Raw genomic sequence first — 42,123 nt, forward strand, 5'->3', positions numbered from 1 at the left:
GCCTACCGGACGGTGCGTGCCGCACCGCCGCCGGCGGAAACGCGGGAAATGATCAAGACCGGTGGCTTTGACGCGGTGTGCTTCACCTCGAGCTCCACGGTGCGAAACCTGGTCGGCATCGCCGGCAAGCCGCACGCGCGGACGATCATCGCCTGCATAGGTCCCAAGACCGCCGAGACGGCTGCGGAATTCGGTCTGCGGGTTGATGTTCAGCCCGAGACCGCCGCCGTCGGCCCGCTGGTCGATGCGTTGGCCGAGCACGCCGCGCGGTTGCGCGCCGAGGGCGCGCTGCCCCCGCCGCGCAAGAAGAGCCGCAGGCGCTAGTCACTCATGGCTTACCCGCGGCAGCGCCCGCGCCGGCTCCGCTCAAGCCCGGCGTTGCGCCGCCTAGTGGCGCAAACGTCCTTGGAGCCAAGGCATTTGGTGCTGCCGATGTTCGTCGCCGACGGCATCGACGAGCCACGGCCGATCGACTCCATGCCCGGCGTCGTGCAGCACACCCGCGACTCGCTGCGCCGGGCGGCGGCCGACGCCGTCGCCGCCGGCGTGGGCGGGCTGATGCTGTTCGGTGTGCCGCGTGACGAGGACAAAGACCCGACGGGCTCGGCAGGCACCGACCCCGACGGCATCCTCAACGTCGCCCTGCGCGACCTGGCCAAGGATCTCGGCGAGGCCACCGTGTTGATGGCCGACACCTGCCTGGACGAGTTCACCGACCACGGGCATTGCGGCGTGCTCGACGCCCGGGGCCGGGTCGACAACGACGCGACGCTGATTCGGTACGTGAAACTGGCTGTGGCGCAAGCGGAGTCGGGCGCTCACGTGGTCGGCCCGAGCGGCATGATGGACGGCCAGGTGGGTGCGATCCGCGACGGCCTGGACGCGGCTGGTCACACGGACGTGGCGATTCTGGCGTATGCCGCGAAGTTCGCCTCGGTGTTCTACGGGCCGTTCCGCGAGGCCGTCAGTTCCACCCTTTCCGGAGACCGGCGCACCTACCAACAGGAGTCGGGCAATTTCCGGGAGGCGCTTCGCGAGGTCGAGCTCGACCTCGACGAGGGCGCGGACATCGTGATGGTCAAGCCCGCGATGAGTTATCTCGACGTGGTGGCGGCCGCGGCGGACATCTCGTCGGTGCCGGTGGCCGCGTATCAGGTCTCGGGCGAGTACGCGATGATTTGCGCTGCTGCCGCGAACAATTGGATCGACGAGCGGGCCGCGGCGCTGGAGACGCTGACCAGCATCCGGCGCGCCGGGGCGGACATCGTGCTGACCTACTGGGCCGCGCAGGCGGCGGGTTGGCTGTCGTGACGGGCCCGCCAACGGGTAACAATCACCAGATGGGGCTGCAGATGGCGTCACCGAATGATTCCAGGCCGTTGTTCTCCGAACCCGGTGCCAGCTGGCTCTGGCTGCTGGCCGGCCCGGCGGCGGCGGCCTCCATGATTCTCATCGAATGGTGGAGCGGCGCCACGATCGGGCTGTGGGTTCCGGCGATCTTTCTGGTGATGGTGTCGCTGTTTTTGGGGATACAGGTCAAGGCCGCACGGATCCACACCTCGGTCGAGCTGACCGAGGACGCCCTGCGGCAGGGCACCGAAACCGTGCTGATCCGCGAGATCGTCCGGGTCTATCCGGAACCCGAACACCACGAGGCATCCGGAAAGGACCTGGCGAAGTGGCAGTCGGCGCGCGCGCTCGGCGAGCTGGCCGGCGTGCCGCGCAATCGTGTCGGCATCGGTCTGCAGCTCACCGGGGAGCGCACCGCGCAGGCGTGGGCCCGCCGTCATCGTCAGCTCCGGGCCGCGCTCACCCCGCTGGTTCAGGAACGGGTGGAGCCCGCCCGTGCCGACGCCGAGCGTGACGACGATGCGGAGCCGACGCAATGATCGCCCGTTCCCGGGCTGTGATCGAGCTCGTGCTGGCCTGCGCCGCTTTCGCGGGGGCACTGCTGAGCTGGACCGGCGCACACCACACCGTGACCGTCGCGCCGATCGCGGACGGGCAGCCGTCGACGACGTCGCTAATCTATGACCCACAGCTGCTGCTGCTGGCGTTGATCCTGCTGACAAGCGCGGGGGTCCTGGCGGTCGCCGGGGTAGCCCGGCTGCGCCGCAGGAGGGTCGTTGGGGCTAGACCGTCTTCCTGACGAGCGGCAACGCCATCCGGCGGCGGCGGATGATGGCCTCGGACAGGTCGTTGAGCACCTCGCGCACCGAAGGCGTCATCGCGAACTCGTCGTCACGATGATCGTTGTCGAGGACCGTCATCACCGCGGTGCCCGGTACCAGCGTCCAATCCACGCCTTCGGCGCGGCAGCACTCGTCGAATGCGTAGAGCAGCCAGATTCCGGCCACAGCAAATTTGCTTACACCGCTCAGATCGAGCACGACGCTGTTTTCTCCGAGGGTGAAACGCCGAATGTATTCGCCGACCGTATCGACATTCTCGGCGTCGATTTCACCCCGAATTGTCACGACCGTTGCCAGGTGCCGGTACTGCGCCCGAACCTGAACGCCGTGGCATTCGAACACGCCGTTTGCCTGGCGGGTTTCCACATCCGTGATCGTCATGGGGACCCCTCACTCTCCGTGGCGCTCGCTGTGCAGCCGTGAAGCCGAGCCTGCCCCTGACGGTAATGGGCAAGCCTAAGGGGACTAAGAGCCCGAACTAACTCTTTACTAAGAAGCATCCAGAGAAATCCGAGCAAATGCCGCCGACGCCGTTCTGGGCCATCGGGCGACCCTAAACCCGCCTGCCACGCCACAACCGTCCGCGCATCTGCGTGGTCACGCTGTTAGGCTCTCAAGGCTGCCGGTGGCGAGGCGGGGTGCGGCTATGTCGCCCGGTCAGCCGAGCCAATAGGCGAACGAGACAACTTCAGTCCGGGACGGAAAGAGCATCGTGCGCGGCGCAGAGATCAGGGGCGAAATCAAAGCCCTGACCGGGCTCCGCATCGTCGCCGCGCTGTGGGTCGTCCTGTTCCACTTCCGCCCGATGCTGAACGACGCGTCACCGGACTTCCTGGACAACCTCTCGCCGGTGCTCAATTGCGGCGCCCAGGGCGTCGACCTCTTCTTTATGCTCAGCGGGTTCGTGTTGACCTGGAACTACCTCGAACGAATGGGCCGATCCTGGTCGATGCGCGCGACGCTGCATTTCCTGTGGCTGCGGCTGGCCAGGGTATGGCCGGTGTACCTGGTCACGCTGCACCTGGCCGCCCTGTGGGTGATCTTCACCCTGCACGTGGGCCACGTCCCGTCGCCCGACGCGGCGTCGCTCACCGCGATCAGCTACGTACGCCAGGTTCTGCTGGTGCAGTTGTGGTTCGTGCCGTTCTTCGACGACTCCAGCTGGGACGGCCCGGCCTGGTCGATCAGCGCCGAATGGCTGGCCTACGCCCTTTTCTCCGTGCTTGTTCTGGTGATTCTGCGGATGAAGCAGGCGACGCGGGCGCGCAGCCTGATGCTGCTGGCCTTCGCGGCGTCGCTGCCGCCGATCCTGATGTTGCTGACCAGCGGCCACTTCTACACACCGTGGAGCTGGCTGCCGCGCATCGTGACCCAGTTCACCGCCGGCGCTCTGGCCTGCGCCGCGGTGCGCAGGCTGCGCCTGACTGACCGCGGTCGCCGCGTCGCCGGCTACCTCTCGCTGCTGCTGCTGGCCGCGATGGTGGGCGTCCTGTATTGGTTCAACGCGCACCCGATCTCCGGCGTCGTGGAGAACGACAGCGGCGGGGTGGTCGACATCTTGTTCGTTCCGTTGGTGATCACACTGTCGATCGGTGTGGGAAGCCTGCCCCGGGTGCTGTCGACTCGCGTCCTGGTGTACGGCGGGCAGATCTCGTTCTGCCTCTACATGCTTCACGAGCTGGTGCACACGGCCTGGGGCTGGGCCGTCGAGCAGTTCGAGCTTGTGCCGCAAGACAATCCGTGGAAATGGAATGTCATCGGCCTGTTGGCGATCTCGCTGGGTCTGTCGGCTCTGATGTATCACGTCGTCGAAGAGCCCGCCCGCCGTTGGATGCGCAGAATGGTTGACGTCAGGGCCACCGAGACGAAACGCTCGCGAAGCGAGCCCGAAGAATCGGTTAGCAGCAAGGTTCATCCGATCGACAGCCCCCTGGAAGCGGCTTCGGCACGCGCGGTGTGACGGTTGCCTTGGGGCGGCCGACCGCGACCCATCCGGAGTCCTCAATGGTGAGGCAGCAGCGGCAGACGACGATGCCATCGAGACTGGAGGTGATAGTGAGTCGCCTGGCCACCTTTGTCATTGGTCTGGCTCTTCTTCTGGGCTTGGACGTCCTACACCCGGCACGGGTGCGGACGTACGAAACATTGACCCTGGACCTACGGCTCAATCACCTTGCCGTGATTGGGGACTCGTACACCACCGGCACCGATGAAGGCGGGCTGGGGCCGCGGTCGTGGCCCAACCGCGCCTGGCAGTTGCTCTCCGCGCGCGGGGAGCGGGTGTCGGCCGATGTGGCGGCCGAGGGCAGGGCCGGCTACGGCACGCCCGGTGACCACGGCAGCATCTTCGAGGACCTGACCGCCAGGGGAGTCCAGTCCGACGACGCCCTGGTGGTGTTCTTCGGTTCCCGCAACGACCAAGGCGTCGATCTCGGGGTGTTGGCCCAAAAGGTGCGCAACACCTTCGATTTGGCCCGCATGCTGGCGCCGGCCGCGAAGTTCCTGGTGATCGCACCCCCGTGGCCGACGGACGATGTGCCCATCAACGTGCTGCAGATCCGCGACGTGCTTGGCACCGTGGCCGGGACCGTCGGTGCGACGTTCGTCGACCCGATCGCCGAGCACTGGTTTGTCGGCCGGCCCGATCTGATAGGTCCGGACGGCGTGCATCCGAACGATGCGGGCCATCAATACATGGCGGACAGGATCGCGCCGCTCATCCGCACCCAGCTGTCAGCCTGAATCGGCCGGTGGTGCAGGGGTTTTAGTCCTCTGCGTGCCGCTCGTAGTCCCATTGCTCCAGGCGGGCTTGCATGTGGAGCAATCCGAAACCGGCAACTGGCGCGGTGATCGCAATGCAGGCCAGTAGCAGCGCGGTCATGTCCTAAAACCTCCAAAACCCTTCGCTGGTATGACGTTGGTCACCCATCAGAAGTTCATTTCCTGCTCAGCCGTCGGTCAGGGCGCGGTCTGCCAGCGCACCCATTACCGGCGCCAGCAACTGCGCGTATTCGGTTGTGACGTGGTTGTCGTCGCGGAACACCAGCGTGTTGCCGACGATCATCGGGCAGCGGTCGGAGGTGCAGAACAGGTCGGTCAGATCGGCGTAGTGGCCGCCGTTGCCGTTGGTCGCCGCCTGCTCGGCGGCGATACCGTCGTCGTTGACCGCGTCGGATCGCTTTGGCGCACAAGCGCTCGCGTCGTCAAGATGTGCGGAAAGGCATGCGGGAGCAAGTGACCGGGGGTCTGGGGCGGGTCCCAGCACCAGGACGGTCGCACCGGTTCTGCGCAGCTGGGCCACGGTGCGGCCCAGGGTCTGGATCCACGCCGGGTTATACGACGTGAAGCCGAAATCGGCGCCGTATCGCCTGCTCATGTCCAGCACCACCATGCGAGGGTGTTCCGCTGCCATGCGGCCCATGATCTGGCCGCGCCACTGCTCGCACTCGGTGTACTCGCGCCCCAGATACGGGCTGTCGATCGGCAGATCCTGCATGGGGCAGGTCACCTTGGCCAGCGTCTCGAGTCGCCAGTGCCGCACCTCGGCGACCCGCTGCAGCGCCGGGTTCCACATGGCCGCATGCGAATCGCCGATCAGGGCCACCGTCGTCGGTGACGCGGCGTCGGCCGATGCGCACTCGCCCTGCCCCATATCGCGCCAGGACCGGACGCACCCGTTGACGAATACCGCGGCCTTATCAGCGGGCGCGTTGGCGAGCGACGGGTCCAGGTTGGACGGGACGGCGCGCAGGCCGGCGGCTGCCGAGACCGCGTCGCGGACCTGACTGAAGGCCTGACGGACGGCCGACTCCTGGGGACCGAGATTCGGGGCGAAGGCGGGCGGCTCCGCGATGATCTTGGCTCGCGCAGCGGCCGCCCCGTGTCCCACCGGCACCGGCACCACGTCGAGCAGCAGCATGCAGGCGCACGCGACGGCGGCGCTGGCGCCCCCGGCCACCGCGAGGCTGGCTTTGGCCGACTGGCGCAGGGCGGCGGCGAACCGGCCGGGGTTTTCGACGAGGTGCAGGGTGATCACCGCCAGGCCGGCGGAGACGAACGTGGCGGCCAGCCTGGCCGGCAGGCCGGCGGGCTCACCGAGCAGCGCCGGCAGCAGCAGCAGCACCGGCCAGTGCCACAGGTACCACGAGTACGACACCCGGCCGATGGCGCGCATCGCCGGCCGGCACAGCAGGCGGCCGGCGCCCAGGCCGCCGGTGACGCTGCCGCCGCCGATGATCAGCGCGGTCCCCAACACGGGCAGCAGCGCCGCGGTGCCGGGGTACGGGGTGCCGGCCTTCAACTGGGTGCTGGTCACCAGGATCAGGACCAGGCCACCCCACCCGACGATCGATGCGGGCAGCAGTGGCAGCCTGCGCCATTCCTTGATCGACAGCGCCACCAGCCCACCCACGGCCAGTTCCCATGCGCGCGTGGGCAGCGAGAAGAAGGCCCACGGCGGCGAGGCGCGCGTCCACAGCACGGCCGCCGTCAGTGACGCCGCGGCGATCAACGCGAGGACCACCGCGTACGGTGTCGCCCGCGACGAGGCGTCCTTGAAGCGCGCGAAGCGCCGCACCAGCCATGCTGTCGCGATGATCAGTATCGGCCACACCAGGTAGAACTGCTCCTCCACGCCCAGCGACCAGTAGTGCTGGAACGGCGACGGCAGGACGGAGCCCAGGTAGTCGGTGCCCTGCGTGGCGAACCGGTAGTTGCCGACGTACAGTGCGCAGGCGATGCCGTCGGCGAACACGTTGCGCGCCTGCAGCGGCGGCAACACGATGGCCGCACCGATCGCGGTGATGACGCCCACGGCGGCCGCGGCCGGCAGCAGGCGCCGAGCACGTGCGGCGTAAAAGCGGTCCAGCCGAACGGTATTGGTGGTGGTCGCCTCGCGCCACAGCAGCCTGGTGATCAGAAAGCCGGAGATGACGAAGAAGACGTCAACCCCGATGAAGCCGCCGGTCACCCCCGGGATACCCGCGTGATAGAGCACGACCGCGATCACCGCGACGGCCCGCAGTCCCTCGATGTCCGGCCGGAATCCCTTTCGGGAAGCTCGCCGCTCCACTCGTCGTGGGCCGCTGGCGACTGCTTCCTGCCGAACTGTCATCGTCGTTGCTCAGGTCGCCATCCAGGCCAGTTCGCCGGGCAGTTGGCTGCGCCAGTAGGCCATGTCGTGTCCGCCGAGGGAGATGCTGCCCGCCGGTTGCGTCTTCAGCGAGTACAGGAACTCTTTTGTGGCGAAATAGAAGCGGTCGAAGTTGCCGCAGTCCACCCGCAGCGGGATCGAATTCAGCGCGGGCAGGCCCACCACGCTGTTCTGCACGAAGTCTTCGTTGCTGTCGAACGCCCCGGGTGCGCTCGTCGCGTACGAGGTGTACAGCGCCGGGCTGACCGCGCAGATGCCGGCGGTCCGAGACGGTCCCAGCTTGGCGCCCAGGCGAAGCGCACCGTATCCGCCCATCGACCACCCGATGAAGCCCACCCGGGAGGTGTCGAAGTTCATCGTGGACAGCATCGGCAGCAACTCGTCGAGCACCATCGCACCGGAATCCTCGCCGGAGGTTCTTTTGTGCCAATAGGTGTTGCCACCGTCGACACCCACCACCGCGAACGCCGGCTTGCCCTGCTGGGCCAGCTGGGTGAGCGCGTCCGGTACACCCATGTCGAGCATCTGGTTGGCATCGCCGTCCATGCCGTGCAGTGCGATGACGGGACGCAGCATCCCGGTCTGGCCGGGTGGCATCGCGATCACGTAATTGGTCTTGATGCCCCCGCGGGCCGCCGACACGAACGACCCGGTGAGCCTCGTCGGAAGCGTCTTGCCCGCGGTCGGGGGCTCGAACGGCGCGGGTCCGAGCGGCGCCGGCGCGGCTTGCGACCTGACCGGATCCAGCAGGGCGCTCAACGCGAACACACCAGCTCCCAGGCTGGCACCGGCGCCCATCCGGAGCACCGCACGGCGCGTCAGGTCAGGCATGATGGCAATGATGCCGCGCTAGGCGGGCTTTACCTGCCGAGCCACGCCGTATTGGAAGCATTCAGTGATCTCGCGTGATCTTCCGGTCATGAACCGGTTACCTTCGGTGCATCGGAGCGCGGGTCCGGCTCGCCGACCGCTCCGAGTTGCAACATCCCGCCATCCCGCCTAGGCCCCGCGATCGCATCGTCGACGTGGTCGTATTACGCGTCGCCGCAAGGGAATCCTCGTCGTCGCGGTGCTGCGCGTGGTCTGGCAACCGACGGCCCGCATCGGCCACGGCGGTATTTGACACCGGATGCAATCTCGACGTTTTCAACCCTCCCGCGCCTGGGCGATGTCGCGAAGAATGCGGGAGTCCGAAAGGGAGTGTGTGAATTGAGTCTGTCGTTTCATTGGTTTTTGCCGACCTACGGTGATTCGCGGAATCTGGTCGCGGGCGGGCACGGCACGCCGATGTCCGGCGACCGGCCCGCGACGCTGAAATACCTGCACCAGATCTGTGCGGCCGCCGAAGACAACGGTTTCGAGGCTGTGCTCACGCCGACGGGACTGTGGTGCGAGGACGCGTGGTTGACGACGGCGATGCTGGTCGAGAACACCGAGACGCTGAAGTTTCTGGTCGCGTTCCGTCCCGGGATGCTCAGCCCGACGCTGGCCGCCCAGATGGCCGGGACCTTCCAGCGGCACTCGGAGGGGCGGCTGCTGCTCAACGTCGTCACCGGCGGTGAACCGCACGAGCAGCGGGCCTACGGGGACTTCCTCGACAAAGAGGCGCGGTATGCCCGCACCGCCGAGTTCTTGGATGTGGTGCGGCAATTGTGGACGTCGAAAGAGCCGGTGACCTTCAAGGGTGACCACATCCAGGTCGAAGGCGCGCAACTGAACAACCCGCCGGACCCGACGCCGGCGGTGTTCTTCGGGGGATCGTCGGCGGCCGCCGGCCCGGTCGCGGCCAAGCACACCGACGTGTATCTCACCTGGGGCGAGCCGCCCAAGGCGGTCTCGCAGAAGCTCGACTGGATCCGCGGCCTGGCGGTCGATGCCGGCCGAATCTTGCAGTACGGCTTGCGGATTCACGTGATCAGCCGGGACACCGCCGCCGAAGCGTGGGCCGAGGCAGACCGGTTGTTGGCGGCCATCGACCCGGCCGACATCGAGCGAGTGCAGGCCAGCCTGTCGCGCAGTGAATCGGAGGGTCAGCGCCGCATGCTGGATCTGCACGGCGGCAACAGCGGCCGGTTGTTGGTCGCTCCCAACCTGTGGGCCGGGGTGGGCCTCGTCCGCGGGGGAGCGGGCACCGCCCTGGTCGGCTCGCACGAGGAGGTGGCCGAGCGGCTGGCCGAATACGCCAAGCTGGGCATCAGCCACTTCATCCTGTCGGGATATCCGCACCTGGAGGAGGCCTACTGGTTCGGGGAGGGCGTCCTGCCGCTGCTGGAGCGGAAGGGCTTGTGGCAACACCCCAACCGTAAGTCGCACCCGGCAGCCGCGACGCCGTTCGCGGTCGCTTCGGCGCACTAGTCGTGGCGAGGACCGTGCCCGACGCCCTCGAAGCTGACCTCGGGTCAGCGGAAGGACTTGACGAGTCCGATGCGCAGCGTCGCCGGCGGCTGCGCATCGTCGTCGCGGCGAGCCTGCTGGGCACGACGGTCGAGTGGTACGACTTCTTCCTCTACGCGACGGCCGCCGGGCTGGTCTTCAACAAGGTGTTCTTCCCCAACGAAAGTTCCTTCGTGGGAACGCTCTTGGCGTTCGCGACGTTCGCGGTCGGGTTCGTCATGCGGCCCATCGGCGGTCTGGTGTTCGGACACATCGGCGACCGGATCGGCCGCAAGCGCAGCCTGGCGCTGACCATGCTCATCATGGGCGGGGCGACGGCATTGATCGGGCTGTTGCCGACCGCCGCGCGGATCGGGTTGTGGGCGCCGGTCCTGCTGCTGGTGCTGCGCATGCTGCAGGGCTTTGCGCTCGGCGGCGAGTGGGGTGGCGCGGTGCTGCTGGCCGTCGAGCACAGCCCCGACGACCGGCGGGGACGGTACGGCGCAATCCCGCAGGTCGGCCTGGCGCTCGGATTGGCTTTGGGCACCGGCATATTCGCCTATCTGCAAATCGCCTTGGGACCGCAGCGATTCCTCGCCTACGGCTGGCGCATCGGATTTCTGCTGAGCGTGGTGTTGGTCGTGATCGGCATCGTGGTCCGGTTGCGGGTCGACGAGACGCCGGCATTCCAGGAGCTGCAAGACCTACAGGCCGCATCGACGGTGCCGATCCGCGACATCGTGCGCGAGCCCGGTTCGCGGCGAAACACGCTCCTCGGCTTGCTGTCTCGCTGGGGTGAGGGATCGGCGTTCAACACTTGGGGTGTCTTCGCGATCTCGTATGCCACCGGTGCGCTCGGCTTGCACCGCGTGTCAGTCCTGGTCGTGGTCACCATCGCGGCGCTGTTGATGGCTGTGCTGCTGCCGGTTTCGGGACAGCTGGCCGACCGTTTCGGTCCGCGACGGGTGTATCTGGCAGGCATCGCCTGTTACGGCCTGGCGGCTTTTCCCGCCTTCGCCCTCTTCGGTACCAAGAATCTGATCTGGTTCGGGCTGGCCATGATCATCGTGTTCGGCGTCGTGCACGCGCTTTTCTACGGCGTCCAGGGCACGCTCTACTCCGCGCTCTATCCCACCAACACTCGGTACACGGGCCTGTCGTTCGTCTACCAGTTCTCGGGCATCTACGCGTCCGGGCTCACCCCGATGATCTTGACGGCGCTGATCGCGGCCCTCGGCGGCGCGCCCTGGCTCGCCTGCGGTTATCTGGTCGCAACGGCTTTCATCAGCGTCGTCGCCACGGCTTTGATCCGCGACCGCGACCTTCACCTCTGAGCCGGCAACGGTCGCAGCAAGCCTGGTCCACGCGCCGGTGAGGTCCCGTTTGGAACGGCGCAGGCGATCGGCTTCGAGATAGTTGACCAGGCCGACTTGGTCGGCAACCTACGTCGCCACTACCAGTTCGTGCTCGACGGACTCGAGGCCCGGCGTGGCGAACTGGAACAAATCTCGTCCGCGGACTACCTCGACAACATGCAAGTCGGTTTGCAGAACTGGATCCGCGCGGCCGACCATGGTCAGCTCGCCTGGGGCATCCAGCATTTCCGCAAGCCCGGTTGATTTCGAGGTGAAAGCTGCGCGGCGGCGGGCGTTGCATCAGACTGCCGTATAGGTCGCATCACGTTTCCCAAGACCGACAAAGAGATAGGCAGGCCCGATCAACACCAAGCCAGGGCTGCGCTCCGGGTTGTCGCAGCGGCAGCTGAACATGATCGCCATCGGCGGCGTCGTCGGTGCCGGACTGTTCGTCGGATCGGGTGTGGCCATTGCGGCCACCGGTCCGGCGGCCTTCTTGAGTTACATGTTGTCGGGCCTGCTGGTCGTGCTCGTGATGCGGATGCTGGGCGAAATGGCCGCCGCGAACCCGTCGACCGGATCGTTCGCCGATTACGCGGGCCGGGCTCTGGGCGGCTGGGCGGGCTTCTCGGTCGGCTGGCTGTATTGGTACTTCTGGGTGATCGTGGTGGGATTCGAGGCGGTCGCCGGTGGCAAGGTTCTCGGCTACTGGGTCCACGCACCGCTCTGGCTGCTGTCGCTGTGTCTGATGACGATGATGACGGCGACCAACCTGGTCTCGGTGTCGTCTTTCGGGGAGTTCGAATTCTGGTTCGCCGGAATCAAAGTCGCGACCATTGTGGTCTTTCTCGTTGCAGGCCTCGCCTTCGCTTTCGGGTTCTGGCCCGGCCGTCACTTCGATTTCAGCAACCTGACCGCGCATGGGGGATTCTTTCCGAAGGGAGTGGGGGCGGTCTTCGCGGCGATCGTGGTCGTGATCTTTTCGATGACGGGCAGTGAGGTCGTGACCATCGCCGCCGCCGAGAGCCGGGATCCGGAACGGGCGGTCCAGCGGGCGATGAACTCGGTCGTGACGCGAATCGCGATCTTCTTCGTCGGTTCGGTTTTCGTGATCGTGGTGCTGCTGCCGTGGAACGACGTGCAAGTCGGAACTTCGCCCTACGTAGCCGCTTTCAAGCACATGGGCATTCCCGGTGCCGATCAGGTGATGAACGCGGTGGTGCTGACCGCGGTGCTGTCCTGCCTGAATTCGGGTCTCTACACTGCGTCGCGCATGCTGTTCGTGCTCGCCGGCCGGGGCGAGGCACCGGCCCGGCTGGTCAGGGTGAGTGGACGCGGGGTTCCCGCCCTCGCCATATTGGCTTCTTCCGCAGTGGGTTTCGGCTGCGTCATCCTCGCGCGGATCGCCCCCAACACCGTGTTTCTCTTCCTGGTCAACTCGTCGGGCGCCGTCATTCTGTTCGTCTACTGGATGATCGCGCTGTCGCAGATCATCCTGCGCGGCCGGACACCCGAGGAGAAACTACGGGTGCGGATGTGGTTCTTTCCGGTCCTGTCGATCATCACTCTGGTCGGCATCACCACGGTGCTGGTACAGATGGCGTTCGACCACTCGGCGCGCAGCCAGTTCTGGCTCGGACTGTTGTCCTGGGTGGTGGTGATCGGGCTGTACCTTGTCCGCCGAGTTTGGCTCCGGGGTCACGATTGCGCCGACCACGCCCCGGTGTCAGGCGAGGTCGCCTTGGAGGACTAGTCGGTCCGCGTGAGCAGCACCGCCTGCTCGAAGGGCAGGCGCCCGAAAACCGTTCGGGTTCTTGGGCTCACATGCGCCGCCGCCTCGTCCCGGGTGACCACTCGTGGATCGGCGATACCAAAGGTCTTGCCGTGGCGGCGCATTCGGCCGCCGCCCGCCGCGGTCAGGTTTTTCAGCCAGTCCCGGTCGGGGCCGTAGGTGAGCAGGATCGCCACGCCGGGCTTGCCGTCGACGTCTGCTTTGAACACGGTCACCGGGGTGCGGTATGGCTTACCCGAGCGTCGGCCGACGTGTTCCACGATGCCGAACGACGGGGCCCAGCCGGCCCACATCCGCTGAATCGGGTTGGTGACGTGTCGGTTGAATCGGGCAAGTCCTTGGGGGAGTTGCATAGGACCATCCAACTCTCCTGCGACCACCGACTTCAACCCTGCTTTTCCCAGCTAACAGGTCTACTGTCTTGACATGCGAGAGTCGCCGGGCAGAGAAGCCGCCCAGCGCGCAGACGAGCTGCTGCGCAGGGAACAGGAGCTGGCCGCCCGAAAGGCCATCACCGAAGCCGACGTGCGGCGCGCGGGCGAGCACGCCGCGGCCGCCCACGAGCGCGACCGGCAGGCGCACCGCCGCGAACTGCTCCGGCATTATGAGGCCGGCGTCACGCACGAACGCGCGTCCGAAGTCCACCAGCGAGCCGCCCTGGAGGGCCTTGGCGACGTCACCGCCCACCGACTCGCGGCAAACAGAGAGCGCGAGGCCGCCCGTCACCACTTCCAGATCTCGCAGGAATCCGGCCGGCACGCCGCCGCCGACTGACCCGCCGTCCCGCGCCTCCTGCTACACCCTGTAGTGGAATGCGCCGCGGAGGCTGGGACACTAGTCGTCATGGGAAGCAGTGACCAGGCGACCGCGCATGCGCCGGCGGCCAGCACAGCGGCGTCGGCCCGGCTGTTCTCCGACGCCTGCGCCGTCATTCCCGGCGGGGTGAACTCCCCGGTCCGCGCGTTCACGGCGGTGGGCGGAACCCCGCGCTTCATCACCGAAGCAAAGGGCTGCTGGCTCACCGACGCCGACGGCAATCGCTACGTGGACCTGGTGTGCTCCTGGGGTCCGATGATCCTGGGTCACGCACACCCGGCCGTCGTCGAAGCCGTCACCAAGGCCGCCGCCTCGGGCCTGTCCTTCGGGGCGCCGACGCCGGGGGAGAGCCGGCTGGCCGCCGAGATCATCGAGCGGGTGGCACCCGTGGAGCGGCTGCGGTTGGTCAACTCCGGCACCGAGGCCACGATGAGCGCGGTCCGGCTGGCCCGCGGTTTCACCGGCAGGGCCAAGATCATCAAGTTCTCCGGCTGCTACCACGGCCACGTGGACGCCCTGCTCGCCGACGCGGGTTCCGGCGTCGCGACACTGGGCCTGCCGTCCTCGCCCGGGGTAACCGGCGCCGCCGCGGCCGACACGATTGTCTTGCCCTACAACGACATTGACGCCGTACGCCAGACGTTCGCGCAGTTTGGCGAACAGATCGCGGCGGTGATCACCGAAGCCAGCCCGGGCAACATGGGGGTCGTCCCGCCGGCGGCCGGCTACAACACGGCACTGCGCGCGATCACCGCCCAGCACGGCGCGCTGCTGATCGTCGACGAGGTGATGACCGGATTCCGGGTCAGCCGAAGTGGTTGGTACGGAATCGATCCCGTCGCCGCCGACCTGTTCACATTCGGAAAGGTGATGAGCGGCGGACTGCCCGCGGCCGCGTTCGGCGGCCGTGCCGAGGTGATGGAGCGGCTGGCGCCGCTGGGGCCGGTGTATCAGGCCGGCACGTTGTCGGGCAATCCGGTGGCCGTCGCCGCCGGGCTGGCGACACTGCGCACCGCCGACGATGCCGTCTACGCCGCGCTGGACTCCAACGCCGACCGGCTGTCCGGGCTGCTCTCCGAGGCGCTCACGAATGCCGGTGTGGCGCACCAAATTCCGCGGGCCGGCAACATGCTCAGCGTGTTCTTCAGTGAAAAGCCGGTGACCGATTTCGCGACGGCGCGAGCAAGCCAGACCTGGCGGTTCCCGCCCTTCTTCCACGCCCTGCTGAACGCGGGCGTCTACCCGCCGTGCAGCGCGTTCGAGGCGTGGTTCGTCTCGGCCGCCCTGGACGACGCCGCGTTCGACCGGATCGCGCAAGCCCTGCCCGCCGCGGCCCAGGCCGCCGCCGGCGCCGCCAAGGAGGGGAAGTCCTGATGGCCGAGCGAACCCGGGTTCACGTGGTACGCCACGGCGAGGTGTTCAACCCCACCGGCGTCCTCTATGGCCGGCTGCCCGGATTCCACCTCTCGGAACGTGGCCAGGCGCAGGCGGCCGCGGTGGCCGACGCACTGGCCGACCGCGACATCGTGGCGGTGATCGCCTCCCCGCTGCAGCGAGCCCAGGAAACCGCCGCTCCGATCGCCGCCAAGCACGGCGTCGGCGTGGACACCGACCCCGACCTGATCGAATCGGCCAACTTCTTCGAGGGTCGCCGCGTCAGCCCGGGCGACGGTGCCTGGCGGGACCCGCGGTTCTGGTGGCAGCTGCGCAACCCGTTCCGGCCGTCCTGGGGTGAGCCCTACGCCGAGATCGCGGCCCGGATGACGACGGCCGTGGAGAAGGCCCGCGCCCGTGGCGCCGGCCACGAGGTGGTGTGCGTCAGCCACCAGCTGCCGGTGTGGACGCTGCGGCTGCACCTGACCGGTCACCGACTCTGGCACGACCCGCGGCGCCGCGAGTGCGGGCTCGCCTCGGTGACGACCCTCGTCTACGAGGGCGAGCGCTTGGCCGACGTCGAGTATTGCGAGCCGGCGGGCGCTTGATGAGCGGGTGGCGACTGGCGATGGCCGGGGTTGTGCTGGCGACCCTGCTGGCCGGCTGCACCGGTCGCGACGCCGTGGCCCAGGGTGGCACCTTCGAATTCGTCTCGCCCGGGGGGAAAACCGACATCTTTTACGACCCGCCGTCCAGTCGCGGGCGACCGGGCCCGCTGTCCGGGCCGGACCTGAACGACGCCGCGCACACCTTGTCGCTGGACGATCCGATCTTCGCCGGGCGGGTCGTCGTCATCAACATCTGGGGCCAGTGGTGCGGGCCGTGCCGCGCCGAGGTCACTCAATTGCAGCAGGTGTACGACGCCACCCGCGACGCCGCGGTGTCCTTTCTCGGCATCGACGTCCGGGACAGCAACCGGCAGGCGGCGCTGGACTTCGTGAACGACCGCCACGTCACGTACCCGTCGATCTATGACCCCGCGATGCGTACCCTGATCGCGTTCGGCGGCAAGTACCCGACCACCGTCATCCCGTCCACCCTGGTCCTGGACCGCCAGCACCGGGTCGCCGCGGTTTTCCTGCGAGAATTGCTGGCCTCCGACTTACAGCCCGTGGTGCAAAGACTGGCTTCAGAAAGATGACCGGATTCACCCAGATCGCCGCCGCCGGACCGCTTCTGGTGGCACTCGGCGCGTGCCTGCTGGCGGGCCTGGTGTCGTTCGCGTCGCCATGCGTGGTGCCGCTGGTGCCCGGCTATCTGTCGTATCTCGCCGCCTTAGTAGGCGAAGTCGGTGTCGACGAACAGCCGCCCGCGGGTGCGGTCAAGGCCCCGCCCGGCGCCCGGTGGCGGGTCGGGGGCTCCGCGGCGTTGTTCGTCGCCGGGTTCACCGCAGTCTTCGTGCTCGGTACCGTCGCGGTTCTCGGCATGACCACCTCACTGATCACCAACCAACTGTTGCTGCAGCGGGTCGGCGGTGTCCTGACCATCGTGATGGGGCTGGTGTTCGTGGGTTTCATCCCGGCCCTGCAGCGCCAGGCCCGGTTCAGTCCGCGGCAGTTCACGACCGTCGCGGGAGCGCCGCTGCTGGGGGCGGTGTTCGCGTTGGGCTGGACGCCGTGCCTGGGGCCGACGCTGGCCGGGGTGATCACCGTCGCCTCGGCCACCGACGGCGCGAGCGTGGCGCGCGGAATCGCGCTGGTGATCGCGTACTGCCTGGGGTTGGGCATCCCGTTCGTGTTGCTGGCATTCGGTTCGGCGGGAGCGGTGGCGGGCCTTGGCTGGCTGCGACGGCACACCAGGGCGATCCAGATCTTCGGCGGCGCGCTGCTGATCGCGGTCGGGGTGCTGCTGGTCACCGGGGTGTGGAACGAGTTCGTCTCCTGGCTGCGCGACGCGTTCGTGTCCGACGTGAGGCTTCCGATTTGAGGACGGCGATCGCCTTCGCGCGCAACACCTGGCGCGCGCTGACCTCGATGGGCACCGCGCTGGTGCTGTTGTTCCTGCTCGCGCTCGGCGCGATACCCGGGGCGCTGCTGCCGCAGCGCAGCCTCAACGCCGGCAAGGTGAACGACTATCTTGCGGCCCACAAGCTGATCGGGCCCTGGCTGGATCGGTTGCAGGCCTTCGACGTGTTCTCCAGTTTCTGGTTCACCGCCATCTACGTGCTGCTGTTCGTGTCCCTGGTCGGCTGCCTCACCCCGCGGATGATCGAGCACGCCCGCAGCCTGCGCGCCACCCCGGTCGCCGCCCCGCGCAACCTGGCCCGACTGCCCAAGCACGCCCGCGCACAGGTCGTCGCCGGGCCCGAAGAGGTGAACCGGCTCGCGAACACGCTCGCCGGGCGGCTGCGCGGCTGGCGGACGGCCATCCGGCACGAAGACCCCGCCGGCTCTGAAGGCGCCTCGGACGTCGTGGAAGTCTCCGCCGAGAAGGGCTATTTGCGCGAGTTCGGCAACATCGTCTTCCACTTCTCGTTGCTGGGCCTGCTGGTCGCGGTGGCCGTCGGCAAGCTGTTCGGCTACGAGGGCAACGTGATCGTCATCGCCGACGGCGGGGCCGGCTTCTGCTCGGCGTCGCCGGCCGCGTTCGACTCGTTCCGCGCGGGCAACACCGTCGACGGCACGTCGCTGCATCCGCTGTGCATCCGCGTCAACGACTTCGCGGCGAATTACCTGCCGTCGGGACAGGCCACCTCCTTCGCCGCCGACATCGACTACCAGTCCGGCAACGATCTGGCCACCAACAGCTGGCGGCACTACCCGCTCGAGGTCAACCACCCGCTGCGGGTCGGCGGTGACCGGATGTACCTGCAGGGCCACGGCTACGCACCCACATTCACCGTCACCTTCCCGGACGGACAGACCCGCACGTCGACCGTGCAGTGGCGTCCCGATAATCCGCAGACCCTGCTCTCCTCCGGTGTGGTGCGGATCGACCCGCCCGCCGGGAGCTATCCCAACGCCATGGACCGCCGCCAGCACGAGATCGCGATCCAGGGCCTGCTGGCCCCGACCGAGCAGCTCGACGGTGCCCTGCTGTCGTCTCGGTTCCCGGCGTTGAACGCCCCCGCGGTCGCCGTCGACATCTATCGCGGCGACACCGGGCTGGACAGCGGGCGTCCCCAGTCCCTGTTCACCCTGGACCCGCGGCTGATCGAACAGCACCGGTTGACGAAGGAGAAGCGGGTCAACCTGCGCGCGGGACAGGCAATCCGGATCGACCAGGGGCCCGCGGCAGGCACCGTCGTCCGCTTCGATGGCGCCGTTCCGTTCGTCAACCTGCAGGTCTCGCACGACCCGGGCCAGACCTGGGTGCTCGTCTTCGCCATCACGATGATGACCGGGTTGCTGGTGTCGCTGCTGGTGCGGCGCCGCAGGGTGTGGATCCGTCTGACGCCGGCCGGCGACGAGCAGCCGGGTACCGTGAACGTCGAACTGGGCGGGCTGGCGCGCACCGACAACTCCGGTTGGGGTGACGAATTCGAGCGGTTGACCGGCCGGCTATTGACTGGGCTCGGCGAATCCGAGGCAATTGACGATCGCAGGAGTGCAGAGGTGGACGTCAAATGAACACGGTGCACGTCAACATCGCCTTGGCGCGCTACTCCGATTGGGCATTCACGTCGGCCGTGGTGGCCCTGGTGGTCGGGCTGCTGCTGCTGGCCTTCGAACTGGCATACGTGGGCAGCCGGCGCGCGGACATGCGCGCCGCGGTGCTGGCGGGGTCGGTGGCCTCGGACAGCAGCACTCCCGGCGTCGTGGACGAGATGGGCCAGCGCCCGTTTGACGAACGCGTCGGCCGGGCCGGGCTGGCCGTCGTCTACCTCGGCATCGGGTTGCTGTTCACCTGCATCGTGCTGCGCGGCCTGGCCACCGTGCGGGTGCCGTGGGGCAACATGTACGAGTTCATCAACCTGACCTGCATGTGCGGGCTGATCGCGGGGGCGTTCGTGCTGCGCCGCCCGCAATACCGCCCGCTCTGGGTCTTCCTGCTGCTGCCGGTGCTGATCCTGCTCACGGTCTCCGGGCGCTGGCTCTACACCAATGCCGCGCCGGTGATGCCCGCGCTGCAGTCCTACTGGCTGCCCATTCACGTGTCGGTGGTCAGCCTGGGATCCGGGGTGTTCATGGTCGCCGGCATCGCCAGCATCCTGTTCTTGCTGCGGACGTCGCACCTGGGTGACCCCGATGCGCAGGGCGCGCTGGCGCGGGTCGTCCAGCGGTTCCCCGACGCGCAGACCCTGGACCGCATCGCCTACCGGACCACCATCTTCGCGTTTCCCGTCTTCGGTTTCGGCGTCATTTTCGGCGCCATCTGGGCCGAGGAAGCGTGGGGCAGATATTGGGGCTGGGACCCCAAAGAGACTGTGTCCTTCATCGCGTGGGTGATCTACGCCGCCTACCTGCATGCCAGGTCGACGGCAGGATGGCGGGACAAAAAGGCGGCGTGGATCAACGTCGCGGGGTTCGTGGCCATGGTCTTCAATTTGTTCTTCGTTAATCTGGTCACTGTCGGCCTGCATTCCTATGCGGGCGTGGGGTGATTGCCAGCATCGAACCCAATAACGCAGAACAAGGGGGAACGTACGTGTCTGAGCATTCGACGTCGGGCGTCGGGGCGCCCGAGCAACCGACCACGCAACTGACGCCGCAGGGACCATCGTCGGAGCAGAAGGCCGCCGAATCAGATTCCGGCGACGCGCCCACCCGCGCCTTTGCGGGCTTTCGCACCGAGCGACGGATGCCGAGCCCGGAGCGCGCACCCGAGCGGCCGGAGAGCGCACCGACCGCGTCCCGGCCGGCCGGGGCCATGCCGCCCTGGGACTCGACGCCGGTGACCGGCATCCCGCGGGTGGACCCGACCGCGTACGGCGCCTACTACAACGGCGGGGCCGACGCCCCGCCCGCGCAGGCCCCGCAGCGGCCCGAGTACCTGCCGCACACGCCCTATCCCGAACTGTCCACCGGCATGCTGTTGCGGCCGGTGCAGCCACCGCCGTCCGAGGGCTGGCGACTGCTGCTCTACAAGGCCTCCGGCGGCCTGATCAACCTGGGTGAAAGTCCGCGCGCCGCCCGGCACAACAACCTGGTGGCACAGGTCAACCGGCCTCTGCGTGGCTCCTACCGGGTGGCGCTGCTGTCGCTGAAGGGCGGCGTCGGCAAGACCACGATCACCGCGACGGTGGGCGCGACGTTCGCGTCCATCCGCGGCGACCGGGTGGTGGCCGTCGATGCCAACCCCGACCGCGGCACGCTGAGCCAGAAGATCCCGCTGGAGACGACGGCGACGGTGCGCCAGCTGCTGCACGACGCCGGAACCATCGAGCGCTACAGCGACGTGCGCCGCTACACCTCCAAGGGCCCGAGCGGCCTGGAGGTGCTCGCGTCGGAAACCGATCCCGCGATTTCGGACGCGTTCAGCGCCGAGGACTACTCGCGGGTTGTCGACATCCTGGAACGCTTCTACGGCCTGGTGCTGACCGACTGCGGCCCCGGGTTGCTGCACTCGGTGATGTCGTCGGTGCTGGAGAAGGCCGACGTCCTCATCGTGGTCAGCTCGGGGTCCATCGACGGCGCGCGCAGCGCGTCGGCGACGCTGGACTGGCTGGACGCCCACGGCCATCAGGAGCTGGTGCGCAACTCAGTCGCCGTGATCAACGGGGTGCGGCCGCGGCCCGGCAAAGTCGACATGAACAAGGTGATCGAACACTTCTCGCGCCGTTGCCGCGCGGTCCAGCTGGTGCCTTACGACCCGCACCTCGAGGAAGGCGCGGAGATCGACCTGCACCGGTTGCGTCGGGGCACTCGCGAATCGCTCACCGAGCTGGCGGCCACCATCGCCGACGGCTTCCCGGGCGAGCAGCGCAACCCCGTCCTGGGCGGCTAGCGCGCCCGAGGGCTTGCAAAGAGGTGGGTCCTAGCGGGGGTTGTTGTCCCCGTGACCTAATCGCCGCAAGAAGTCTGGATCGTCGTCGGGGCCGATGACGCGCGTCTTGGGTCGCATGACCTGTGACCGCGCAGCGCGCCAACCGACGTACACCAGCGTTCCCAAAATCACGACGAGCAGCAGGTAGAGCACTCAACACCTCCTTCGAGCGAATATACCCGCGCCGTAGGCTGCACTCTGTGTCAGAAGGACCTAGCGACAACAGCACTGGGAACAGCACGGGCGACGGCGACGCGGAGGGCCGCAGGGGCCATGTGATCGTCGACGTCGCGCTCTACGCCGCGGCGCGGTTGCTGCTGGCGGTCGTCCTCACCGCCGTGATCTACGGGGTCGCGCGGCTACTGGGGATCGGCCAGTTTCCCGTCGTCGTCGCTGCGCTGTTCGCGTTGATCATCGCGATGCCGCTGGGCATCTACGTGTTCAGCCCGTTGCGCCGGCGCGCCACCGCCTCGCTTGCGATCGCCGGCGAACGCCGGCGCCGGGAGCGCGAACAACTGCAGGCCCGGCTGCACGGCGACGCGGAGCCCGACGAGGGCACCGACGACGCGTGAGGCCGCGCTCATCCCTTCGGCAGCAGCACCACCTGGGCGGCGTAGCTCAGGCCCGCGCCGTAACCGATCAGCAGCGCCAGGTCGCCCGGCTTGGCCGCCCCGGTCTCCAACACCTCGGCCATCGCCAGCGGGATGGAAGCGGCCGAGGTGTTCCCGGTGTGCTCGATGTCGTTGGCGACGATCGCGTCGGGACGTAATTCGAGTCCCTTGGCGAGCACCTCGTTGATCCGGCTGTTGGCCTGGTGCGGGATGAAGACGTCGATTTCGTCGGACCTCACGCCCGCGGCATCCATGGCCTGCCGACCGACCTTTCCCATCTCGAACGCCGCCCACCGGAAGACGGCGCTGCCCTCGAGCCGCAGGAATGGGCGCGGGCCCGTCGGGGAGTCCATGTAGTCGATCCAGTCGATGTCCTGGCGGATGGCGGTGGCCTGGTCGCCGTCGCTGCCCCAGACGGTCGGGCCGATGCCCTGCTCGGGTGTCTCGCCGACCACCACCGCCGCGGCGCCGTCGGCGAAGATGAAGCAGTTGCTCCGGTCCTGCATGTCCACGGTGGGCGACAGTTTCTCCGAACCGACCACCAGCACCTTGGCGGCGGTCCCACCGCGGATCATGTCGGCGGCGACGCCGAGCCCGTAGCCGAAGCCGGCGCACCCCGCCGAGACGTCGAAGGCGGGCACGCCGGTGGCCCCCAGTGCGGCCGCGACCGAGGGGGCACAAGCAGGCGTCTGCAGGAAGTGGGTGCTGGTGGCCACGATCACGCAGTCGATGTCGCCCGCGGTCAACGACGCTTTGGCGATGGCCTCGCGCCCGGACTCGGTGGCCATCGATGCGGCGGATTCATCGCGGGCGGCGAACCGGCGGGTCTTGATGCCGGTCCGGGAAAAAATCCACTCGTCCGATGACTCGATGTTCTGGCAGATCTCGTCGTTGGTCACCACTCGTTCGGGGCGGTATGCGCCGACACTGAGCAATCCGATGTGCTTCGGACCATTGGTCGTAGTGATCTGCGGCATTGGGCCAACCTCTCATAGTTATCGAACCGTCTGAGGTCTTTCACCGACAACGCAGACGGAACCGCTAGCCGGTCAGCGCCAGGGCCGTCGCGACCGCGACCGCCCAGAGAACCATTGTCAGCCCGGTGTCGCGCAGCACCGGGATCAGCTCCGGTCCGCCCCGGCCGGATCGCACCGGCGCCACGGCTCGCATCGCCAGCGGCGTTGCCACGAACCCCGCCGCGCACCACGGCGTGGCGACCATCAACACCAGGGTCGCCACCGCGGCGGTCACCAGCAGCGCCTGGTAGAGGATGCGCGTGCGGGGATCGCCCAACCGCACCGCCAGGGTGATCTTGTCGGACTGTGCGTCGGTGGGGATGTCGCGCAGGTTGTTGGCCACCAGCACCGACGACGACAGCGCTCCCGTCGCCACCGCCAGCACCAGGCCCACCCAGTCGACCCGCAGCGCCTGCGTGTACTCGGTGCCGAGCACAGCGACCAGGCCGAAGAACACGAACACCGCGACCTCGCCGAAACCCAAGTAGCCGTAGGGCTTCGACCCGCCCGTGTACAGCCACGCCCCGGCAATGCAGGCCGCGCCCACCGCGATCAGCCAGGGCGCGCTGAACAGTGCCAGCGCGAGCCCGGCGAGCGCGCCGACCGTCAGGCTGGCCACCGCCGCGGTCAACACCGCGCGGGGGGTCGCCAGCCGGGAGCCGACCAGCCGCACCGGGCCGGCCCGGTCGTCGTCGGTGCCGCGAATGCCGTCGGAATAGTCGTTCGCGTAGTTCACGCCGATGGTCAGCGCGAGCGCCACGGCGAGCGCCAGCAGCGCCTTCCACCACACCGCGGATCCCAGCCACGCCGCCGCGCCGGTGCCCGCGACCACCGGAGCGACCGCGTTGGGCAGCGTCCGCGGCCGCGCACCCGAGATCCACTGCCCGAAACTCGCCACGGAAACATCCTGCCAGGGCTGGGTCGCCGGGACCGCACCCGCAATCGACTTCTCGGGCCATGCACCACAATGGGCGAATGCTCGGAGTCATCGGTGGCAGCGGTTTCTACACCTTCTTCGGATCCGACGCCCGCGACGCCACCGTCGACACCCCCTATGGTCAGCCCAGCGCCCCGGTGACCGTGGGCACCGTCGGGGAACACGAGGTGGCCTTCCTGCCCCGGCACGGCGCCAAGCACGAGTACTCGGCGCACACGGTGCCCTACCGGGCCAACATGTGGGCGTTGCGCAAGCTCGGCGTGCGGCGGGTGCTCGCGCCGTGCGCGGTCGGCAGCCTGAAGCCCGAACTCGGTCCGGGTGCGATCGTGGTGCCCGATCAGCTGGTCGACCGCACCAGGAGCCGCGCCGACACCTACTTCGATTCCGGCGGCATCCACGTCGACTTCGCCGATCCGTACTGCCCCACGTTGCGGGATGCGGTGACCGCGCTGCCCGGCGTGACCGACGGCGGCACCATGGTCGTGATCCAGGGGCCGCGTTTTTCCACCCGCGCCGAAAGCCGGTGGTTCGCCGCGGCCGGGTTCTCTTTGGTCAACATGACCGGGTATCCGGAGGCGGTGCTGGCCCGTGAACTCGAGATATGTTATGCGGCAATAGCTTTGGTAACCGACCTGGACGCCGGCATCAGCGCCGGCGAGGGGGTCAAGGCCATCGACGTGTTCGCCGAGTTCGAACGAAACATCGAGCCGTTCAAGAAGTTGGTGCGCGAAGCGATCGGCCGGGTCGCCGCCGATCGCGCCTGCACGCATTGCCTGCCGCACGCCGGGGTCACCCTGCCGATCGAGCTGCCGTGAGGGTATTGCTCACGGGCGCAGCCGGTTTCATCGGCTCGCGGGTGAACGCCGCGCTGTGCGCGGCGGGCCACGAGGTGGTCGCCGTCGACGTGCTGCTGCCCGCCGCGCACGGTCCGAATGCGGTGCTGCCGCAGGGATGTCACCGCGTTGACGTCCGCGACGGCGACGCCCTGGCCCCGCTGCTGGATGGCGTGGACCTGGTATGTCATCAGGCCGCCATGGTCGGCGCGGGCGTGGACGCCGCCGATGCGCCCGAGTACGGCGGGCACAACGATTTCGCCACCACGGTGTTGCTGGCGCAGATGTTCGCCGCCGGGGTGCGTCGTCTGGTGCTGGCGTCGTCGATGGTGGTGTACGGGCAGGGCCGTTATCACTGCGGGCAGCACGGCGACGTCGACCCGCTGCCGCGCGGGCGCGCGGACCTCGACGCGGGCGTCTTCGAGCACCGCTGCCCGATCGGCGGGGAGGAGCTGCAGTGGCGCCTCGTCGACGAGGGCGCCGCCGTGGCGCCGCGCAGCCTCTACGCCGCCAGCAAGACCGCGCAGGAACACTACGCGCTGGCGTGGTCGGAAGCCACGGGCGGCTCGGTGGCGGCGTTGCGCTACCACAACGTCTACGGCCCCGGCATGCCGCGCGACACCCCCTATTCGGGTGTCGCCGCGATCTTCCGGTCGGCGTTGGAAAAAGGCCATCCGCCAAAGGTTTTCGAGGACGGCGGCCAGATGCGCGACTTCGTCCACGTCGACGACGTGGCCGCCGCCAACGTCGCGGCGGCGTCCGCCACCGCTTCCAGCGAGGGCTTCTCGGCCTTCAATGTGTGCTCCGGGCGGCCCATTTCGATTCTTGAGGTCGCCACCGCGCTGTGCGAGGCACGCGATTCGTCACTCTCCCCGGTGATCACCGGCCAGTACCGCAACGGCGACGTCCGGCACATCGTCGCCGATCCGTCCCGGGCCGCCGAGGTGCTGGGTTTCACCGCTGGCATCGACCCCGCAGAGGGATTGCGCGAGTTCGCGTTCGCGCCGCTTCGCTGAACCGCTACTGCTGTGGCGGCCGGAAGATCTTCGGCCGCTGCACGGGAATCTGGCGCGTCGCGGAGTCGTCGCCCCGGAAGATGCGGGGAGAGCTGGACGGGTCGGTCGGGATGCGGGTGGTCTCCGCGGCGGACGGCGGGGCGGGTTGCCCCACCGGGACACGGGCCCGCGGCGGGGCCGCGGCGGACGGCGGGGCGGCGCGACGCGCCTGACGACGCAATCGTCGGCCGCTAAGGTGTCCCGTGACGATGGCCGCCGCGAATATGCACAGCGCCAGGCCGCACAGCGTCACGTCGAAGGTGCTGGTGATCTGCTGGGCCAGGTTGTTTCCGTAAACCGGCTGCAGCGCAGGCGAATTGGGCGAGTCCGCGAACCGCGGCGCCAGCACGACGCCGACGATGACGCGCGCAACGGTCAGGGCGGCGACCAGGCCGCACAGCGACGAGATCAGCCGCGCGGAGCGGGTGCCGTCGGCCAGGCTCATGCGCAGCCAGATCGCGAGCAGCGCGGTGATCAGATCGAAGGCGGCCAGCACGATGCTGTCGTATCGCGAGAACGGGTAGTTCAGGCTCACGGAGACCGCGAGGTCGGTCATCCGCATCACGATCGATCCCACACACCAGACGGCTATGAGCAGCAAGCCATTTCGCGCAGCCGCCCGCCAGGCAGTCTCCTCGGTGGTCGACGTGTTGCGATGCCCGAACAATGCCCTCGGCGCGAAAATCGCCGCGGCCGCGGCCCACGCCAGGTAGCCCTCGAACCCGACCCCCGCGGTGGACGTGTTCTGCGCGATGCCGTGGAAGGCGTCGATGTCACGACCGGCTGGAAGGAACCACACGAGAATCCCGGCGACCAGCGTCGAGGCACCCATCGCGACGGTCGCGAGCCGAGCTGCCCTGGTGTTCCGCGACAGCCATCGAGAGGCGACCAGGACGGCGACCAACGCCACCACGCCGTACACCACCGCCGTCGCGATGACAGCGATGTTCTGTTTGCCGAACGCGGCCGCGCCCGCGGAGTTCTGCAGCGCGTACCGCAGCCGCCAGTAGAGGTTGAATCCGAAGCTCAGCACCGCGGCGAGCATCGACACGTAGCCGATGATCCGCGCGGACCGATACTTCCCGGACAGGTCGTCGCCTTCAGGCACCGGGCCCGTGCGGGCGCCGGTGACCGCCGTGTGCGCGCTCAGTAGCGCGCCGGCGACCCCCACCCAGGCGCCCGGGCCGACACCGCCTGGCACCGTGACCGAACCACCGAAGCGGACGGTTTCAAACGCGTCGAACCCGACGAACGCCAGCACCAGCAACAGATACGGGACGTTGAGCAGCAGCCGAATCCGGCCGGCCGTCGCGGGATTGAACCGGGCGCCACCCGATCGCCAGGAACCCGCAACGGCAACGGCGATGACCGACAGCAGCGTCACCACCAGCAGCACAGCGAACAGGGCCCTGTTGCTGCCGGGTATCCCGAGGCCGAAATACAGATTCCACGGCAGGAACAGCGCGACGATCACCAGCACCACCGCGGTGATGTCGCTGACGGTGTTCCAGTGTCGCGCCGGATCCCCGTCTGCGGTGGTCTGCGGGCGGATGATGCGGGCATGAGGCGTTTGCTGCACTTGCCCGGTCGGCCGGCTGATGGGACCGGTCGGGGTGTCGTCGCTGCTCTGGCTCACCATGCCCCCCGCGAATCAAGGATCTGCTCGGTTGCGAACATATTCTCCGTTCGGACGCCGTGGCAGTGGCCTTAGGAGGGTTTTCCGCGGAGATCATTCCGCGGCGACCGTCCGGTCGTTGGAAGAAGCTGGTTACGCTTCGCTAGTGGGCGAACTGTTCGCCCGAATGACTGATACTGCCAACGGTGTCGCAAGTGTAATGATGCCGGACATTGCTGGTTGTGGGGTGGCCGGGGTGAAGGAGAAGCGGGATGGACGTCGTATTGGGGGTTGCCGTCACCGGCCCCGTCGCCCGCTTGGCGCTTCTCGATCCGGGCGGGCGGGGCGCCGGCGTGATCGACCAATCCGTCGTCGACCTCGAAGACAATCCGGTGGGCAAACTCACCGAGACCGTGGTCGGGACGAACCGGCTGTTGGCCGACGAGAACCATCGACTGGTCGGCACCCGGGTGTGCTGGCCCGACGATTCCCGGGCGGCACAGCTGCAGCAGTCGCTGCAACAGTCCGGTGTCTCGAACGTCGCGGTGCTCTCCGAGTCGCAGGCGGTCGCCGCCCTGATGCGTGCCGCCGGGCGGCCCGGCGCCGCGCTGGTGATGGATGACGCGACGTCGACGCTGTCGTTGATCGGTCCGGCTGCCGGTGATCCGGAAGCGCCGCCCACGATGCTGGCCCAGGCGCCGCTCGCGGGCAGCTCGGGCGCTGATGCGACCGCCGCGCTCGACACGATGCTGGCGAACCTCACCGCCCGGCCGGACGCGCCGGGCGATGTCTATCTGGTGGGCGCGTCGCCCGCCCTCAATCAGGTCGCCGACCGTTTTCGGGATGCGTCCACCATGCGGGTGGAGGTCGCCGACGATCCGACCTTCGCGGTCGCTCGTGGCGCGGCGATCGCCGCGGCGCCGGGTGCGCTCGGGGACGCGACGGCGATGGCGCCCGCGATCGGGCTCACCGGCGACGCGACGGCGATGGCGCCGGCGGTCGGGCTGACCGGCGATGAGACGACGGTGGTGCCGACGTCGGAGTTCGCGGGCCCGGACGCCGAGGAAAACCAGCTGGCGTACTCGATGGCGGACGAGCCCGAGCTCGATGAGTACGGCCCGGAATTCGATGAATACGACGACTACGACGAGGAATTCGACGAGGCCGAGCCGACGAAGCTGTCCCGCCGGTCGCTGCTGATCGGCAACGCCGTCATCGCCTTTGCGGTCATCGGATTGGCGTCGCTGGCCACCGCGATCGCCGTCGCCGTCCGCCCGACCGCGAGCCAGCAGCCGGTGGTGGGAGTCCAGAACGGCACCCCGGGAAAGTTCATGCCGATCCTGCCCACGCAGCAGCAGGCGCCGCTGCCGCCGCCCCCGGTCGATCAGCCCAACGCCGGGTTCCAGGGCGGCACGGTGCCGGCTCCGAGCGACGGGGGCGCGGTGCCACAACCGGTGCAGCCCCCCGCCGGCGGCGGAGCTCCCGTCGGTCCCGTTCCCGCCCCGCTGCCGGGCGGTCCGGGCGGTCCGGGCTACGTGCCCGGCGGACCGGGTCCGATTGTGCCCATGCCGATTCCGGTTCCCATTCCGTTCCCCGGGTGGCACCCGAACTATCCGCCGTACAACCCGCCTTATAACCCGCCTTACACCCCGCCGACGACGACGTACTCGCCGCCGACGACGACGCACGAACCGCCGACGACGACGCACGAACCGCCGACGACGACGTACTCGCCGCCGACCACGCAGGAGGCGCCGACGACGCCGCACGAACCACCGACGACGCACGAGGCGCCGACCAACACCTACACGCCGCCGACGCACACCCAGCAGACCGTGCCGCCAACGCATTCACAGCAGCCGGTGTTCCCCCAGGAACCCCATGGCGGCGGGGGTCATCACGGATTCTGAGGCGCGGGCCGACCCGGTCACGGTCGTGCTGCCGTGCCTGAACGAAGAGGAGTCGCTGCCGGCGGTGCTGGCGGCCGTTCCCGTCGGCTACCGGGCGCTGGTGGTCGACAACAACAGCACCGATGACACCGCCGGGGTCGCGCGCCGGCTCGGCGCCCAGGTCGTCGTCGAACGGCGGGCTGGCTACGGCGCCGCGGTGCACGCGGGAGTGGTGGCCGCGACGACGCCGATAGTGGCGGTCATCGATGCCGACGGCTCGATGGACGCGGGCGACCTGCCGCGCCTGGTCGCCGTTTTGAACGAGGGCGCCGATCTGGTGACCGGCCGGCGCCGGCCGGTTCACGGGCTGCGCTGGCCGTGGGTCGCCCGGGTGGGCACCGTGGTCATGAGCTGGCGGCTGCGGACCCGACACCGGCTGCCGGTGCACGACATCGCCCCGATGCGGGTGGCCCGGCGCGAGGCGCTGTTGGGTCTGGGTGTCGAGGACCGACGGTCGGGGTATCCGCTGGAATTGCTGGTGAAAGCCGCGGCCGCCGGCTGGCGCGTCGTCGAGCTCGACGTCAGCTACGGACCCCGGACGGGCGGCGTGTCCAAGGTCAGCGGTTCTCTGCGGGGCAGCATCACCGCGATCCTGGATTTCTGGAAGGTGATCTCATGAGCGTCCTGCCGGTGACGGTGCTGGTGGTCGCCAAAGCGCCCGAGCCGGGCCGGGCCAAGACGCGGCTCGCGGCGACGGTCGGCGACCGGGTGGCCGCCGAAATCGCCGCCGCCGCACTGCTTGACACGCTGGATGCGGTGGCCGCGGCGCCGGTCGCGGCGCGCGTCGTGGCGCTCACCGGGGACCTGGACAACGCGGCGAACGCCGCCGAGATTCGCCAACGGCTCGAGGCGTTCACGGTGATCGCGCAGCGCGGCGACGACTTCGCCGACCGACTTGCCAACGCGCACTTCGATTCTGCCGACGGGTATCCCGTGCTGCAGATAGGGATGGACACCCCTCAGGTGACCGCGGACCTGCTGGCCGATTGTGCGCGGCGGTTGCTCGAGGCGCCGGCGGTGCTCGGCTTGGCGCATGACGGCGGCTGGTGGGTGCTCGGCGTGACGGCGCCCGCGATGGCCGAATGCCTGCGTGCTGTGCCGATGTCGTCCCCCGAGACGGGAGAGCTCACGCTGAAGGCGTTGCGCGACAAGGGTATCGAGGTGTCCCCGGTGCAGGTGCTGGCCGACGTCGACACGGTCGACGACGTCGCCGCGCTGCGCGACGCGTGCGCACCCGGCACTCGTTTCGCGCGCGTCACCCGGGCGGCCGGGCTCTGAGCGCTACCAGTTTGTGAAGATGATGCTGTTCAGCAGCAGCGCCCCGGCGACGTTGAGCGCCAGCCACAACCGGTGTGACCGCACCGGCGTCAGGGCGGGCGCCGCGGCGAGCCACACGGTGAACGGCAGCCAGATCCGTTCCACCTCCGCCTTGCTCAGCATGCTCAGGTCCGCGAAGGCGATGGCGGCCAGCATCGCCAGCAGCAGCAGGTGGAAACCGGATCGGCGGCGGACGGCGGCCCTGTCGAACACCCGGCTGATTCCGGCGACGCCACCCAAACCGATGGCGCACACCGCGCACGCCAGGTTGGCCCACGACCAGTACTGGAACGGCCGGTCCTTCGCAACGCCCTGCCAATAACGTTGCTGCACAAGGGCATAGCCGTCAAACCAGTAAAATCCCGCCACGGCGAAGGTCACCGCCACGGCCACCGCGGCCAGGGTGGCCGCGCCGAGTGTGCGCCAGACCGCGCGCCAGTCTCGCGCTGACACCAGCACCGCGGCCGCCGGAAATCCCATCAACATCAGGCCGTAGCTGAGGAACACGCCCCAGCCGAGCAGCAGGCCCGCCCCGGCGGCCGTCAGCGCGGGAAACCGGACGTCACGGTGTACGGCCACGGCCAACAATGCGATGCCCCACGCCGCGACACCGGCGAAGTACCCGTCGGCGGAGACCGCGACCCAGATCGCCGTCGGTGCCACGGCCACGAACGGGGCGGCCCGCCGCGCGGTCTGCTCATCGGCAAGCGCGCGCACTGCGATCACCACCGCGGCCGCCGCGCTCGAGCCCGCCAGCAGACACAGCAACCCGGCCCAGGCGCCGCCGTGCAGCCCGATCCGGTCCAGCCACACGAACGTCAGTAGCGCGCCGGGCGGATGCCCGGAGACGTGTGTGGTCCACGAGTTCGGTTGGTAGTCGAGAATGCGACTGGAAAACGTGCGCAGCGTGGCCGGGATGTCGGTGACGCTTCCCACTTGCGATAGGTATTCGTCTTTGGTGGTGAGCCGGCCGGCGAAGCCGCGCTGCCAGCCGTCGATCATCGCCAGCGCAAAGGCCCATCCGCAGGCGGTCAACCAGGTGCCCACCGTCAACGCGCGCCACGAAAGGCGTTGTGCCACTTTCGGTCCCCAAGCCACGGCGGCCACCGCGATGACGATCGCCGCCGCGGTTCCCCAGCCGGCGTGCCAGTCCCAGTAGCCGAAGATGGGGGCGGCGCCGGCCCGCATCGCGAACCGTTCCAGCCCGATGTCCCGCCGGGGGTTGACGCCCCAGTTCAGCCGCGGCAGCACGAACGCGGCGGCCACCAGGACAACGCCGGCGGCAACAGCCAGGCTCTCCCGGCGAGCAATCCTCACGAGGGAACAGCCTATTGATCGCCCGCGAACCGGCGCACCAACGCCATCCGGTCGACCTTGCCGATGCCGCGGCGCGGCAACGCGTCGACGATGTGCAGTTCCCGCGGTGCGGCCAGCACGTCCAGGGTGCGCGCGACGTGGCCGCGCAGCTCGGCCAGCGTCGGCGGTGGGGAACCAACGCTCACCACGACCGCGGCCACCACGCGCTGGCCCAACCGGTCGTCGGCAAGTCCGAAGACCGCACACTCGCCGACGGCGGGATGAGCGCACAGCGCGGATTCCACCGGCTGCGGCAGTACGGTCAACCCGCCGGTGCTGATCGCGTCGTCGGCGCGGCCCAGCACGGTCAGCACGCCCGAATCGTCCACGGTGCCCAGATCGTTGGTGCGAAACCAGCCCGGTTCGGCGAACGGATCGGGGTCGACCGGGTTGCGATATCCCTTGGCCAGCGTCGGGCCACCGATCTCGATGCGACCGCCGTCGGCTATCCGCAGCTGCACGCCGGCCAGCGGAACGCCGTCGTAGACGCAGCCTCCCGCGGTCTCGCTCATCCCGTAGGTGCGTACCACCGTGACACCCGCCGCGGCTGCGGCGCCGAGGACGGGCCCCGGCGCCGGCCCGCCGCCGAGCAGGACGGCATCCAATTCGGTCAGTGCGGCCGCGGCGGCCGGGTCGAGGAGGGCCTTCGCCAGCTGCGTTGCCACCAGCGATGCGTATCGCCGCCCCGGCCCCAATTGCCTTATCGCGCCGGGCAATTCGGCAACCTCGAAGCCGCCGGAGACGTCCAGTTCGACGGGTGTCGAGCCGGCGATCACGCTGCGCACCAGTACCTGCACGCCGGCAATGTGGTGCGGTGGCAATGCCAGCAGCCAACTGCCCGGCCCGCCGAGGCGGTCATGGGTGGCCGTAGCGCTGGCGGTCAGGGCGGCGGCGCTCAGCAGAGCGCCCTTGGGTGTGCCGGTCGTTCCCGACGTCACCGCCACCAGCGCCACGTCGTCGTCGATCGCTTCTCCGACGCGCAAACCGTCCGATGCGTGATCCTCGTCCGGACCGAGCGCGATCAGGGCGGTGTCACGGCCGTCCAGCACCCGCTCGAGGGCAGGCAACAGCACCGATAGGGCGCCGCCGGACGGAACGCGGAGAGCACGCAGAACTGCTATGCGTGCTCTCCGGCGTCAGGGGCGTCATCGAGCGGCCAACCGTGTGCGGCCAATCGCGTCCGCACCCGGTCGATGTCGTCCGGCGACGGTAGCTCATCGGTGAGCCGGGTGATCAGCACACCGATGTCGACGTCGTCGAACTCGCCGCGCTGGGCCAACTCGTGGGCTACCGTCTTGACTTCGTCGTTGGACAACCGACGGGTCAACAGGGCAAGCACCGCGAATGTGTCCGTCGGTGGGATGCCCTCCGGGTATCCCGCGCGCAGCCACGAAACGATCGAACCGAGAAATCCGTTCACTTTGCTATCACTCCGCGAGGGGGTTAGGCGTGGGTGGACGATTCAATGCTAGTGCGCTGGACTACCCGGCTTCGCTCCCAAGAACGGAGAGCCGAGATGCGCCGCGATGAAGTCGCGGGCGATGTACAGCAACGCGAACGCGATCACGATGACGACCAGGGCGTAGATCGCGTAGGCCACCCCCAAGAGTGCCGGGTTCTTGGGGGAGTCGGTCCCACCGGCGCCGGCGTGCCCGGCGCCCACGGCCTGCATGCGGATCCCGACTGCGAACAGCCCGGGCAGTGCAGCGCCGGCCAGCATCGAGAACAGCAGGATCTTCAGTGAGGCTTGGTAGTTGAACCATTCGCTGAAGTGATTCATGACTGGCTCCCCGCAGCTACAGCGTCGCCATCCGAACCTGAGCGGGTGCCCGCCGGGGGACCGGATGTGGTGTGGTGGTCGTCGCCTTCGAGCCCGGCGGTAAGACCGCCTTCCCAATCGGCGTTGACGTTGTTGTGGTCGACCTTGACCTTGCGCGACCGGATGTAGATGGTCGCGGCAACGGCAACCAGCATCGAGAAGCCGATGATGGCACCCGGGTATCCACCGATCAGGTGCACGATCCAGTAGGTGACGGCGCCCACCAAGCCGGCCAGCGGAAGCGTGACCAGCCAGGCGACGACCATCCGGCCGGCCACACCCCAGCGGACCTCGCCGCCGGGCTTGCCCAGGCCACTGCCCATCACCGAACCGGTGCAGACCTGCGTCGTGGAAAGCGCATAGCCGAAGTGGGCAGACAGCAAGATGATTGCGGCCGAAGACGACTCGGCGGCCATGCCCTGCGGCGACTTGATCTCGACCAGGCCCTTACCCAGGGTGCGGATGATCCGCCAGCCGCCGAGGTAGGTACCCGTCGCCATCGCCAGGGCGCAGGCCACGATCACCCACAGCGGCGGCGCCGACGATGACTTGGGGATCGCGCCGTAGGACATGAGCGCCAGGAAGATGATGCCCATGGTCTTCTGCGCGTCGTTCGTGCCGTGTGCCAGCGAGACCAGCGAGGCCGAGCCGATCTGGCCGCGCCGGAAGCCCGCTTCGGTGCGGGATTCCTGAAGGCCGCGGGTGATCCGGTAGACCAGCCAGGTGGCTACCGCGCCGACCAGGATGGCCAGGAATGCGGACACGACGGCCGGGATGATCGCCTTGGAGGTGATGCCCTTCCAGATCACCCCGTGGGCGCCTACGGCCGCGATCGTGGCACCGACGATGCCACCGATCAGAGCGTGCGACGAACTCGAGGGGATACCGAGGAGCCAGGTCAGCAAGTTCCAGACGACACCTCCGACCAAGCCGGCGAATACCAGCTCGAGCGTCACCACGTGCCCGTCGATCAGACCCTTCGCGATGGTTGCTGCGACGGCAGTGGAAAGGAACGCGCCGATCAGGTTGAGGACGGCGGAGAGTGCGACGGCCACTTTCGGCGCCAGAGCACCGCTGGCGATTGAGGTCGCCATCGCGTTACCGGTGTCATGGAAGCCGTTGGTGAAATCGAATGCCAATGCCGTGATTACGACAATGATTAAGAGGAACAACTGGATGTTCACAGCGCCCGATTCTGGTGGTAGGGGGATTACATTGTCGAATGCTGGGGAAGGGGAAATGCAGGTGTATTTTGAACCGTCGCCAGATGTTACCTTTCAGTTAACCGGAATTTCCCTGGCGTTCACTTCTGGTGTCTTTGCGGAGAGGGTGTTCCGGCGGAATTTCGAGGAATATCAACGTAATTCCGTCCGGGTCGGTCACGTGCATTTCGTACAGACCCCACGGTTCGCGACGGGCTTCGCGGGCGATCGGAACCCCGCGGCCGCGTAGCTCGGCCTGGGTTGCCTCGATGTCGCGGACCTGCAGCCACAACGCGCCGGGAAAGGGACCCCGGGAGTGGTCCGGGGACCCGAACCCGGCCAACTCCAGCAAAGACTGACCGGCGAAGAAAACGGTGCCTGCGCCGTAGTCGCGGGCTATCGCCAATCCGATCTCGTCCCGGTAAAAGGTCAACGATCTCTGATAGTCCGCCGGCCGCAGAAGCATTCGGCTGGACAGGATTTCCATGGCGTCGTGTCTACCACGCCCGCGCGGCTCAGTTATCGCCTTTGCGGTTCGGCTGGATGTTCTGCCGCTGCATGACGGCGTTGACGAAGCGCGGGCCCACGATGTCCAGCGCGCGGCCGGCGATCGCGATGCGCGGTGCGATGCGCACCGGCCGGGTGCGCGCCGCGGTGAGCATCCACTCGGCGGCCTCTTCGGAGGTCAGCGCCGCCACCCCTTGGTACGCCTTCGTCGGCGCGATCATCGGGGTCGACACCAGCGGGTAGTACAACGTCGTCGAATGCACACCCTTGCTGCCCCATTCGGTTTCGATGACCCGGCTCACCGTCGACAGCGCGGCCTTCGAGGCGTTGTACACCGAGAACAGCGGCGAAGCCTCCGACATCACGCCCCACGTGGAGACGTTGATGACGTGACCGTCGCCGCGCTCGAGCATCCCGGGCGCCAGCCCGCGGACCAGCCGCAGCGGCGCGTAGTAGTTCAGCACCATGGTCCGCTCGACGTCGTGCCAGCGCTCCAGCGATTCGGCCAGCGGGCGGCGGATGGACCGGCCGGCGTTGTTGATCAGGATGTCGACCCCGCCGATGCGGTTCTCGACATCGGCGACCAGCGCGTCACACGCGTCCATGTCCGAGACGTCGCAGGGGATCGATATCGCCGAGCCGCCCGTGGCAGTGATCCGGTCGACCAGTGCGTCCAGCAAATCTTTTCGGCGGGCGACGGCCACCACCGTGGCGCCGTTGCGGGCCAGCAGCTCCGCCCCGGCCTCGCCGATACCCGATGATGCTCCGGTGAGCAGGACCCGCTTCCCGGCCAGGTCCACCGGCTTCATCGCGGGTCGGTTCACCAGGACTTGTGGCGACATGGGGGGTCGCATGATCGCCAGGGAGATCTGGTCGGCGAACCGGCGCAGCGGGCTCTTGCTCACGGGCCAGAAGTCTAGGCGGGCGCCTTTTTCGCCCCGAGTGCCGCTCAGAAATACCGGGGAAAGGGGCTCCAGTCCGGTGGCCGCTTCTCCAGGAAGGCGTCGCGGCCCTCGACGGCTTCGTCGGTCATGTAAGCCAGCCGGGTGGCCTCGCCGGCGAACAGCTGCTGACCCACCAGCCCGTCATCGAGGAGGTTGAACGCGAACTTCAGCATCCGTTGGGCCTGAGGGGACTTGGCGTTGATCTCGGCGGCCCACTGGATGCCGACCCTCTCCAGGTCGGCATGGTCGACGACCTCGTTTACCGCGCCCATGTGATGCATCTGCTCGCCGGTGTAGGGGCGTCCGAGAAAGAAGATCTCGCGCGCGAACTTCTGCCCGACCTGGCGCGCCAGGTACGCGCTGCCGTAGCCGCCATCGAAGCTGCCGACGTCGGCGTCGGTCTGCTTGAACCGCGCGTGCTCGCGGCTGGCCAGGGTGAGGTCGCAGACCACGTGCAGGCTGTGGCCGCCGCCGGCCGCCCACCCGTTGACCAGGCAGATGACCACCTTGGGCATGAACCGGATCAGGCGCTGCACCTCGAGGATGTGCAACCTTCCGGCGCGGGCGGCATCGACCGTGTCCGCGGTATCCCCGGACGCGTACTGGTAGCCAGAGCGGCCGCGAATGCGCTGATCACCGCCTGAGCAGAACGCCCAGCCGCCGTCTTTGGGCGACGGGCCGTTGCCGGTCAGCAGTACGACGCCGACGTCCGGCGACATCCGGGCGTGGTCGAGCACCCGGTACAGCTCGTCGACGGTGTGCGGCCGAAAGGCGTTGCGCACCTCCGGCCGGTCGAAGGCCACCCGCACCGTGGCGTCCTCGATGTGCCGGTGATAGGTGATGTCGGTCAAGTCGTCGAAGCCGTCGACCGGACGCCAGGCCTGCGCGTCGAATGGGTTGTCGCTCACAGCGAATCCAACCGGAAGACCGGGCAGATGCCTGCCAGCGCCTCGAATTCGTCGGGGCGGCCCTCCTTGACCAACCCGGACCGCTTCATGAAGCCGACGCCGGTGGGCACCTCGTCCGGGAAGGCCCGCAGGAACGGCCGCGCATCGTCGGCGGACAACTCCACCATCCGCAGATGCTCCTTCGCGCGGCCGCGCGTGAGCGTGACTTCGCCTGCGGCCCTTACGTTTCGGATCCAGTCCGCGCCCGGGAAGCCGCCCACCACATACCGCTTGCCGTCGACCGTCATCGGCGTCACCGGGGTCGACCGGGGCGTGCCGGACTTGCGGCCAGGCACGGTCAACACCACCGGGCTCTCGCCGCCGAAGCTCAGGCCGAGCCGGGAGAGCTGGATGAACAGCTTGTTCGCCGGTTTCAGCCACCACGGCGGCTTGAGAGGCGGCTTGAGCCCGTCAGCTTCTGCCATGCCTGCCACAGTAGTCAGCTCTGCGGGGCCTCCAGGAAGGGTTCGACGCCGTGTGCCCACGGGTCGGCCCCCGGTTCGGTGACGGCGTCCAGCTTGGCGATCGCCTCGGCGCTCAGCGTGACGTCTCCCGCGCCGATGTTCTGCTCGAGGTGCGCGATCGATCGCGTTCCCGGAATGAGCAGCGTGTTCAGCGCGTGGGCCAGCAGCCACGCCAACCCCACCTGGGACGGTGTCGCACCGATTTCGCCGGCGATCTCGATCACCACGGCGTTGTCGGCGACCTTGGGGAAGCCCGGGAACGCCGACCCGAGCGGGAAGTACGGCACCCACGCGATGCCCTCGGCCGTGCAGACCTCGACCATCTCCTCCTGGGAGCGGTCGAGCAGGCTGTAGGCGTTCTGCACGCAGGCGATGCCCGCGGGCAGCGCCCGGCGCAGCACGTCGAGCGGCACACTGCTGACGCCGATCCCGCCGATCTTGCCCTCGTCGCGCAGCGCGATCATCTCGGCCAGCTGGTCGTCGAGGTCGACGATCTGGTCGCCCTCGGCGCCCACTCCGGGGCCGAGGTCCATGCGCCGCAGGTTGACCACGGGGATCTGGTCCAGGCCCAGTTGGCTCAGGTCGTCTTCGACGGCGGCCCGCAGCTCGGCGGGCTTCTGCGCGGCGCCCAGGGGAACCGGTTCTTCGCCGGTGTAGCGCGCCCCGACCTTGCTCACGATGACGAGGTCGTCGGGGTAGGGCGACAGCGCCGCGCGAATCCGGCGGTTCACCTCGCCGGGGCCGTAGAACGATGCGGTGTCGATGTGGTTGACGCCGAGCTCGACCGCCCGGCGCAGCACCGCGGCCGCGTCGTCGGCCGATGTCTCGAACAGCTGCATGGCGCCGTAGCCGACACGGGCAACCGTGTTCGTGCCGATGCGGCCGGTGCCGCCGAGGTGTGGCTTGTCACTCATGGGTGCTCCCTTGATCGTGAGACACTGGAGAAATGCGGAGGTCCCTCCGCTTTCGTCAGCGTAGCAGAAACGGAGGATCCTCCGCTTTGGCTCAGCCTATTCGTTCCGATGCGCGCCGCAACCGCGACAAGTTGCTCGAGGTGGCGACCGCCGCGTTCGCCGCCGCCGACGGGCAGCCGGTGTCGCTGGAGTCGATAGCCCGCGACGCCGGCGTCGGGATCGGCACGCTCTATCGCCATTTCCCCAACCGGGAGGCTCTGGTCGAGGCGATCTATCGGACCGAACTCGCCGAAGTGGCCGCGGCGGCCGAGCAGTTGGCGAAGCGGCATCCGCCGAAGGTCGCGCTGCGGCGCTGGATGGACCGCTACGCGAGCTTCGTGGCCGCCAAGCGCGGGATGGCCGAGTCGCTGCACGCGATGTTCGACTCCGGCGCGATGGAACCCAGCAAGACGCGTGACAGCATCGCCGGCGCCGTCGACTTGTTGCTGCAGGCCGGCGTCAGCGACGGAACTCTGCGCTCCGACGTGCAGGCCGACGACGTCGTGTCCAGCCTGATCGGGATCTTCTTGGCCAGCGGTTCCCCCGAGCAGACGGGCCGCATGCTCGACCTGCTGGTGGCCGGCGTCGCAACCTAACCGATAGCCGACCCCTGGACCCAACGTGAAGTTAGTTTCACGTTGGAGGCTGAGCGTGAAGCCAGTTTCACGCTCGGCATAAGCAAACTCAGCCGACCGCGCGTCCGGCGCCTTCCCAGAACTGCGCCCGCACGGCCTTCTTGTCGGGCTTGCCCAGTGCGGTCAACGGCAGCGCCTCAACGATCTCAACCCGTTTCGGCGATTGCACCGAACCCTTGCGGTCCTTGACCGCCGCCTGGATCTCAGCGATCAAGGTCTCGACGGCGGCGTCGTCGCTGGCCGCGTCGGAGCGCAGCACCACCACCGCGGTGACGGCCTCGCCCCACTTGTCGTCGGGCGTTCCGACCACGCACACCTGCGCGACGGCCGGATGCTCGGCGATCACGTCCTCGACCTCGCGGGGGAAGACGTTGAAGCCGCCGGTGACGATCATGTCCTTCACCCGGTCGACGATGAAGTAGAAGCCGTCCTCGTCCTCGCGGGCCATGTCGCCGGTGTGCAGCCAGCCGTCCTTGAACGTGTCGGCCGTCGCCTCCGGCAGATTCCAGTAGCCGCCCGCCAAAAGCGGCCCGCTGACACAGATTTCGCCCGGCTCGCCCTGCGGCACCGGCTTGCCGTCTTCGCCCAGCAGCGCCACCCGAGCGAACAGCGTCGGCCGCCCGCAGGACGTCAGTCGCTTCTCGTCGTGGTCGGACTTGGCGAGGTAGGTGATCGCCATCGGTGCCTCGGACTGGCCGTAGTACTGGGCGAAGATCGGGCCGAACCGGCGGATCGCCTCGGCCAGCCGCACCGGGTTCATCGCCGAGGCGCCGTAGTAGACGGTCTCCAGCGACGACAGGTCGCGGGTGTGCGAATCGGGATGGTCCATCAGCGCGTAGAGCATCGAGGGCACCAGCATGGTCGCCGTAATCTTCTGCTCTTCAATGGTTTTCAGCACCTCGGCGGGATCGAACTTGCCCAGCACCACCATCTCGCCGCCCTTGACCACCGTGGGCGTGAAGAACGCAGCGCCGGCGTGCGACAGGGGCGTGCACATCAAGAACCGCGGGTGCTCGGGCCACTCCCATTCGGCGAGCTGGATCTGGGTCATGGTGGCGATGTTCCCGGTGGTGCCCATGACGCCCTTGGGCTTGCCGGTGGTGCCGCCCGTGTAGGCCATGCCGCCGACGTGGTCCGGGGCCAGCTCGGCGACCACCAGCGGCTTGGGCTCGTACTTCGCCGCCTCTGCCGATAGGTCGACTGCATGACCTTTCAGGCCTTCCGGCACCGGACCGATGGTCAGGATCTGCTTGAGCGAGTCGACCTTCTCCAACAGCCCCAGCGCGCGCTCGACGAACATCGGGTTGGGGTCGACGATCAGCGAGCTGGCGCCACAGTCGGAGAGCACGTAGGCGTGGTCGTCCAGCGAGCCCAGTGGGTGCAGGGCGGTGCGCCGGTACCCCTGGGTCTGACTGGCGCCGAGGATCATCAGCACCTCGGGACGGTTCAGCGCCAACAGCCCCACGGTCACACCGGTGCCGGCGCCCAGGGCCTCGAACGCCTGCGTGTACTGACTGATCCGCTCGGCCAGCTGACCACCGGTCAGCGTGGTGTCGCCGAGGAAGAGCACTGGCCGGTTCTTGTGGCGCTTGAGCGCGCCCACCAGCAAGTGGCCGTTATGGGTTGGATGGCGCAACAGATCGTCACTCATATGGCCACACTAGAACGTGTTGCAATTCCGGTCAGCTGCGCCCTCAACGGCTAGTGTTTGCACACATGGCAGGGGCCGATCTCGTCATAACCGGAAACCTACTGACCGTTGACGACGCCCGGCCCACGGCCGAGGCGTTGGCCGTCGCCGACGGGCGCATCATCGCCGTCGGCACCCGGTCCGACATCGCCGGGCATGTCGGCGAGGGAACCCAGAGCGTCGACGTCGGCGACGCCTGCGTCATGCCGGGATTCGTTGAGGCGCACGGCCATCCGTTGATGGAGGCCGTGGCGCTGTCGGACCGGATCGTCGACATCCGCCCGGTCACCATCCCCGGCCCCGACGACGTCGTCGCGGCGATCCGCCGCGAGGTCGCGCGGCGCGGGTCCTCGGGCGCCTACCTGAACGGCTGGGACGCGCTGCTGCAGTCGGGCCTGCCCGACCCGACGCTGGCCTGGCTGGACGAGATCGCGCCGGACAACCCACTGGTGATCATTCACAACTCCGGGCACAAGGCCTTCTTCAACTCGCGCGCGGCCAAACTCAACGGGCTGACCCGCGACACCCCGGACCCCAAGGGCGCCAAGTACGGCCGCGACGCCAACGGGGAACTCGACGGCACCGCCGAGGAGATCACCGCGGTATTCCCGCTGCTGGGCGGGGCCATCCAGGCCAGCGAATACCCGGCGATGCTGCTCGCCGAATGCGCCCGGCTCAATCGCGCGGGCCTGACGACCTGCTCGGAGATGGCCTTCGACCCGAACTTCGGGCCCCTGGTCGAGGGCCTGCGCGACAACCTCACGGTTCGGCTGCGTACCTATGAGGTGTCCAACCCGCAGATGTCGACCGCCGCCACGCCCGGCCAGGGCGACGACATCCTGCGCCAGGTCGGCATCAAGATCTGGGTCGACGGCTCGCCGTGGATCGGCAATATCGCGCTGTCCTTTCCGTACCTGGACACCGAGGCGACCCGGACGATCGGCGTCAAACCCGGCTCGTGCGGATGCGCCAACTACACCGCCGAACAGCTGCGCGAGATCGTCGGTGCCTACTACCCGCTGGGCTGGCAGATGGCCTGTCATGTGCAGGGCGACGCCGGCGTCGACACGATCCTCGACGTCTACGAAGAGGCGCTGAAAAGTCATCCGCGCGACGACCACCGGCTGCGGCTCGAACATGTCGGCGCCATCCGGCCCGAGCAACTCCAGCGTGCCGCCGACCTCGGTGTCACCTGCAGCATCTTCGTCGACCAGATCCACTATTGGGGCGACGT

General features: G+C 68.4%; 44 protein-coding genes and 1 pseudogene. 26 read left to right on the forward strand and 19 right to left on the reverse strand.

The features are described from left to right. The 4 genes from JOZ00_RS00090 to JOZ00_RS00105 all read left to right on the forward strand — a co-directional run. The coding region (locus JOZ00_RS00090; RefSeq protein ID WP_293338205.1) for a uroporphyrinogen-III synthase at positions 1–324 on the forward strand (324 nt) is incomplete at its 5' end. A 6-nt stretch (positions 325–330) separates the two neighbouring features. Continuing rightward, a complete protein-coding gene (hemB, locus tag JOZ00_RS00095; protein ID WP_293338207.1) occupies positions 331–1,311 on the forward strand; it encodes a porphobilinogen synthase in 981 nt (326 codons plus the stop codon). Positions 1,312–1,352: 41 nt separating this feature from the next. Next, positions 1,353–1,889: a DUF3093 domain-containing protein gene (locus JOZ00_RS00100; RefSeq protein WP_293338280.1), complete on the forward strand. Its 537-nt coding sequence runs from the start codon at positions 1,353–1,355 to the stop codon at positions 1,887–1,889. After that, positions 1,886–2,149, forward strand: a complete 264-nt coding sequence (locus JOZ00_RS00105; RefSeq protein ID WP_293338209.1) for a hypothetical protein — start codon at positions 1,886–1,888, stop codon at positions 2,147–2,149. The genes JOZ00_RS00100 and JOZ00_RS00105 overlap by 4 nt, the downstream gene beginning before the upstream one ends. Here the strand turns inward: JOZ00_RS00105 and JOZ00_RS00110 are convergent. Beyond that, a complete protein-coding gene (locus JOZ00_RS00110) occupies positions 2,133–2,573 on the reverse strand; it encodes an STAS domain-containing protein (protein ID WP_366022214.1) in 441 nt (146 codons plus the stop codon). The two genes, JOZ00_RS00105 and JOZ00_RS00110, sit on opposite strands and share 17 nt — an antisense overlap. A gap of 331 nt (positions 2,574–2,904) precedes the next feature. Between JOZ00_RS00110 and JOZ00_RS00115 the strand changes: the two genes are divergently transcribed. Further along, positions 2,905–4,152: an acyltransferase gene (locus JOZ00_RS00115; protein ID WP_293338213.1), complete on the forward strand. Its 1,248-nt coding sequence runs from the start codon at positions 2,905–2,907 to the stop codon at positions 4,150–4,152. A 95-nt stretch (positions 4,153–4,247) separates the two neighbouring features. Then, on the forward strand, positions 4,248–4,934 hold the full coding sequence (locus JOZ00_RS00120; RefSeq protein WP_293338215.1) for a GDSL lipase: 687 nt from the start codon (positions 4,248–4,250) through the stop codon (positions 4,932–4,934). Positions 4,935–5,139: 205 nt separating this feature from the next. Here JOZ00_RS00120 and JOZ00_RS00125 read toward each other — a convergent pair whose 3' ends face one another. Further along, a complete protein-coding gene (locus tag JOZ00_RS00125) occupies positions 5,140–7,263 on the reverse strand; it encodes an acyltransferase family protein (protein WP_293338282.1) in 2,124 nt (707 codons plus the stop codon). A 51-nt stretch (positions 7,264–7,314) separates the two neighbouring features. Then, the gene (locus JOZ00_RS00130) at positions 7,315–8,175 is read right to left on the reverse strand and encodes an alpha/beta hydrolase-fold protein (RefSeq protein ID WP_293338217.1); all 861 of its coding nucleotides are present in this window, start codon (positions 8,173–8,175) and stop codon (positions 7,315–7,317) included. A gap of 378 nt (positions 8,176–8,553) precedes the next feature. On the opposite strand from JOZ00_RS00130, the gene JOZ00_RS00135 reads away from it, so the two are divergent. The 4 genes from JOZ00_RS00135 to JOZ00_RS00150 all read left to right on the forward strand — a co-directional run bounded on the left by JOZ00_RS00135 (position 8,554) and on the right by JOZ00_RS00150 (position 12,825). Next, a complete protein-coding gene (locus JOZ00_RS00135; RefSeq protein WP_293338219.1) occupies positions 8,554–9,699 on the forward strand; it encodes an LLM class flavin-dependent oxidoreductase in 1,146 nt (381 codons plus the stop codon). Between the two features lie 14 nt (positions 9,700–9,713). Then, positions 9,714–11,051, forward strand: a complete 1,338-nt coding sequence (locus JOZ00_RS00140; RefSeq protein WP_293338284.1) for an MFS transporter — start codon at positions 9,714–9,716, stop codon at positions 11,049–11,051. Between the two features lie 96 nt (positions 11,052–11,147). Then, positions 11,148–11,336, forward strand: a complete 189-nt coding sequence (locus tag JOZ00_RS00145) for a hypothetical protein (protein ID WP_293338221.1) — start codon at positions 11,148–11,150, stop codon at positions 11,334–11,336. Between the two features lie 148 nt (positions 11,337–11,484). Beyond that, a complete protein-coding gene (locus JOZ00_RS00150) occupies positions 11,485–12,825 on the forward strand; it encodes an amino acid permease (RefSeq protein WP_293338223.1) in 1,341 nt (446 codons plus the stop codon). On the opposite strand, the gene JOZ00_RS00155 is transcribed toward JOZ00_RS00150, so the two are convergent. Then, on the reverse strand, positions 12,822–13,217 hold the full coding sequence (locus JOZ00_RS00155) for a nitroreductase family deazaflavin-dependent oxidoreductase (protein WP_293338225.1): 396 nt from the start codon (positions 13,215–13,217) through the stop codon (positions 12,822–12,824). The two genes, JOZ00_RS00150 and JOZ00_RS00155, sit on opposite strands and share 4 nt — an antisense overlap. 73 nt (positions 13,218–13,290) lie before the next feature. On the opposite strand from JOZ00_RS00155, the gene JOZ00_RS00160 reads away from it, so the two are divergent. From JOZ00_RS00160 to JOZ00_RS00195, 8 genes are all read left to right on the forward strand, one after another. After that, complete coding sequence (locus JOZ00_RS00160; RefSeq protein ID WP_293338227.1) at positions 13,291–13,638, forward strand: hypothetical protein; 348 nt, start codon at positions 13,291–13,293, stop codon at positions 13,636–13,638. Positions 13,639–13,707: 69 nt separating this feature from the next. Then, on the forward strand, positions 13,708–15,054 hold the full coding sequence (gene hemL / locus JOZ00_RS00165; protein WP_293338229.1) for a glutamate-1-semialdehyde 2,1-aminomutase: 1,347 nt from the start codon (positions 13,708–13,710) through the stop codon (positions 15,052–15,054). Then, positions 15,054–15,662: a histidine phosphatase family protein gene (locus tag JOZ00_RS00170; protein ID WP_293338231.1), complete on the forward strand. Its 609-nt coding sequence runs from the start codon at positions 15,054–15,056 to the stop codon at positions 15,660–15,662. The genes hemL and JOZ00_RS00170 overlap by 1 nt, the downstream gene beginning before the upstream one ends. Then, a complete protein-coding gene (locus JOZ00_RS00175; RefSeq protein ID WP_293338233.1) occupies positions 15,662–16,255 on the forward strand; it encodes a TlpA disulfide reductase family protein in 594 nt (197 codons plus the stop codon). The genes JOZ00_RS00170 and JOZ00_RS00175 overlap by 1 nt, the downstream gene beginning before the upstream one ends. Continuing rightward, the gene (locus JOZ00_RS00180; RefSeq protein ID WP_293338235.1) at positions 16,252–17,040 is read left to right on the forward strand and encodes a cytochrome c biogenesis CcdA family protein; all 789 of its coding nucleotides are present in this window, start codon (positions 16,252–16,254) and stop codon (positions 17,038–17,040) included. Before JOZ00_RS00175 ends, JOZ00_RS00180 begins: the two co-directional genes overlap by 4 nt. 47 nt (positions 17,041–17,087) lie before the next feature. Then, positions 17,088–18,683 carry a cytochrome c biogenesis protein ResB gene (locus JOZ00_RS00185; RefSeq protein WP_293338286.1) on the forward strand — a complete coding sequence of 532 codons (1,596 nt, stop codon included), beginning with the start codon at positions 17,088–17,090 and terminating at the stop codon, positions 18,681–18,683. After that, entirely contained in the window at positions 18,680–19,657 is a 978-nt protein-coding gene (ccsB, locus tag JOZ00_RS00190; RefSeq protein ID WP_293338237.1) for a c-type cytochrome biogenesis protein CcsB, read from the forward strand. The genes JOZ00_RS00185 and ccsB overlap by 4 nt, the downstream gene beginning before the upstream one ends. A 44-nt stretch (positions 19,658–19,701) precedes the next feature. Then, positions 19,702–21,000 carry an AAA family ATPase gene (locus tag JOZ00_RS00195; RefSeq protein ID WP_293338239.1) on the forward strand — a complete coding sequence of 433 codons (1,299 nt, stop codon included), beginning with the start codon at positions 19,702–19,704 and terminating at the stop codon, positions 20,998–21,000. Positions 21,001–21,030: 30 nt separating this feature from the next. Here JOZ00_RS00195 and JOZ00_RS00200 read toward each other — a convergent pair whose 3' ends face one another. Further along, positions 21,031–21,192: a hypothetical protein gene (locus tag JOZ00_RS00200; RefSeq protein ID WP_293338241.1), complete on the reverse strand. Its 162-nt coding sequence runs from the start codon at positions 21,190–21,192 to the stop codon at positions 21,031–21,033. A 122-nt stretch (positions 21,193–21,314) separates the two neighbouring features. On the opposite strand from JOZ00_RS00200, the gene JOZ00_RS00205 reads away from it, so the two are divergent. Beyond that, a complete protein-coding gene (locus JOZ00_RS00205; protein WP_293338288.1) occupies positions 21,315–21,611 on the forward strand; it encodes a DUF4229 domain-containing protein in 297 nt (98 codons plus the stop codon). Positions 21,612–21,619: 8 nt separating this feature from the next. On the opposite strand, the gene JOZ00_RS00210 is transcribed toward JOZ00_RS00205, so the two are convergent. Next, the gene (locus JOZ00_RS00210; protein ID WP_293338242.1) at positions 21,620–22,627 is read right to left on the reverse strand and encodes a beta-ketoacyl-ACP synthase III; all 1,008 of its coding nucleotides are present in this window, start codon (positions 22,625–22,627) and stop codon (positions 21,620–21,622) included. A gap of 64 nt (positions 22,628–22,691) precedes the next feature. Further along, positions 22,692–23,564: a 1,4-dihydroxy-2-naphthoate polyprenyltransferase gene (locus JOZ00_RS00215; protein ID WP_293338244.1), complete on the reverse strand. Its 873-nt coding sequence runs from the start codon at positions 23,562–23,564 to the stop codon at positions 22,692–22,694. Between the two features lie 77 nt (positions 23,565–23,641). Between JOZ00_RS00215 and JOZ00_RS00220 the strand changes: the two genes are divergently transcribed. Further along, complete coding sequence (locus JOZ00_RS00220) at positions 23,642–24,418, forward strand: S-methyl-5'-thioadenosine phosphorylase (RefSeq protein WP_293338246.1); 777 nt, start codon at positions 23,642–23,644, stop codon at positions 24,416–24,418. Next, positions 24,415–25,452 carry an NAD-dependent epimerase/dehydratase family protein gene (locus JOZ00_RS00225; protein WP_293338248.1) on the forward strand — a complete coding sequence of 346 codons (1,038 nt, stop codon included), beginning with the start codon at positions 24,415–24,417 and terminating at the stop codon, positions 25,450–25,452. The genes JOZ00_RS00220 and JOZ00_RS00225 overlap by 4 nt, the downstream gene beginning before the upstream one ends. A gap of 4 nt (positions 25,453–25,456) precedes the next feature. Here the strand turns inward: JOZ00_RS00225 and JOZ00_RS00230 are convergent, their stop codons facing one another. Next, positions 25,457–27,130: a hypothetical protein gene (locus JOZ00_RS00230; RefSeq protein ID WP_293338250.1), complete on the reverse strand. Its 1,674-nt coding sequence runs from the start codon at positions 27,128–27,130 to the stop codon at positions 25,457–25,459. Between the two features lie 248 nt (positions 27,131–27,378). Between JOZ00_RS00230 and JOZ00_RS00235 the strand changes: the two genes are divergently transcribed. The 3 genes from JOZ00_RS00235 to JOZ00_RS00245 are packed head-to-tail and all read left to right on the forward strand — an operon-like array spanning position 27,379 to position 30,333. Then, on the forward strand, positions 27,379–29,016 hold the full coding sequence (locus JOZ00_RS00235; protein WP_293338252.1) for a hypothetical protein: 1,638 nt from the start codon (positions 27,379–27,381) through the stop codon (positions 29,014–29,016). After that, positions 28,988–29,674, forward strand: a complete 687-nt coding sequence (locus JOZ00_RS00240) for a glycosyltransferase family 2 protein (protein ID WP_293338254.1) — start codon at positions 28,988–28,990, stop codon at positions 29,672–29,674. Before JOZ00_RS00235 ends, JOZ00_RS00240 begins: the two co-directional genes overlap by 29 nt. Continuing rightward, the gene (locus JOZ00_RS00245; protein WP_293338256.1) at positions 29,671–30,333 is read left to right on the forward strand and encodes a DUF2064 domain-containing protein; all 663 of its coding nucleotides are present in this window, start codon (positions 29,671–29,673) and stop codon (positions 30,331–30,333) included. Before JOZ00_RS00240 ends, JOZ00_RS00245 begins: the two co-directional genes overlap by 4 nt. Positions 30,334–30,336: 3 nt before the next feature. On the opposite strand, the gene JOZ00_RS00250 is transcribed toward JOZ00_RS00245, so the two are convergent. From JOZ00_RS00250 to JOZ00_RS00295, 10 genes and pseudogenes are all read right to left on the reverse strand, one after another. After that, positions 30,337–31,689 carry a hypothetical protein gene (locus JOZ00_RS00250; RefSeq protein WP_293338258.1) on the reverse strand — a complete coding sequence of 451 codons (1,353 nt, stop codon included), beginning with the start codon at positions 31,687–31,689 and terminating at the stop codon, positions 30,337–30,339. An 11-nt stretch (positions 31,690–31,700) separates the two neighbouring features. Further along, positions 31,701–32,753 (reverse strand): o-succinylbenzoate--CoA ligase, encoded by a 1,053-nt coding sequence (gene menE, locus JOZ00_RS00255; protein WP_293338290.1) that lies wholly within the window; start codon positions 32,751–32,753, stop codon positions 31,701–31,703. A 92-nt stretch (positions 32,754–32,845) separates the two neighbouring features. Further along, positions 32,846–33,148 carry a DUF3349 domain-containing protein gene (locus JOZ00_RS00260; RefSeq protein ID WP_293338260.1) on the reverse strand — a complete coding sequence of 101 codons (303 nt, stop codon included), beginning with the start codon at positions 33,146–33,148 and terminating at the stop codon, positions 32,846–32,848. Positions 33,149–33,196: 48 nt separating this feature from the next. Beyond that, positions 33,197–33,508, reverse strand: coding sequence for a hypothetical protein (locus JOZ00_RS00265; protein WP_293338262.1), 312 nt, complete (start codon positions 33,506–33,508; stop codon positions 33,197–33,199). An 86-nt stretch (positions 33,509–33,594) separates the two neighbouring features. Then, positions 33,595–34,731: pseudogene (locus JOZ00_RS00270) on the reverse strand (inorganic phosphate transporter); the annotation flags it as partial. A 97-nt stretch (positions 34,732–34,828) separates the two neighbouring features. Beyond that, positions 34,829–35,236: a VOC family protein gene (locus JOZ00_RS00275; protein ID WP_293338264.1), complete on the reverse strand. Its 408-nt coding sequence runs from the start codon at positions 35,234–35,236 to the stop codon at positions 34,829–34,831. 28 nt (positions 35,237–35,264) lie between these two features. After that, positions 35,265–36,161 (reverse strand): SDR family oxidoreductase, encoded by an 897-nt coding sequence (locus JOZ00_RS00280; RefSeq protein WP_293338266.1) that lies wholly within the window; start codon positions 36,159–36,161, stop codon positions 35,265–35,267. 44 nt (positions 36,162–36,205) lie between these two features. Then, complete coding sequence (locus tag JOZ00_RS00285; protein WP_293338268.1) at positions 36,206–37,108, reverse strand: 1,4-dihydroxy-2-naphthoyl-CoA synthase; 903 nt, start codon at positions 37,106–37,108, stop codon at positions 36,206–36,208. Further along, a complete protein-coding gene (locus JOZ00_RS00290) occupies positions 37,105–37,572 on the reverse strand; it encodes a nitroreductase family deazaflavin-dependent oxidoreductase (RefSeq protein ID WP_293338270.1) in 468 nt (155 codons plus the stop codon). Before JOZ00_RS00290 ends, JOZ00_RS00285 begins: the two co-directional genes overlap by 4 nt. A gap of 14 nt (positions 37,573–37,586) precedes the next feature. Next, entirely contained in the window at positions 37,587–38,525 is a 939-nt protein-coding gene (locus tag JOZ00_RS00295) for an aldo/keto reductase (RefSeq protein WP_293338272.1), read from the reverse strand. 86 nt (positions 38,526–38,611) lie between these two features. On the opposite strand from JOZ00_RS00295, the gene JOZ00_RS00300 reads away from it, so the two are divergent. Next, on the forward strand, positions 38,612–39,160 hold the full coding sequence (locus tag JOZ00_RS00300) for a TetR/AcrR family transcriptional regulator (RefSeq protein ID WP_293338274.1): 549 nt from the start codon (positions 38,612–38,614) through the stop codon (positions 39,158–39,160). 88 nt (positions 39,161–39,248) lie between these two features. Here the strand turns inward: JOZ00_RS00300 and fadD8 are convergent, their stop codons facing one another. Beyond that, positions 39,249–40,850 carry a fatty-acid--CoA ligase FadD8 gene (gene fadD8, locus JOZ00_RS00305; protein ID WP_293338276.1) on the reverse strand — a complete coding sequence of 534 codons (1,602 nt, stop codon included), beginning with the start codon at positions 40,848–40,850 and terminating at the stop codon, positions 39,249–39,251. Positions 40,851–40,915: 65 nt separating this feature from the next. Between fadD8 and JOZ00_RS00310 the strand changes: the two genes are divergently transcribed. Next, positions 40,916–42,123 (forward strand): amidohydrolase (locus JOZ00_RS00310; RefSeq protein ID WP_293338278.1); only part of this gene is annotated, 1,208 nt, incomplete at its 3' end.

Origin of the sequence: Mycobacterium sp. (assembly GCF_019243155.1) — a bacterium.
Lineage (GTDB): Bacteria > Actinomycetota > Actinomycetes > Mycobacteriales > Mycobacteriaceae > Mycobacterium.

Bases quoted from the DNA above. Each gene is read 5' to 3' on its own strand.
- JOZ00_RS00275 (WP_293338264.1), bottom strand. From the start codon at position 35,236: ATGGAAATCCTGTCCAGCCGAATGCTTCTGCGGCCGGCGGACTATCAG.
- hemB (WP_293338207.1), top strand. From the start codon at position 331: ATGGCTTACCCGCGGCAGCGCCCGCGCCGGCTCCGCTCAAGCCCGGCG.
- JOZ00_RS00100 (WP_293338280.1), top strand. From the start codon at position 1,353: ATGGCGTCACCGAATGATTCCAGGCCGTTGTTCTCCGAACCCGGTGCC.
- JOZ00_RS00265 (WP_293338262.1), bottom strand. From the start codon at position 33,508: ATGAATCACTTCAGCGAATGGTTCAACTACCAAGCCTCACTGAAGATC.
- JOZ00_RS00295 (WP_293338272.1), bottom strand. From the start codon at position 38,525: ATGAGTGACAAGCCACACCTCGGCGGCACCGGCCGCATCGGCACGAAC.
- hemL (WP_293338229.1), top strand. From the start codon at position 13,708: ATGGGAAGCAGTGACCAGGCGACCGCGCATGCGCCGGCGGCCAGCACA.
- JOZ00_RS00105 (WP_293338209.1), top strand. From the start codon at position 1,886: ATGATCGCCCGTTCCCGGGCTGTGATCGAGCTCGTGCTGGCCTGCGCC.
- JOZ00_RS00230 (WP_293338250.1), bottom strand. From the start codon at position 27,130: ATGGTGAGCCAGAGCAGCGACGACACCCCGACCGGTCCCATCAGCCGG.
- JOZ00_RS00110 (WP_366022214.1), bottom strand. From the start codon at position 2,573: ATGACGATCACGGATGTGGAAACCCGCCAGGCAAACGGCGTGTTCGAA.
- JOZ00_RS00210 (WP_293338242.1), bottom strand. From the start codon at position 22,627: ATGCCGCAGATCACTACGACCAATGGTCCGAAGCACATCGGATTGCTC.
- JOZ00_RS00170 (WP_293338231.1), top strand. From the start codon at position 15,054: ATGGCCGAGCGAACCCGGGTTCACGTGGTACGCCACGGCGAGGTGTTC.
- JOZ00_RS00130 (WP_293338217.1), bottom strand. From the start codon at position 8,175: ATGCCTGACCTGACGCGCCGTGCGGTGCTCCGGATGGGCGCCGGTGCC.
- JOZ00_RS00175 (WP_293338233.1), top strand. From the start codon at position 15,662: ATGAGCGGGTGGCGACTGGCGATGGCCGGGGTTGTGCTGGCGACCCTG.
- JOZ00_RS00220 (WP_293338246.1), top strand. From the start codon at position 23,642: ATGCTCGGAGTCATCGGTGGCAGCGGTTTCTACACCTTCTTCGGATCC.
- JOZ00_RS00160 (WP_293338227.1), top strand. From the start codon at position 13,291: ATGCGAGAGTCGCCGGGCAGAGAAGCCGCCCAGCGCGCAGACGAGCTG.
- JOZ00_RS00150 (WP_293338223.1), top strand. From the start codon at position 11,485: ATGATCGCCATCGGCGGCGTCGTCGGTGCCGGACTGTTCGTCGGATCG.
- JOZ00_RS00185 (WP_293338286.1), top strand. From the start codon at position 17,088: ATGGGCACCGCGCTGGTGCTGTTGTTCCTGCTCGCGCTCGGCGCGATA.
- JOZ00_RS00180 (WP_293338235.1), top strand. From the start codon at position 16,252: ATGACCGGATTCACCCAGATCGCCGCCGCCGGACCGCTTCTGGTGGCA.
- fadD8 (WP_293338276.1), bottom strand. From the start codon at position 40,850: ATGAGTGACGATCTGTTGCGCCATCCAACCCATAACGGCCACTTGCTG.
- ccsB (WP_293338237.1), top strand. From the start codon at position 18,680: ATGAACACGGTGCACGTCAACATCGCCTTGGCGCGCTACTCCGATTGG.
- JOZ00_RS00240 (WP_293338254.1), top strand. From the start codon at position 28,988: ATGGCGGCGGGGGTCATCACGGATTCTGAGGCGCGGGCCGACCCGGTC.
- JOZ00_RS00290 (WP_293338270.1), bottom strand. From the start codon at position 37,572: ATGGCAGAAGCTGACGGGCTCAAGCCGCCTCTCAAGCCGCCGTGGTGG.
- JOZ00_RS00155 (WP_293338225.1), bottom strand. From the start codon at position 13,217: ATGCAACTCCCCCAAGGACTTGCCCGATTCAACCGACACGTCACCAAC.
- JOZ00_RS00235 (WP_293338252.1), top strand. From the start codon at position 27,379: ATGGACGTCGTATTGGGGGTTGCCGTCACCGGCCCCGTCGCCCGCTTG.
- JOZ00_RS00245 (WP_293338256.1), top strand. From the start codon at position 29,671: ATGAGCGTCCTGCCGGTGACGGTGCTGGTGGTCGCCAAAGCGCCCGAG.